This window comes from Hwanghaeella sp. LZ110, assembly GCF_048892525.1.
GTDB lineage: Bacteria > Pseudomonadota > Alphaproteobacteria > UBA8366 > Aestuariispiraceae > Pacificispira.
This window is the reverse complement of record NZ_JBLZHT010000009.1, coordinates 1-56,651: the sequence shown is the minus strand read 5'-3', so window position 1 is coordinate 56,651 and position 56,651 is coordinate 1. Positions and strand designations below refer to the sequence as shown.

Sequence of the window (56,651 nt, the reverse complement as noted above, 5' to 3'; positions counted from 1 at the left end):
GGAAGGCGAAATCCAGCGTGATTTGAAGGGATTCCGACATATAGCCCTGGCGCGCATATGCCTGCCCGACCCAATATCCAATGTTGGCGGATTCGACCACCCCATGGCGGACATTCGCTAGGGTGATCCCCCCAACCAGGCTTGAGGTTTTACCGTCAAATATAAAGAAACCGTAGCCGATACCCGAGCGCCATTCCTGTTCAACCCGATGAACACGGCGACGGAATGCCGCCGCAGTCAAGGCATCGCGCGACCAGGCAGGTTCCCATGGTTCCAGAAACGCCTTGGACTCTCCCCGAACCTTCAGCCACTCCTTTTGATCGGCCCATTTGGGGGGGCGCAAATAGACCCGTGGCCCAGAAAAAACACATCGTGGGGGAGAGCTTCGGAAAAAGTCAAACATCAGTCCCGCCGTCAGTTCAGGCGCAAACGATCTGAGATACGCTCATAACTTTCAAGCTGAGAAAGCGACCCGATCGCCGCCAGGCTAAGCGGCGAGGCAAAGACCCGCCGCGCCATAGCGGTCAAGGCATCATGGTCCACAGCGTCCAGCGCCTTGAGTTGATCTGCTTCGGACACTGGATGACCATGCGCCAGCATCTGATTTCCCAATTGATCGCTGCGGCTGTTCGTGCTTTCCCGCGACATCAGCAAGGACGCCTTGGATTGCGCGATTGCACGACTGATTTCAGCTTCCGTTAGAGTGTCAGCCAGCGCGCATATTTCGTCCGTCACAACGGGGATAAGTTCGGCAACATCCTTTTCGCTGGTGCCGGCATACAGCCCAAACATACCGCTATCAGCGAACGTCGAACTGAAGGAATAGATTGAATAAACCAAGCCACGTTCTTCCCGGATGGACTGAAACAAGCGAGATGACATGCCGCCGCCAAACAAGGCTGACAACACACCAGCCGTGTAATAATCCTGGCCTTCGAAGGAAGGCCCCTCAAACCCCATCAGCAGATGAACCTGTTCGCTGTCGCGGGCTTCGCGATACTCTCCACCCCGATAGACTGCGCGGGGATTATCAGTCTCTTGTGCCGGGCCCAGATTCTGGAATTTCTCTGCCGCCAATTGGGCGAACTGTTCATGATCCAGTCCACCAGCGGCACACAGGACCATATTCTCCCCCGCATATCGCTTTGCCATAAAGTCGCGGATTGCATCACGGGGCATATCGCGCACCGTATCAACAGTGCCCAAAACAGGCCGCCCCATCGCCTGGCCGGGATAGGCGACTTCCTGGAACCGATCATAAATCACGTCATCGGGCGTATCATGACACTCCCCGATTTCCTGCAGGATGACGCCCCGTTCCCGCTCTAATTCCTGTGGATCAAAGGTTGAATTTTGTAGAATGTCGGCAATGATATCCAGGGCCAAAGGCAAATCATCGGCCATGACCTTGGCATAGTAAGCGGTATTCTCGCGCGACGTATAGGCATTCAGCAACCCACCAACCGCTTCAATTTCCTCGGCAATATGGCGGGCACTGCGCCGTTTTGTGCCCTTGAAAGCCATATGCTCCAGGAAATGCGCGACGCCATTTATCTCCGCAGGTTCAACCCGCGCCCCGGCCCCGACCCACACGCCGACACTGGCGGTGCGCAGACCTGGCATCGGATCGGTTGCAATCCGCAAACCATTATCCAGTGTTGTGATCTGGGGATCACTGGTCATTGCGCACCCGCCCGATTAGACCCGCGGCGCACATAATCCTGAACCGCACTGACGGAATTGGGCAGACGATCATAGCGCTCTTCCCGGTCAAACAAATCCAGCAGACGCGGGGGTAAACTGGGATGCAGCCCCGTTGCCTGCTTGACCACATCAGGGAATTTCGCGGGATGCGCCGTCGCTGCGACAACAAGTGGCACGCTGGGATCATGACGACGGGTCCAACCTGCGACAATGCCGATTGCGCTGTGCGGATCAACCAGTTCGCCAGTCGATTCCAAGACCGCCTTGATGGCTGCTATCGTCTGTTCATTAGACAATCTGTGACTGGAAAACAGTTGCAAAGCGTTTTGCCAACGGGGTGTTTCGATATTCAGATATCCCGACGCCCGGAAGGTTTGCATCAAATGGGCCGTCGCCGCGCCATCCCGGTCCATCAATTCAAACAACAACCGTTCGAAATTGCTGGAGACCTGAATGTCCATAGAAGGCGAATGGGTTGGCACCACATCGCGCATCGACATGTCGTTGCTTTCAAAAAAGCGAGTCAGAATATCGTTCTCATTGGACCCCACAATCAGTTGGGAAATGGGCAAACCCATCTCCCGGGCCGCATAAGCTGCAAAGACATTCCCGAAATTACCGGTTGGAACAGAAAAAGCGACTTCCCGATCCGGTGCCCCCAGCGACAGGGAGGCATGCACATAATAGACGATCTGACACATGATCCGCGCCCAATTGATCGAATTGACGGCAGACAGATGCATGTCATCCCGAAATTCTAGATCATTGAACAGGGCCTTTACGACATCCTGACAATCATCAAATGTCCCATCAATGGCGATGTTGTGCACATTGGATGCTGCTACCGTGGTCATTTGACGGCGCTGCACGTCCGAGCACCGCTGATACGGATGCATGATGAAGATATCAATCGCATCCCGGTCGCGACAGGCCTCGATAGCCGCGGACCCGGTATCACCCGATGTCGCGCCAACGATACAGATCCGTTCTCCCCGTCGGGTCAGGACATGTTCGAACAAGCGTCCGACAACCTGCAAGGCATAATCCTTGAAGCTGAGTGTCGGGCCATGAAACAGTTCCATCAGCCACGTGTCAGCGCTGAGCTGCTTTAGCGGGGCAACGGCATCATGATCGAACCCGCTATAGGCATCGGTGGCGATGTCGGCGAAATCATCTTCTGAAATGACATCCCCCAGGAAGGGCATGCAGACCCGCACCGCCAATTCGTCATAGGGCAGGCCGCGCATTTCCCGCCATTCCGCAGCGGAGAATTTCGGCCAGTCGGATGGGACATACAAACCGCCATCCCGTGCCAAGCCGGTCAGCAAAACATCGTCAAAACCTAAATCAGGCGCAGAACCACGGGTCGAAACATAGCGCATCGCTGTATCCTATTTGGCGGGAACCGATGATGTTGCGACCTTTGACTCTGTGGTCGTGACCGGAATCATTCGCATATCCCGCTGCGGGAATGGAATGCTGAGCCCAGCGGCTTCGATCTGTTCCTTGGTCCACCGGGTCATATCCCACTTCAGCCCCCAGAAATCGGCGCTGTTTGCCCAGAACCGCATGGTGATATTGACCGAATTGTCACCCAGGGTCGTGACCATGCATTGTGGCGCCGGATCCTTCAGGACGCGATCATCCTTTTCCATTAGACCATTCAAAACAGTCATCGCAACGCCAATATCATCCTCGTAGGATATGCCGACCACCAGATCCATCCGGCGCTGTCCGTTGCGGGAATAATTTGTCACCTTTGCATTCCAAATGCTGCTGTTCGGGCAGGAAACATAAACGCCATCAACCGTCGTGAATTGGGTCGTGAACAGGCCGATTTCATCCACCGTCGCTGAGACGGGACCAGCATCAATAAAATCACCGACCCGGAACGGGCGCAGAATCAGCAACATGATCCCGGCAGCAATATTCTGCAGGGTACCTTGCAGGGCCAGACCGATTGCCAAACCAGCGGCACCTAAAATCGCAATAATGCTGGCCGTCTGAACACCAAACTGGTTCAGGATCGCGATGATCGTGATAATGACAATCAAATAGCGCAACAGGCTTGCGAACAGTGGTTTCAAGGTACCATCGATCCGCTGGTACTTGTTCAGACTGCGTCGTGTCCAGCTTGACAAACGCCCCGCCAACCACAGCCCGATAATCAGGATTATCAAGGCCTGCAGAATGTTGCTGCCATAATCCAGGGCGGTGGGCACCAGCCAGTTCCAAACTTCTTCCATTTGTTCGGTCGAAAAATCCATCATCTCTATCCTTCCAGGTACCGTCGATGCAAATGACGCTTAAACGCCGTTGCGTCCAACGTGCGGCCGGTTGCTTGGGTGATCAATCCATCGGCTTCCAGGTACGATCCTTTGGTATGAATGGCATCACCAAGCCACTGCATCAAGGGTGAAAAATCCCCGCGCGCAAGGGCTTGTGGGATTTCTGAATTGGCTTTGTGGGCCGCCTCCGCCAGTTGTGCGGCCAGCATCGCCCCCAATGTGTAGGTTGGGAAATACCCGAAGGCCCCGTCATACCAGTGAATATCCTGCAAGCAGCCACGACGATCATCTGGCACATCCACGCCCAGCAGTTCTTTCATTCCCTGATTCCAGGCCCCGGGCAGATCCGCCAATGGCAAATCCCCCGACAAAAGCGGTCTCTCCAATCGTGTGCGCAAAATAACATGGGCGGGGTAGGTCACTTCATCCGCTTCGACACGAATGAAATCCGGTTGAACCCATTGTTGCAGGCGTCGAAAATTCTCCGGCGCATAGGCGGGATCCGGGCCCAGAACATCCGATGCCTGAACAGCCAACCAACCCAGGAATTCTGAAGACCGACTGGCCTGCATTTCGACACTTAGCGACTGGCTTTCATGCACCACCATGCCCAGGGCTTGTCCAACAGGTTGTCTTGTCCAGGCGGCAGGCAATCCAGCCTCGTAAGCGGCATGACCACATTCATGCAGCACTGCCATGACCGAGGCCATCGGGTCATTTTCGCGATAAGAAACGGTGATGCGCTGATCCCCGCGATACCCGGTTGAGAAAGGATGTGCACTGACATCAATGCGGCCTGCCTCAAAACGAAAGCCGGTTGCGCCTGCCAGGCGCTCCACCAGTTTCTGCTGCTGCGCCACTGGCACTGGTTTTGGCAGTACGGGCAATCCCTTTTGCGCCTGACGCGCGGTCACAGCTTCCAGGAAATCTGGCAGAAAAGCAGCATAATCATTAAACACCGGGTCAATATCAGCCGCCCTTACTCCCGGCGCATAGGATTCCAGCAAGGCATCATACGGATCCAGGTCCAAGGCCTGCCCATAGGCTTGGGCGCTTTCCTGGGTCAAATCTATCACGATCGACAGCTTGTCTGATACGACAGCAAAATCCGACTTGGCCCTGGCGTCGCGCCAGACATGCTCACAAGTACTGGTCGCATTGCTGATGGCCGCGACAAGATCGTCGGGCAGCGCTGTTGCAAATCTATGGTCCCGCCGCATTTCGCGCAAATTTGCGCGCTGCCAGGACTCCAGATCTTCCTGTTCTGCTGCGGAGAACAGATCCTCCATCACTGGGTCGGTTAGGGCGCGATGACCCAATACCCGTAATTCGGACAATTGCTCTCCCCGTGGCGACGCCCCTTCCGTGGGCATCATCGTGGCTGCATCCCAATGCAGGACGCTGGCCACTTCACCATATAGGGCAATCTGGCGAAACCGCGCTTCTAGTCTCTTATAGGCGGAATTCTGTTCCATCACGGCATCAGGCATCCGATTGAGGATCCTGTTTCGGCGGGCGGTGATACAAAACAAATATGACCGCCAAGGCAATCGCCAGGAAGAACCATGTCAGCGCATATTGCAGATGATTATTTGGAATATCCAAACGCCACTGACGCCCCACCGGAAAGAGACCAGGTACCATGTCATTACCATCCACGACATAGAAGTTTGGTAAGGATGCGCCAATCTGAGTCCCCATCTGGGTACTGTTGATCGAATACCACATGTTTCGTTCCGGCTCATTCTCCGGAAGGAATACATGCTGCAGCCCCGTGATTGGACGCTGGAACCGCACAATGCCATTCACCGTGGTCTGACCATCGATCAGACCTTCCTCGCGTGTGGACTGTTCCTTTTTATCGAAGGGAACCCACCCGCGATTGACCAGGATCACAGGAGCGCCAGGCACATCATCCCGCTGAAACGGTGTGATGACATGCAAGCCGGGATTTCCATTCAGTGATCGATTTAACAGGAACATCTCTGATTCATTCAGGAAATGGCCTGTCATTTTGACCTGCCTGAATTCCATGTCGTCCATCGACAGGTCGCCCTGCGGCAATGTCTCTGCAGCCATTGTCGAGCGTTCCTGCAACTTTGAGATCAGGTCCGCCTTCCATTCCATCCGCTGCAGTTGCCAGACACCCAGCGACACAAGAACGATCAGTGAAGGGATCGTAAACAGGGTCGGAACCAACTTTAGACGCGAGAGCATGAAATGTATTTCCTTTTAGACGCAGAACGTCGAAATTTATGAGTTTTCCGGGCCGTCTGTTCCGCTATCACTGGCCTGATTCACATATTGCAGCGCGATCAGAAGACCCTTCGCACGGGGCATCAAAACCAGAGTCAGGAGTATCACAACCGGAACCGTCACCAGGATTGGCACCCAAACAGCGGTATCAAAAGCCAGCAGCACCCATGCGCCAAGCCCGACCCCGATTGCCCCAATAATCAGGATCAGAAACGGCACCGCACCATCACCAGCATTTTCAAAGTCATATGTCAGGCCACAAAAACCGCATCCCTGTGCAACCTGCAAGAACCCTGAAAACAACCGCCCTTCACCACAGCGCGGACAACGCCCCTTATACCCGGTCTTCCAGGGAGACGGGAGATCATAATGCGAATGAGCCATCGTTGGGGGCCTTTCAGGTATGTTGAAAACTGCAGCAAGGCACGTCTGTATAAAAGGTCAGTTTTCAAACAAAGGGCCAGGGCGCCGCCATGACATCCCTGACCCCCTGATAAAAAGCAGACGTGTGAGGTCAGCCGCCCCACCAGTAGACACAGACGAACAGGAACAACCACACCACATCAACGAAATGCCAGTACCAGGCGGCCGCTTCAAAGCCGAAATGCTGTGTTGGCGTGAAGTCACCACGGTTCACGCGCACCAGGCAGACTGCCAGGAAGATTGTTCCAACCAGAACATGGAACCCGTGAAAGCCGGTCGCCATATAGAAGGTTGAAGAATAGATACCTTCGGTAAATCCGAAGGACGCATGACCATATTCATAGGCCTGTATAGCGCTGAAGCATGCCCCCAGGATGACCGTAAAGATCAACCCCTGGATCGTTCCTTTGCGGTTCCCTTCGCGCAGGGCGTGGTGCGCCCAGGTCACCGTACAGCCCGACAACAAAAGGATCATGGTGTTCAACAACGGCAGATGAAACGCATCCAGGGTTTCGATGTGAACCGGTGGCCACTGCCCCCCGGTTGCTTCGACACGCGCGAACTGGATTGGATCGGCGGTAAAGATACTGACATCGAAATACGCCCAGAAGAAGGCTGCGAAGAACATGACTTCCGATGCGATGAACAGCGCCATACCATACCGAAGGCCCAATTGAACCACTGGCTTGTGGTCGCCGCCATTGGCTTCCCGCACGACGTCGCGCCACCAGAAATACATCGTCAACAGGACCATAATCAGCCCGATGAGAGTGCCCGCCAGGCCAATGGAAATGCCCCCCATCATATCCGGATGGAGATACCACACCGTCCCAAAGGCCAGTATAAAGGCGCTTAACGCCCCAAAAGCCGGCCAGGGACTCGGATTTACAAGATGATAATCGTGATCGACCGCGTGATGATCGGCTGCCATGGTCTTCAACCCCCATAGTGATCCGCATTGACCCGTCCCACCACCGGAACGCCCAACACCAGACTCTTGTTTACGCCTCTTACCCTATGCCACGTGATGTGACACAGAACCACATTCTTCCACCGCGTCAATTGACCGGCTGGACACTATCAAGCGCTGCTGTGTTTTCATTTTCAGCTGCAGCCTTCTTGTCTTCCGACTCTTCCGCATCCTTCTTACGATAGAAAGTATACGAAAGCGTGATCGTATTCGTATCATCCAGGTTACTATCTTCCAGGATGCCGGGGTCAATATAAAAACTGACCGGCATGTCTGCAACTTGGCCCGGATCAAGCGCCTGTTCCGTGAAACAGAAACATTCGGTCTTCACAAAATACTGTCCGGCCTTCAGCGGCGTGACATTGAAAGTCGCCGTGCCAACGGTCCGTTCATTGGATACGGATTCAGCCCTGTAAAAGGCCATGCCGGTTTCCCCGACCCGCACCGTGATCTCTCGCTGTTCCGGATTGAACTGCCACGGCAAGCCCTTGTTCATCGACGCATCAAATCGAATCGTAACCTGACGATCCGACACAGCATCCTGGGTTGGTGCCGTGCCGACCTGGGTCGTTCCACCATAACCCGTTACGCGGCAGAAGAGATTGTACAGTGGCACGGAGGCGAAGCTCATCCCCACCATAAAGCCGACGACCAATACGCAGCCGATCATCAGCCGTTTGTTTTTCCGTGCAATGTCGTTTTCTCTGCTCATTGGACAATCACCCGCCTGCTGATGCGTCAATACCCGCCTTGATGCGGACGACGGACACCACAAATACAATCACCACCAGGGCCGCCACAGACAGGGCGACAGCGATGTTCCGACTGCGTTGGCGGCGACGGATTTCATCGTCCGTCATCGTCAATGTGTCTTTAGACTCAGTGGCCAAAACAACCGCTCCTCAAAAACGTTACCCGATCAAGCCAACGCCACGATCCAGGATCATCGCGCCAAACAGGGCAAACAGATAGAATATCGAATAACCAAACATGCGCTTGGCCGATTTGTCACTGTCGTCCCGCCATACTGCGATTGCCGACAGGATAAACAATCCTCCCAACACCGCTGCGGCCATACCATACAACGGACCTGCAACGCCCAGCCAATAGGGGGCAACGGCACAGGGAAACAACAGCAGGGTATAGATAAACATCTGCTTTTTGGTTTCACGCACCCCCGCGACAACAGGCAGCATCGGTACGCCGGCATCGGCATAATCGCCCCTGCGATAAAGCGCCAGGGCCCAGAAATGCGGCGGCGTCCACAAAAAGATCAACCCAAACAGAACAACGGATTCCAGCGACACGCCGCCCGTCACTGCGGCCCAGCCAATCATCGGCGGGAAAGCACCGGCAGCACCGCCAATCACAATATTCTGTGGGGTAGAGCGCTTGAGCCACATCGTATAAATGAAGACATAGAACAAGATCGCAACCGCCAGCAAACCAGCCGCGACATAGTTCACCGCCAATGCCATGATCACGACGGACCCCAGCGACAGCACAGTTCCAAAGGCTAGTGCGTCATCCGGGGCAACCTTACCACGGGGGATCGGACGACCCCGCGTGCGCACCATGATCGCGTCGATATCACGATCAAACCACATATTGATGGCACCCGCTGCACCAGCGCCGACAGCAATACACAGCACAGCAACCGCCGCCAGAATCGGGTGAATGGAACCAGGCGCAACAAAAAGACCCGCAAAACCGGAAAACACGACCAGAGACATAACGCGCGGCTTCAACAGACGCACAAAATCACGGACCTCCGCCCCTTTGGAGGCAGACAACCCAGTCTGATCGGACAATCCCCGATTTATCAGGGCATTCCCTTCCAGGGTGGCGGATTGAAAAGTGGTATCACTCACGCTGTTTCAGTCCCAATCATGGTTCGTTTCGGTAGCGGCATCGACCATACGATGGCTTCCTGGCGACGCCCGCCAAACAATGGCTGGGCAAACCAACCCCGCCATTGGATTCTGACCAATGGCGGGGAAATCCTGGCTTAGTGGCCGCTGCCACCCCCAATGCGGGGCAGCGTGCTGAATGTATGGAATGGGGGCGGTGAACTGACCGTCCATTCCAATGTCGTCGCACCTTCACCCCACGGATTGGCCGCCGCCTTGCGGCCTGCAACCAGCGTGTAGATCACCACGATGACAAAAAACAGTGTCGATGCGAATGAGATATAGGCCCCGATCGATGAGATCAGATTCCATTCGGCAAACCCATCCGCATAATCGATGTACCGACGCGGCATCCCGGCCAGCCCAAGGAAATGCTGTGGGAAGAAGGTCAGGTTCACGCCAACGAAGGTGGTCCAGAAGTGCACGTAACCAGCCCAGGTCGGGATTTCCCGTCCGGACATTTTGCCCATCCAGTAATACATCCCCATGAACAATGCGAAGACAGCGCCCAATGACAGAACATAGTGGAAATGCGCCACGACATAGTAGGTATCATGCAACTGCAAATCCATGCCGGCATTCGCCAGAACAACACCGGTCACGCCGCCAACGGTGAACAGGAAGATGAAGCCAATCGCCCACAGCATCGGCACGGTGAAACGGATGGAACCGCCCCACATTGTTGCGATCCAGCTGAAAATCTTGATCCCGGTCGGGACAGCAATCACCATTGTTGCCGCAGTAAAGTAGGCCCGCGTATCGACATCCAGACCCACCGTGTACATGTGGTGCGCCCAGACGACAAAGCCCACGACCCCGATTGCGACCATGGCATAGGCCATGCCCAGATACCCGAAAATGGGCTTCTTGGAGAACGTGGAAACAACGTGGCTGAGGATGCCAAAGCCAGGCAGGATCATGATATACACTTCCGGGTGACCGAAGAACCAGAACAGGTGCTGGAACAGGATCGGATCCCCGCCGCCATCCGGACGGAAGAAGGACGTGCCGAAATTACGGTCCGTCAACAGCATCGTAATGGCGCCCCCCAGAACCGGCAGCGACAAGACCAGAAGGAACGCAGTTACCAGCATTGACCAGGCGAACAACGGCATTTTATGCAAGGTCATGCCAGGGGCACGCATGTTGAAAATCGTCGTGATAAAGTTGATCGCCCCCAGGATCGAGCTGGCCCCCGCCAGGTGAAGGGCGAAAATCGCAAAATCCACAGCGGCGAGATCATGCCCGGTAAACAATCCCTGCCCGGTGCTGGAAAGCGGCGGATACATTGTCCAGCCGGTTCCGGCGCCGCCACCAATCAATGTCGACAACAGCAACAGCGCAAATGCAGGAATCAACAGCCAGAAAGAGATGTTGTTCATACGGGGGAAAGCCATATCCGGCGCGCCGATCATCAATGGCACGAACCAGTTCCCAAAGCCCCCGATCAGTCCGGGCATAACAACAAAGAACACCATGATCAGACCATGCGCGGTGATCACCGTATTCCATTCATGCCCGCCCGACATAATCTGAACGCCCGGTTCCTGCAATTCCATCCGCATATAGATGGAAGCCGCACCCCCGATCAGTCCTGCAATAATCGAGAAGATAAGATACATCGTCCCGATGTCTTTATGGTTGGTTGAAAACAACCAGCGAGCAATACCCGTCGGGGCTCCGTGATCATCATGCGCTGCTGCGGCATATCCCATCGAAATTCTCCGTCTTCCCTTTTCGGCCCCAGGCAATACTGGTGACCTAAATTACATGGTCCAGGCGTCGAACGCGCCCGGCGCTCCGTTATTCGACCGCTTGGGCCGGCGAGGTGGCAACAGCGCGAGACACCGATGGCGCTTGTGCTTGTTCGACCGGATCATATTTTTCCCGCGCCTGTTCAACCCAGGCCGCAAATTCCGCCTTTGGCAGAACCTGAACCTGAATGGGCATGAATGCATGCGCATCCCCGCACAATTCAGAGCAGAAACCGTAGTAAATGCCAGGCTTGTCAATCTGGGTCCAGGCTTCGTTCAAACGACCGGGAACCGTGTCCATGCGGACGCCAAAATCGCTCATGGACCAATTGTGGATAACGTCTGCTGATGTCATCTGAAGGCGAATTTTCGTATCAGCAGGCAGCACGAACATTTCATCTGTCGCCATCAGGCGGTGGACATCCTGTTCCTTCGCCTCTTCTTCCGTCGTCGCAGCGATGCGCGCTTCGATGAAGAAATTGCCATGATCCGGATATTGGTATTCCCAATACCACTGATGCCCGACGATCTTCACCGTCATTTCCGAATCCTCAACTTCATCAGTTGCATATAGCAGCTTTAGAGAGGGGAAGGCCATGACCACCAGAATCAGAACAGGGATACCCGTCCACAGAACTTCCAGCATGGAATTATGGGTTGTCTTGGACGGCACAGGATTCGCGCTTTCACGGAACCGCCAGCAGACATACAGCAACAGGACCAATACGAAAATTGTAATGACCGTGATAATCGGCAACAGCCAGTAATTATGAAAATCGGCCATCTGGTGCGCCAAGGGCGTAACCGGATCCGGTAACCCCATTTGCCAAGGTTCTGCTTTGGCAGCCAAGGCTTGACCGGCACTGGCAATGGACCCAACGCCCGCTGCAGCCAAACCGGAAAGAATCGTAAAGAGCTTCCGCACCCTTAATCTCCCGTTTCCCCCGCGATATTCAATTGAACCAACCGTTCAACCGATCGCGCGTTACACCATGATCGTAAGAAACCCTTAACAGTGTCGGACCTGCGAGCCTTGCACGTCGTGTCACCAGATTTCCTACCCATCTCCATACTATCGTGCTCTGCGTCTTATTCAAGGTACACAGACTGTGGGACCCCACGTCTGACCCAAAAAGACGGACTTGCGGGTTAAACACCAGCCCGGCCATGAAATCAACGAATTTCGCCTAATTTCGGGGCATCCAGCCCATGTTCATATCCCAAGCTTGCGCCAACTTTGGGTAAAATTAAAGACGCGGAACCAATCAGCGACAGATTGTAGCACCTGACGATCCTGAGAAAATTCCGGCCGTCAATCGTCTAAACGGCTGTGTTTTCGGGCCTGGCGCAAACCGAACCAAACACCGATCGCAATCACCGGCACCGCAATACCCTGCACCAGCGGTGGGTAAACCGGCAGCCCGAACTCCATCAGCGCCTTTGCCGCATATCCAACCAATCCCACAGCATAATATGTTATCGCGGCCACAGACAGGCCTTCAACGGTCTGTTGCAGGCGCAATTGCATTTTGGCGCGCCGATCCATAGAAGTCAGTAACCCCTGATTCTGACGCTCAAGTTTAAAATCAACACGGGTGCGCAATAAGTTGGCGGCACGGGTGGCGCGCCGGGACATGCTGGCCATCCGATCTTCGACCGATTCGCAGGTTCGCATCGCAGGGGCCAGACGCCGATCCAGGAATTCCTGAATGGTCTGATATCCTTCAACACGCTCCTCGCGCAATTCTGTCAAGCGCGACCGAATCAATGCGAAATACGCTCTGGATGCCGAAAAGCGATAGCTGTGCCGGGAATTCAACCGTTCAATCTCTGCGGAAAGCTGCATCAATTGGATCAACAGCTCTGATTCACGGTGCGTGGCCCCCGTTTGTTTGGTTAAGTCCGGCTTGCTTCCATCGGGCCCGGATTCGACCAGGGATGCCGTTTCCGCCGTCAGTTTTGCCAAGCCACCGTCAATTCGGGTCAATTCCGGTCCGACTTCTCGGGCGGCAGGCAAGCCCAACAGCGCGAAATTCCTGTAGGCCGCAATTTCCAGCAATCGCTGCACAACACGCCCCGCCTTCGCCGGAGGCAGGTCATAGGGTTTCAGGAGGATTCTATTATGACCATCGCCATGAATGCGCAAATCCGTCCAAACCTGTGCCGAATTCCCCGAAAGTATGCTGTTGACCAGGCTTTCCGGCACGAACAGGTCAGATAGCAGATCAGGATCCGGATCGGGCCCTTCAACAGGAAGTATCGCGACATGAATGGCCAATAACACCTCCCCCGGCATGGATTCCAGCCATTCGCGCGGCAGAAAGTCAGAAGCGGGCTTTTCAAACGGCACATCAAAAGACCCATGGCGCAGCACCGTATAGGAGGCAAATTCAGTATGCCGTTCGAACCGCAACCGGAAAGGCCCAAAATCCGCTGAGAAATGGTTCATATCGCGATGCGGCGGATTGACGCCGTATCGATCGCACAATGCTTTCAGGTGATCGAAAACGCCTGATCCAGCACCTTCGCCCAGAACGGTCGCATACATGCTGGTCTGTACCGGCGGCGTCAGCATCTCAAAAGGACGGGCGTGCAATTCGTTTGTCAGGGCATATCGCAATGGGTGTTCCTTCGGAAACGCGAATTTCCGCACACCATCATTTACCAGCCCTTGCTGTTCGGACACATCCGACAAGCTCCCTTCCGCGGGAGCGGGATGCTTGTCGATTGGTGCTTGGGTCTTGCCCATGGCGGTCCTGCTCCTATCTCAAATAAAGCAACACAATTTTACCTAAGCGCCCCAGGTTCCCGAAATGTCAGGAAGTCTTGCATACCCCGTTGCGGCAGGTAACGCTATGATCGTCGCAACCATCCTTTGAATTTTATGCTCACGTGTAACATATATGCGCCAACACCGTGTTTAGATCAGTGTCTGACCTGATTTACAGCCGTCCACGCCCGATCCATTTAGGCCAGTCAGTCTGTGGCCGAACAGTTAAAAGGGAATGATCATGTCTGATATCGCCATCACCGACGACCTGTTTTACGGTCGCACCGAACTGGACCAGGGACGGGTGGAACGGCTTGTCGCCGACAGCCTTAAAGGCGCTGAAGATGGCGAATTATATCTGGAATATGGTCAAAGTGAGAGCCTTGTGCTGGACGATGGGCGCATTCGCAGCGCCAGTTTCGATACGTCTCAAGGCTTTGGCCTGCGGTCTGTCGTGGGTGAAGTCTCAGGCTATGCCCATTCCGGCGAATTAAGCGAGGCGGCGATCAAGCGCGCAGCGACGGCGGTGCAGGCTGTGCATGGCGGCCATGGCGGCGTTCTGGCTGATGCCCCGCCCCGCACGAATATGGCGCTGTATTCCGACGTAAACCCGCTGGAAACATTGACCTTTGATGCAAAAGTCGGGCTTTTGAATGAAATCGATGCCTATGCCCGGGCAAAAGATCCCCGAGTCAGACAGGTCACGGCCTCTCTGTCAGCAGAATGGTCCGCCATCCAGATCGTGCGCCCGGATGGGGAGCGCGCATCCGACATCCGCCCCTTGGTGCGCGTCAATGTAAGCGTCGTCGTCGAACAGGATGGGCGCATGGAAACCGGCAGCCATGGATGTGGCGCGCGCATGGATTTCGCGACATTTGTCTCCCCAGACAAATGGCAGGCACAAGTGGATGAGGCCTTGCGTCAGGCACTTGTCAATCTGGAGGCGATCCCGGCCCCGGCTGGCGAAATGACGGTTGTTCTGGGACCGGGTTGGCCGGGCATTCTGCTGCACGAGGCAATTGGGCATGGCCTGGAAGGGGATTTCAATCGCAAGAAAACGTCAGCCTTTGCAGGATTGTTGGGTCAGCGCGTTGCGGCCCCGGGCGTGACAGTCGTCGACAATGGCACCCTGAAAGACCGCCGCGGGTCCCTGACCGTCGATGATGAGGGCACACCGACCAGCGAAACTGTGCTGATCGAAGACGGTATTCTGAAGGGTTATATGCAGGACCGGATGAATGCGCGCCTGATGGGGGTTAAATCGACCGGAAACGGTCGCCGCCAATCTTACGCCCACTGCCCAATGGTGCGGATGACCAATACCTATATGCTGGCCGGCGACAAAGACCCTGGGGAAATCCTCGCCTCCGTAAAGAACGGCATCTATGCCACCAATTTTGGCGGTGGTCAGGTTGATATCACCAATGGCAAATTCGTTTTCTCCTGCACCGAGGCCTATAAAATTGAAGATGGGAAGATCGGTGCGCCGGTGAAAGGTGCGACACTTATCGGGAACGGCGCAGATGCGCTGACCAAGGTCTCCATGATTGGCAATGATCTGAAACTGGATGATGGTGTCGGCACCTGTGGCAAGGAAGGTCAAGGCGTTCCTGTCGGTGTCGGTCAGCCCACCCTGCGTTTAGACGGCTTGACCGTGGGCGGAACCGGATGATTCTGGACCAGGACTAAGATTTAGCGGTAGAATGCGCCCGGAAACAGTAAACTGGGAATGGGTTAATCTGAGTGCCGGATGAAGGTTATTTTATATGGGTGCATGGAAACGCGTAATGCTGGCGGCCCTTATTATGGGCGGCATGGCTGCCTGCGATGACGCGGATGATACATCTGCGCAAGACACAACCAACCAGTCTGGCCCAAGTGGCATCAGTACGGCCTGCCTGAAGGAATTGCCAGAACCCAGCGTGGACTCCCAAACGCCCGCCCGGTTGAACCTGACACTCAGCGATTTCGTCTATTCATTTGAAGAAGGGCGACATCGCTTTACCCATGACCGCCGCTTTAAGGAATCAGCGGGAATAGGCCTGTTCATCTATCGCGGTAAGGTCTGCGTCGAAGACGGCACATCCTGCGCCGATGCCTGTGTGCGCTATCGCATTGAACCAGGCGGCAGCCTGACCCAGCGCGATCATCATTTCGCAACACCTTTGGACCCGGATCGCATTACCCTGCAATACTGGGCCCGCGACGATGCGGGACATGTCATGACACTGAAGCAGGAAATCCAGACAAAGGGCAGGGCGGCAACTGTCATGCCGAATTAGGCACCTTTCTTAAATCGCTTATATATGACGGGAATAACCGACAGAACGGCCAACCCTGCCAAGGCGATAATGATTTCCGGTGTCAGGACACTGCCCAATGTAAAGGCCTGCCCGGAATCGAAGATACTGCCCAGCCCGGTCCCAACCTGGGCATAAACAAAGGTTCCTGGAATAATGCCCAAAAAGGTTGCCGCGATGTAAACCCGCACAGGCACAGCCGCAAAAGCGGGCGCGATATTGACCAGAAAGAACGGGAATATCGGTACCAGCCGCAAGACCAGCAGATAATTAAACGCATCCTGACGAAATCCGCTCAGCAGCCTGTCAACCCGACCGCCGGCTTTGTCCCGTAAGGTGTCTCCCATCGCGGTCCTGGCCACCAGAAAGATGATCGTGGCACCGATCGTCGCCGCCACAACCGTGTACAAGGTCGCAAGAATACTGCCAAACAGGAAGCCGCCCGCAACCGTGAATACCGTGGCACCCGGCAGCGAGGCGGAAACCATGGCCGCATACAGCACCATATAAACCAACACGGCCACTATGGCGTTAGCCGCAACAAAATCCTGCAACTGATCCCGATTTTCCCGCAGCGCGTCAAAACTGACATACCGCCCAAGATCCAAGGCAAAAAAGACAGCGAAAAGCCCCGCCAGAATCAACAGTGGCATGACGCGTTGCCACAGGGGTTTCTTCTTTGTGGGGTTTTCAGGGTTCACAGTGCTGCTCATTATCTTGTCTCGGATGATTGGCGATGTTCCAGGCCATCATCTAGTACGTCCAGCGACAATCCACTAATGACGTTACATGACAACTGCGTGAGGCATCGAGCCTGCCCCCTGATGCGAGGGCAGTAATATCGCCGCTGCCGCTTCTGCCGCTTCCCGGCCCTTCTTGTCAAAATGCGCGCTGAAGAAATCCAGATGATCCGCGTGATCATGAAAATGATGCGGCGTCAGCACCACGGACAGGACCGGCACGCCTTCATCCAACTGCACGCGCATCATGCCGTCGATCACCGAACGGGCCACGAAATCATGTCGATAGATACCCCCATCGACCACCAGAGCACAGGCGACGATCGCATCAAACCCGCCCTGCCGTGCCAGTCGCTGACACAAAAGGGGGATTTCATAGGCGCCCGGCACAGTGAATTGTTCCACCTGCGCTCCTGATAAGCCAACCTTCGGCAAATGTGAAACGAAGCTGGATGCCGCGCGATCCACAATATCGGCATGCCAGCGCGCACGAATTACCGCGATTTTGGGGGCCGTATTCTGATTGTCATGAGGCGACGTCATATAAATTTCCTTTCCGAACGATCCTAACCCAGCGGGGCGCACGGAAAGACGCAACACAGACCTGCCCCGACCATAGATCGCTGGGATCTGCGCACGCTTCCGTTCTCTACCATCCGGACTGTAACCGTCGGCGTCGGTTTCTCACCGACTCTGCTGACCTTTCAAACTGCCCAAACGGAATAAATTCCCAAACGGGCAATTTCAAAGCGCTCGCGGGCTTGGCCCATCCGTCCTGCCAGACGTCAGACCTTACCGCCGGTGGGGAATTTCACCCCGCCCCGAGAACATTTCAATCAGATTAGACCGAAGCCTGGGGGCTTCGCAAATGCTTAAGAAATTTTCTGTGAAAGGCCCCATAGCCCGGCGTCTGCTCAGTGATTCGATCCTGAAACAACACATGAACCTGACCCAGTCGATGAAAGGGAACGGCCATAAAGGCATGGTGTTCCGTGTGATAGGGCATGTTCCAGGCCAATGCCCGGACCAGCGGATTGGTCAGGGTCGTGCGGGTATTTCGAAACATATCATCAACCATCGGGCACAGCCCATGTTCCGCCAGCAGATACAGGCGCAGGCAAGGCTGGGCCAACACGACGGGAACCACCCAATAGATCACCAGGAACCAGCTTCCCAGCCACAGCGACAGCACCGCTGCACCGGCATAAAGGGCCAGATAGACTTGCGCCTCCCGCTGCACCGTTTGAATGGTGCGCCCGGTCAGGAAATCCTCCATGCCCCGTCCCAAAGCATGCATCACCAGGCCCGTCACCGCAGCCCGCCAATAGGGGATACCGGTCACATGCCACAGATACTGGCCCAGGGTTTCGATCCTCTTGCCCGCCAGTTCGGGATCTTTTCCCGGAATTTGCGTGTATCGGTGATGTTGTAGATGAAACGCCCGGAAATACTGCGGTGGCAGGATCAGCACCCACCCGGCAATGGCGGCGATGGCATCATTTAACCAGCGTGTGGCAAAGGCTGTGCGATGCACGCATTCATGGGCAGGCGCAAATAGAAATACCAAGGCGACACCCAACAGAAACTGCAATGGCACAGCCGAAACCCATCCCCAGACATCCTGAACCTGCCATGTCCCGAAACCAAGAAGACCGACCAGGCCAAAATGACCGATGACCTGCACCAAACCACGGGCATCTGATCTTTGACTCAATGCCTTCAGCGCCAATCGGTCCGCATGGCTTAGATCGGTTTTTGTCGTCATGTATCCTCTCGCACCCATTGTAACAGAATTAGACCCAGGATCAGGAAGGGAATGATCGTCGCCATACCAATGCGTTGGCTGTCCGTGATATCAATCACAACAGCCAGAAGCGCCGGGCCCAGAAAGGCGGTCGCCTTACCGCTAAGCGCATAGAGACCAAAAAATTCCGTGCGCAACGCGGCGGGCGCAATTCGCGCCATCATCGACCGGCTGGCGGCCTGGGAGGGCCCCAGAAACAGGCCAAGTCCCATCCCCAATGCCCAGAAGACGGATTTATCCGTCACCATCAGCATTGCTATCCCGATCACTGCGATCGCCCCGACCGACAGGGTGATCACAGGCTTCGGCCCCCATTTATCATCCAGAAAGGCAAATCCCGCCGCGCCCAGCCCCGCCGTGACATTCAGCGCAAGCCCGAACATCAGAACCTCATCGCTTTCCATCCCGAAACTGACCGCCGCAAAAATACCCCCGAAGGCAAACAGCGTGTTCAATCCATCGGTATAAAACATCCGGGCGATCAGGAAGCGCAGAACCTGTCGATATCGCCCCAGATGCCGGATTGTCCCGATTAAAGTCGAGATACCTTCGCGAATGGCTGTTCCTGCCGAAATGCCGGTATCCTGTCGATCCGGCGTCCAAAGGAATAAGGGAATCGCAAAAAGCGCCATCCAGACCCCGGCCAGAACAGGGATCGCCCGGATATGCTCGCTGCTGTTTTTGTCCAGCCCAAACCAGGCAGGGTCAGGCTGAACAAAGACCACCAGACTGATCGCCAGGGCGGCAAGCCCCCCGCCGTAACCAAGCCCCCAGCCCCAACCGGAAATTCGGCCCGTCATACCGTCCGGGGCAACATCGGGCAGCATGGCATTATAAAACACCATCCCCAACTCAAAACAGATTGTGCCCAAAACCATCAATCCCAATGCCAGCGGGACAGCGGAGGCATCGGGCAAGGTCCACCACAGCGCCGCTGTTGCCGTCGCCCCGATACCGGTCAGAACAAACAGCCAGGGTTTCCGCCGCCCGGCCTTATCTGATACCGCCCCCAGAATCGGGGCGGAAAAAGCCACGATCAATGCCGCGATAGAGGTGGCATACCCCCATTGCGATGTCCCCTGTTCAGGCGTTTCCGCAACCGCCTGGGTAAAATAGGTGGCAAAGACAAAGGTTGAAATCAGGGTGGGAAAAGCAGAATTGGCCCAGTCATACAAGCACCAGCCCCAAATTGCGCGTTTATCCGTCTTTTGGTTCATTTCTTTCCCGATCCAGCCTATAAGATTGCCCACAGGGTTTAGCACAGCAGGAAGGAGCATCCCATCATGATTGTCACCACCACCGAGTCCATCGAAGGCCGCCGCATCACCGATTACAAAGGCATTGTCAGCGGAGAGGCGATCATCGGCGCAAACATCTTCCGGGATATGTTTGCTGGAATCCGTGACATTGTAGGTGGCCGGTCCGGATCCTATGAAAAAATCCTGCAGGATGCCAAAGAGGCGGCCATCGAAGACATGACCGAACAGGCCAAAGGCCTGGGGGCCCATGCCATTGTCGGCGTCGACCTGGACTATGAAGTGCTGGGCAAGGAAAACGGCATGCTGATGGTGGTCGCCAACGGTACCGCCGTTACCTTAGGATAAACGCACCATCCTATATCAGTCGCGGCAGCGACGGCCTATATCTAGTCGCGGCGGCGCCACCCTAGCTTAGTCGCGGCGGCGACGGCGCGCCCGACGGCCGCCATCTGATCCATCATCACCGCCCGCCCCGTGGCTGTGGCCATGGGCAGGCTTATCCGTGACCCCGGCCAACGGGCCCAGCTTGGCGACCACCTGATCCATGGTCGGCGGTTCGCCAGGGACATAGCCATCCAGGGCGTCGCGGATCGCCTTCAGCACGACCCCCGTTGTGCCACAGCAACCGCCCACAATCCGTGCCCCGGAATCCCGGGCCAGCCGTGCATAATCCGCCATCAGTTCAGGCGTTCCGGTATAGGTGAAGGCCCCATTCTTAAACTGTGGCACCCCGCAATTGGCCTTTGCCACCATGATCGCGTCCGGACCGATGGCTTCGCGCATACCCAGAATGGACAACACATTTTCTGTCGCGCCCAGGCCGCAATTTGCCCCAATCGCTGTTGGTGCGGTCGGCAGGTCGATCAAATGGCGATAGGCATCCGCTGGCGTGACACCCATCATGGTGCGCCCAACCGTGTCGAAGGTCATGGTGGAGACAACGGGTCGTCCCGTTTCTGCCGCACCGGCAACCGCTGCTGCGCTTTCTTCGCGGGACGAAATCGTCTCAATCCACAGGATATCCGCGCCGCCATCAATCAGACCGCGCGCCTGTTCGGCAAAGGCAGCCTTGCCCTGTTCAAATGTTACCGGGCCGACCGGTTCAAACAATTCACCAGACGGGCCGATAGAACCCGCAACCACCACAGGACGCCCGGCCTTATCCGCAACAGCGCGCGCGACCTGGGCCGCAGCCTTCGCCAGTTCATAGGCGCGATCCTGGGCATCATGCAGTTTCAGCCGGAAACTGTTTCCGCCAAAGCTGTTGGTCAGGATGATATCTGCGCCCGCATCCACGAATTCCTGATGCACACTGGCAACCCGGTCCGGATGGTCGATATTCCAAAGCTCTGGGGCATCGCCGGACTGTAAACCGCGCTCAAACAGATTGGTGCCCATCGCGCCATCGGCGATCAGGTGGCTGCGCTCTTGCAACAGTTTCAGGAACAGATTCTCGCTCATAGGTCAGATACTTTCTGTCAGTTGTGTCACGCGGTCGCGATTGCCAGCGCCCGATCCAAATCCCGGATCAAATCTTCTACCGTTTCAAGCCCGATGGACAGTCGGATCACATCGGGTCCCGCCCCTGCGGCAGTCTGCTGTTCTTTCGTCAATTGATTATGGGTTGTGGAGGCCGGATGCAAGATCAAGGATTTCGCATCGCCAATATTTGCCAGATGGCTGAACAATTCAACCGCATTGACCAGCTTGCGCCCGACCTCGTACCCACCCTTCAGTTTGAAGGTGAAAACCGATCCCGGTCCTTTGGGCATATATTTGCGCGCCAGATCGTAATACGGACTGGACGGAAGCCCGGCATAGCCGACAGAGGCTATCGCCGCATGGCCGTCCAGATAATCCGCCACGATCCGGGCATTGGCGATATGGCGGTCCATCCGCACCGGCAAGGTTTCAATCCCCAAAATCGTCAGGAAGGCATTCATCGGCTGTTGCGTCGGACCAATATCGCGCAGCCCCACCGCATGCCCATATAATGTATAGGCCAGATTGCCAAAACTCTCCGTAAAGGTCAGGCCATGATATTCAGGGGCTGGCGTTGCCAGGCTGGGGAATTTCTCCGGATTGTGGAAATCGAAACTGTCGCAATCAATCACTGCGCCGCCCAGCGCCGTGCCCTGACCCGACAGGAACTTGGTTGTCGAATGGGTCACGATATCCGCACCAAATTCCCCCGGACGGCACAGATAGGGGGTGGCCATCGTGTTATCGACGATCAGGGGAATGCCCGCGCCATGGGCGATGGCAGCAATCGGCTCCAAATCCACCACGACACCGCCTGGATTGGCCAGGCACTCGACAAAGATCGCCTTTGTCTTAGCCGTCAGCGCCTTTTGAAAAGCATCAGGGTCGCTGGGATCAACAAAGCTGACCTGCCATCCGAATTTCTTGAAGGTATGGCCCATCTGGGTGATCGACCCGCCATACAGCTTTGACGACGCGATAATGTGATCCCCCGGCCCCATCAGGGGCAGCAGCGCGATCATCTGGGCGGCATGGCCGGACGCGGTTGCCGTCGCGCCAATCCCCTTTTCCAGGGCCGCAAGGCGTTCCTCCAGCACCGCAACGGTCGGATTGGTCAGGCGGGAATAGATAAAACCAGGCTCCTGCAAATTAAACAGAGAGGCCGCATGATCCGCATCGTCAAAGACATAGGACGTATTCTGATAAATCGGCACCGCCCGCGCACCCGTCGCGCTGTCGGGGGCCGCACCAGCATGCAGCGCCAGGGTCTCAAATCCATATTCATCTTTTGCCATCAGGGCCTCGCCTTTTTCCGTCCCGCCCTGTTATAGAAGAGGGCACGTCCCCCGTCGAGGGGGCTGGGAAAAGACAAAAGGAGCCGCACTGAATGAATACCGTAAAAACCTACAAGGCGACCTGCCATTGCGGTGCGGTTGAAATGAAGGTGACCTTGCCAAACGGGATCACCGCGCCCAGCCGATGTGATTGTTCCTATTGTCGACGGCGCGGCACAATCGTTGTCGAAACTGGTCTGGAAAATATGGAAATTATGAAAGGCGCAGAGTCTTTGACGCTGTATCAATTCCATACGGAAACAGCACAGCACTATTTTTGCAAAATCTGTGGCATTAATACCCACCATAAACAGCGCATGAACCCTAATCGGTTCAGCATCAATGTTGGCTGTTTGGAAGGCATCAATCCGTTCGACCTAGGCTCCGTTCCAACAAATGACGGCGTCAACCATCCTTCGGATCGTAATGGGTCATAGGATGACAATGCCCCCTGCCCCTAAAATTGTTGCCGCGGGCAGTTTGAAACATGCTTTCACTTCGGACGATTCCGTCTTTGCGGATTATGTCCCTGACCCTGACTTTGAGTTCGGCGCGTCCGGCACCGTCGCTAGAAGGATAGAGAATGGCCTGCCGTGGGACATGTTCTGTTCAGCCAATGCGGCGCATCCAGATCGCCTGCATGCGGTGGGCCTGGCCAGTCCCAGCAAAATATTTGCGACCAATTCCCTGGCGCTTCTGATGCGCCGCGATATTCTGGACACAGGCCCGGACGACGCGGTTTCCTTGCTCAGGATGCCTGGATTGCGCATCGGCATGTCGACCCCGGCAGCAGACCCCAGTGGCGATTACGCGCTGCAACTGTTTGATCGACTGGCCCAACGCGCCCCGCAGGGTGATGCAGAGTTACGAAAGCGCACACATATTGTTACCGGCGGTGGGGAGGACACACCGATCGTCCATCCTGATGGCGTTTATGTTGGCGTTTTGCAGCAGGATAGGGTGGATCTGATGCTGGCCTATCGCACGATCTGTCTGGAAGCCTGCAGCAAGGAACCGAACCTGACCTATCTGACCTTCCCGCCAGACATTGAGGTGGGCGCACGCTTTGCCGCCGTCTTTAATGCGGCATCACCGGAGCTTGGCGCAGCCCTGTTACACTATCTGGTTGGACCTGTAGCACAGGCTCGGTTGGCACGCTTTGGGTTTGGCCCGCCCGACTGACCCCTGATCTTATTCCGCCAATCGCCAGACCCCGGCATTGCGCAGATCGGTATCTTCCATCAGGCCCGTCGTTTCCCCCGCATAGCGCGCAATCCGTTCCAGCCCCATATTGGGCAGATAGAATCGCCCCGGATCACCGATCAGGATTTCGCGCCCCTTGGCTTTTAATTCCTTGAGCCAGGGCAGCACCAGATCGGCGATCTGCTGGTCATAGAATACATCACCCACCAGGATCACTTCATAATCCTTGCTGATGCGCCCGATCACATCTTCGGTGACAATATCCAGGAACACGTCGTTCAGGTCGGCATTCATCTGCATCGCATCTGCCGCGACGGGGTCGATGTCATTGGCGATCACATCAAACGCCCCGGCCATGGCCGCTGCAATCGCCACCATGCCGGACCCAGCGCCGAAATCCAACACCTTGCGCCCGCGCACGACTTGCGGATTGTCCAGAATATAGCGCCCCAGGGCCTGACCGCCCGCCCAGGCAAAGGCCCAATAGGGCGTACCGATGCCCAGCGCGTCCAACTCATCCTCCCCCATGCGGTAGAGTGGCACATCGTCTTGCGCCAGATGCAGCTTCATCTCCGGCAGCAGGCGCGGCGACATGATCTTGGTATTCTCGCGGATTAACTGTTGCACGATCAGACCGCCACCGTGCCCAAAGCCAGACCAAGGGTGACCAGCATCCCGGCATGACGATTGCCCTTGAAATGCTTCAAAAGGTTTACCGGATCGTCGAAATCCAAGGTTTTGATCTGCCAGGCGAAATGCAGCGCAGCAGCAGCCCAGCCTGCCCAGAACAAGGGTCCAACCGCCCCGTGCAGCCAGGCCGCCATGGCAATCAGCGTCAGGGTCAGGATCAGAAACCCCGCGATGATCGGGCGGGTCTTGCTGCCGAACTTCAGCGCCGTGGATTTCACCCCGATTAACACATCGTCTTCCTTATCCTGATGGGCATAGATCGTGTCATAGGACATGGTCCAGCAGAAGCCCGCCAGGAACAACAGTATGATCTGTGGTTCGAAATGTCCGATCAGCAGGGCACCTGCAACCAGCGCGCCCCAGTTGAACGCGACCCCCAGGAAACATTGCGGGAAATAGGTATAGCGCTTCATGAAAGGATAGACCGCGACCACGCCCAGGCTGGCAATCGCAGTCATGGCGGCAGGCAGGGTGAACTGCGTCAGCACCGCTAACCCGACCAGCGCCTGAAGAACGATAAAAGCCAATGCCTGTTTCACGCTGACCTGACCCGATGGAATGGGCCGTGTCGCGGTGCGGGCAACCTTGCCATCGATATCCCGGTCGGTGATGTCATTCCAGGTACAACCCGCGCCCCGCATGGCAAGGGCGCCAATGCCAAACAACACCCCATACCACAGCAACATCAAAACACTGTGCCCGGACCCATGCCCAAACAGCGCCACGCCCCACCAGCACGGCAGCAGCAATAACCAGGTCCCAATCGGGCGGTCCCATCGGGCCAGGCGCGCATATGGCCTGGCAAAGGGTGGCAACCAGCGGTCCACCCAATTGCCTTTGGGAATATCCGTCCGGTCCTGCGGAGAAATTTCTGTCGGCGATGGCGTCATAGCGCTTACTGATCCTTGCTCTTTCAGGCTGAGGCAGAATAGTCTGCGCCATGGCTACATCAACCCGCCTTTTTGTGACACAAGACCTGACGCCGGATCAACCGGTCGTCGCGACCTCAGATCAGGCCCATTATCTGGGCCGGGTGCTGCGGTTGCAGGCGGGCGCATCGGTTATACTGTTCAATGGCCGTGATGGGGAGTGGTCGGCAACCCTGTCTGAAATAGGCAAATCAACCGGGCTTTTCACCCTTACGGAACAGTTACGCCCGCAAAGCGACTCGCCGGACCTGTGGCTGGCCTTTGCACCCGTCAAGAAAACACAAACGGATTTCATCGTTCAAAAGGCAACAGAGCTTGGTGTGTCGCGTCTGATCCCGTTGCTGACAGAACGAACCCAATCGGAGCGGATCAAAACCGACCGGCTGCGCGCCACGGCAATCGAGGCTGCGGAGCAATCTGAACGATTGGATGTTCCAGAAATTTCCGAACCAGTGCGGCTGGATCGGTTAATTCTGGAATGGCCGAAGGAGCGCACGCTGTTTCTTTGTGCAGAGGCAGGCACCGCCATCCCGCTGGCAGAAGCCGCGCAAGCCCGGAAATCTGGCGCTGTCGGATTTGTGACCGGACCGGAAGGCGGTTTTTCCGCTGCGGAACTTGACTTTATGCACCAGTCGCCTTTAGTCCTCCCCGTCGGCCTTGGTCCGCGCATCCTGCGGGCAGAGACGGCAGCGCTGGCAGCCCTGGCTGTCTGGCAGGCTGTTGCAGGGGATGGGACAACCCGTCCACCCCGGCGCGGTTAAATACAGCAAGGGCCCCGGTGAGAGGCCGTTTTTGATGAGGAAATGCGCCGATGTCGTCTCCCACCGCGTCCGATGAAACGCTGGTCGAATCCAAGTCCCAGCTGATTGATTATATTGCGTCCGGCGAAAAGCCCCAGGCGGATTGGCGCATTGGCACCGAACACGAAAAATTCCTGTTCTGCACAGACAGCCATCGTCCCTTGGCCTATGAAGGCCGCCCTGGCGTTAAAGGACTTCTGGAGGCCTTGTCCGGCCCTGAATGGGAGCCGGTTCTGGAAAATGGCAATATCATCGCGCTGAAAGGCGCGGATGGTGCCTCAGTATCGCTGGAGCCAGGCGGACAATTTGAATTGTCCGGCGCGCCGCTGGAAAACGTCCACCAGACCTGTGCCGAAGTCCATCGCCATCTGGATCAGGTCGTCGCAGCCTGTAAGGAAGTCGGCGCCGGAACGGTTGGCCTGGGCTTTAATCCCCTTTGGAAGCGCGATGATATTCACTGGATGCCCAAGGGTCGTTATAAGATCATGAAGGCCTATATGCCTAAGAAGGGCAATCTGGGCCTGGATATGATGAGCCGCACCTGCACCGTCCAGGTGAATCTGGATTTCGGCTCTGAGACCGATATGATTGAGAAAATGCGGATCTCCTTGGCCTTGCAGCCAATGGCCACCGCGTTATTTGCCAATTCTCCCTTCACCGAAGGCAAGCCAAACGGATTTCTGAGCTATCGCAGCCACATCTGGACCGATACGGACCCAGACCGGTGCGGCATGCTGCCCTTCGTCTTTGAAGACGGGTTCGGCTATGAACGCTGGGTCGATTATGTCCTGGATGTGCCGATGTATTTTGTCTATCGCGATGGCGTCTATCACGATGTGTCGGGGAAAAGCTTCCGCGATTATATGCAGGGCAATCTGGAAGGCTTTGAGGGGCAATTGCCCACCATGACCGACTGGACAGATCACATGACAACGGTCTTCCCGGAAGTACGGTTGAAGAAGTTCATCGAAATGCGCGGCGCCGATGGCGGCCCCTGGGGCAATCTCTGCGCCCTGCCCGCGCTATGGGTCGGCCTGATCTATGATGCTCAGGCACAACAGGAAGCGGCCGACGTAATCAAGGATTGGACCGTCGCAGAAATCTCCGCCATGCGCGACGCCGTGCCGAAACAGGCAATGGGCGCAAGATTCCGCGACGGGACGGTGCGGGATGTTGCCCGCAAGGTGCTGGAAATTTGCCAGGGCGGCTTGAAGCGTCGTGCCCGACTGAGCGCAAGTTCCGGCCTGGACGAAACGCAATATATCGAACCGTTACACCAGATCGTCACATCGGGCCGTACATTGGCGGAAGACCAGTTAGAAGCCTATCACACACGCTGGAATCAATCCGTCGAACCGATTTACGAAGAATTGAAATACTGAGCCGCTGCGTCAGGCAATAATATCGGGTAATAGAAAGCCGTTCAGCCGGGCCATTTGATCCTTGATCGCCAGCTTGCGCTTTTTCATTCGAATCAACTGCAACTGATCAAAAGGGGCGGATTCGGAGACCCGGGCGATCATTTGATCCAGATCGCGATGCTCTTCTTCCAGGGCCGCGATCCGTGCGCGGATTTCAGATTCTTCAACTTCGTCCATAACAGCCTTCAAGAAACAGGCAACCCGCCGGGTTAGGCGGGCCGCGTGGTATCACCTGTGAAATTATCATTCTATGCGGGCGGACTATAGCAGCCTCTGATGCAGGAATGAAGCATGTCCTTGCATACATTGGACGGCACCGTCACTCTATGGCTATGTCACAGGATTCCTTGCCCGAGAACGACACGTTTCGCCAGTTTTGCCTTACCCTGTATGAAGCAGAGGGGGTGGAAGAGGCCTGTCTGGATTTGCAGGATCGCTTTGACCTGGATGTCACGCTGATCCTGATGTGCTGTTGGGTTGGTCAACATGGCGTGCGATTGTCACCTGAGTCTCTGGCCCAGGCGGAACAGTCAATAAAGCCTTGGCGAGAAACAGCAATCGACCCTATCCGCGCCCTGCGGCGCCGCCTTAAGGAAGCGGTTGGTCCGATTGATCCAGAGCGCGCGGCATCCGTGCGCGACCTGATCAAACAGGCCGAACTGGCAGCAGAATTTGTCCAGATGGATCATTTGCTTCTATTGCTGGAACATCTGCCCGGGCGTGATGCCCGAATGGCGGAACGTGCCGGTATCGTTCGCGGGAATTTGTTGCGGTATACGGCGATCAAAGGCGTCGAAACAGACAGGCTTCCCCGCACGGCGCTGGAGGCGCTGGTGGCCCAGACCGTAAGGCCACTTTACCAGGATGAAGAAATTGACGACGGGATAGACACAGAGACAATCGACACCGGACCAAAGGATTCAAAATCCTAGTCTTTTACGTTGGTGGCCAATTCTGCATTGCGTTCCCGCAATTCCCCCAGAAGCGATTCCACCTTCCCACCGCCACGGCGAATTACAGAGACGAATTCTTCTTTCTGGGTGGTGACCATCGAAACCCGCTCAACGATAATATCGATGATCTTGTTCTGACCATCCACCTTGTGGACGATCCAACGGACCTCAACCGGCGGCTCACCATTTGTGCGTCGAATTGCCACCGTCACTTGCTGCATATCCCCGCGCAGAGACTTGGTGTCGATCAGTTTAATGGCTTCACCGGAATAGCCTTTGAACATGATGGCGTATTTCCGGACGATATTCTCTTCCAACAGGGAAATGAATTCCTTCATCTCTTCATCTGTGGCGCGACGCACATAGGGGCCCAGAACGCGACTTGCGACTGTTGGGATATCCATGCCCTCTTGCAACAAATCGCGAAATAGGTCCGCGCGTTCGGCGTTGGAAATGTTTTCGTCAGTCAGCGCTGTCAGGGCCTTATCAGCGAGTTTCATAATAAACGCGCCGGCATCCTTATCGGCATGAGCTGAGGGGGGAAGTCCAAGTCCCATCAAAACAAAGAGAACAACACCTGCAGATACACTAATGAAACTACGACGCTGCATTGTCACTCCACGTTTAATTTAATGCGCTTGGAGAGGGGATTTCAGCCTGCGGCACACCTTCTTCCGCAGGAGAGATCTCTTCATACCCAATTGTCGGGATCGAGTCGTTATTATCCATCCCGTTCCTGATCATACTCTGACGCTGCTGGCGATACAGGCTGCGGACTGTTGCATAGAAATCCAGCGAATTTTCCTCTAACGCTTGCATCTCACGGTAATTCCGGGAGCGGCTATCAATCAGTTCAACACCAGCACGGATCACCGTGTTGTACTCGATCCACGTCCGGTCCGAATGATATCCCCACCACCGGAAAGGATCGAGCCCGGAATCCACAATAAATCCAGCCAGAGCCCGCGGCGAAGAGGGGCCCAAGAAGGGCAGCATTATGTAGGGGCCTTCATCCACACCCCAAACCGCCAGTGTCTGGCCAAAATCTTCCTCATGATACGGAATGCCAGCAGCGCCAGCGACGTCAAAAAGCCCGCCGCCCAAAAGTGTATTGGTCAGGAAGCGCCCCATCGTCTGGCCCGCACGCTCCGTCTCACCCTGCATCAAATCATTGGCAAGGATCACAGGCGTTTTCAGGTTCCGGATAAAGTTTCGCACGCTATCGCGGACAAGATCAGGCAGCAGAAAGTCATAAGCCTTGGCAATCGGGCGAACAATGACCTTGTCCAGCGCCATATTGAACTCAAAAATCGCTTCGTTTAGGGGTTGAGCCGGATCATTGGCTTCTTCATAAATTTCGCGCTCTACCGGGTCGGTCGGCGCGGTTGCGCAACCAGCAAGACCCATTGCGAGAATGAGACCCAGCCCCGCACGCCGCAAAACAGAAAGGAAATCAGAGCCAGTCGACATTCTATTAAAAATCCCTCAACCCAAATGCCGACTTTATACCCCAAAAGCCAGCTTAGACGTATGCCACTTCTCTAATATAAGATATTGGCACTACGCAACAAATCATATCCATGCCGTTCTACAAAGATATGAAAACCCATCCTGAATATGTCGTTCTAATCTGGCAGACCAACCTATGATCACGTCCACCTTGCCCTTGCCGACACACCCGAAAACTCAACACTCAGTACAGACCTGAAATCCCTCAAATAACTGTACATTCAGGGTCTAGCACACAGGCCCGGAAGGCACCACAGAGCAAACCACACCACCTATATTTCCCTGAGCCACTGTTGCATTTATGCCAACCCAAACAGGGCATGGCAGGTCCTTTTGGCTTGCCCTTCCATCCGCTTCTCCAGCACACTGGGTTCGCGCCAGAAAATCAAACAACCGGCAGGATTTACGACGAATGGCTCATTCTACACACCCTGTTTTCGATGACTCCCTGATCAGCAGCGCAACACCTTCTGTGATCGCGGAATGGACGGATTATAACGATCATTTCAACGTCGCATATTATGTTCAGGCCTTCGATCTGGCAGCACAAGCATTTCGCCATGATCAGGGTATTAACCTGCCCTTCGAAATCAAAACCAATCGGGTGTCTTATCTGCGCGAGGTTCCAGGCGGGCGAAAGCTGACGCTGACCACTCAACTCATCGGTTTCACTGACAAAGGATTGCATACGGTCCAGGCACTCTATGCTGAACCGGAGCGATATCTGGCGGCCGTTGAGGAGCGCTTGGAAATGCCCATTTCAGGCACGGCTGAAGACATTGCCCAAATCACATCTGTTTTAAAACCTATCCTAGACGCGCATGTGAAGATTGCGCTTCCTGAAGCCTGGAACACATTCTAAATTGATATAAATGATGATAGGCTCCACTCAGAAGAGTTGATTATCATTTGCCAAAATGGTTGAGGGTCGGGGACAATTTGATAGCATAATACTATAAATGCATATGTCTTCCGCGAGATAACCAGAACGGGCACGGCACATCCTGCAGGGCCAGTTTACAAAAGTCACTGAGATGGAACCAATATGCATGGATGAATGGTTGGTATTCTAGTATGTCAGAGTAATAATCAGGACCTGCGTGTTCAGGCGGCGGATGGGGTCTGCCCTGACCAGCGAAAGGTTGTTCATAAAGTCTGTTCTGGGGAGGATGAGTTTCGGTGCAGTATTCTGAAGGGATTGAGTTGGCGCAGGAATATGCAGAGCGTGCGCTGGAAATCATGAAGTCCAATAATATTCCCGCCACGCCACGCAATTTCGCGATCTGGTACACTTATGTTAATGAAAAATACCCCGATCTGAAAAAGACACTGGATGTCCTGATCAGCAATAAGCAGATTTTCACGTCGCAAAAAAATGATGAAGTCTACGACAAATTCTTCACAAACTCAGATGAAGGTGTCGCGCTTCAGGAAACGTCACAAAAAATAGAAAACCAGGTCGGGCGTGTTCTGGAGATGATGGGGGATGCCTCTGGCGGCGTAGCGGATTTCGGCAAGACCCTGACCGAAAGTCTGGGTGCTTTGACAGATTCGAAGGGCCTGGCAGGGATTCGCGAAGCGGTACAATCGCTGGCGCTGGAAACCCAGAAAATGCAGAAATCAAACTCTACGCTGCAATCGAAACTGAAAGAGTCATCTCAGGAAATTGCCAGCCTCAGGAAGAACCTGGAGGATGTTCAGCGCGAGGCGATGACGGACGCCCTGACAGGAATTGCAAATCGCAAGATGTTCGACACGACCCTGCGCCAGCGTGCGATGGAGGCGATGGAAGATGGCGAGCCGTTGTGTCTCGCCCTGGCGGATATCGACTTTTTCAAAAAATTCAACGACACATATGGACACCAGACCGGGGATCAGGTTTTGAAACTGGTTGCCAATATTCTGCAAGGCAATGTGAAGGGCAAGGACCTTGCCGCGCGATATGGCGGGGAAGAATTCGCGCTGATCCTGCCCACAACGAAACTGTATGATGCGAAAACCGTCTGCGATCACATCCGAAACGCGGTTTCCACCAAACGCATCCGAAACCGCACCACAGGTGAAGAAATGGGCAATATCACCTTATCCATTGGTGTCGCCCTGTATCACCCCGGAGAATCGCTGACCGATTTTATCAGCCGGTCTGATGAGGGGCTGTATTTCGCAAAGGGTAATGGTCGCAATCAAACCGTTCTGGAAACCCAGTTGGAAGTCATTGACGCCGATTAAGATCCACCGAAGACGCTGCAATCGATTTTCCCGAACATCATTCAGCACCATGCCTTGCCGTACCCAGCCGATTCTGGTCTTGTCTGAGGACTAGTATATCAACGCAACAGGGTCGCATCCGGGGATGTGCGCCCAGGCGGGAGGGTCGGCCGTGGCGACGGTCGCGCCAAACAGCAAGATTGAACGGTTTCGACGGCTGATCAGGAACGATCAGATCCGATTGGGGGTGCTGGCGATTTTTATCGGTGCCTTGGGCGGCGGCACCGGGATCGCTTTCCGGGAGGCGATCGGCCTGGTGCAAACGCTATTCTTTGGATTTTCCAGCGACCGTTTCCATTCAAATGCAGCCGGGGTATCTCCCTGGATCATCCTTCTCGCCCCGGCGGTCGGCGGAATTCTGGTCGGTTTGATCGTCTATTACCTGATGCCGGATCGCCGTCCCCAAGGCGTCGCTGATGTCATGGAAGCCTCCGCTTTTCGCCGCAGTAAGATGAGCAAACGCAGCGGCTTTGGCGGTTTTGTCGTTTCCGCCATTACCATTGGATCGGGCGGGTCGGCGGGTCGCGAAGGGCCGGTTGTTCATTTCGCCGCCTTTCTGTCGACCCTGATTTCACAGATCCTGAAACTGGACCCGGAAACCCGTCGCCTGCTGTTAGGGTGCGGTGTGGCGTCTGGTGTCGCGGCCAGCTTTAACGCGCCGATTGCAGGCGTGTTCTTCTCTCTGGAGGTGGTCATTGGGTCCTATGCATTGCGCAGTTTCGCCCCTGTCGTCATCGCATCAGTTGGGGGCACCCTGGTCAGCCGCTCTTATTTTGGAGATTTCCCGGCCTTCACCATCCCGGTACACGAAATCGCCTCGTTCTGGGAATTTCCCGCCTTTGCGATTCTGGGCTGTATCAGCGCAGGGGTCGCGGTGGCGCTGTGCGTTTCCATTGACGTTGTCCGGAATACGCATAATCGATTGAACATCCATCCCATTCTGCGCCCCGCCCTGGCGGGCCTGGCCGTTGGGGTTATCGGCCTGTTCCTGCCGCAGGTCATGGGTGTGGGGTATGAGGCAACGGACGAAGCCTTAAATGAGATGCTGCCCCTGACCATGCTGATCACCCTGCTTGTGTTCAAAACGGCGGCAACGGCGATGACGCTTGGCTCCGGCTTTGGCGGGGGGATCTTTTCGCCATCGCTGTTTCTGGGCGCGATGTTAGGCGGGGCATTCGGCTTCGTCGCGACAGGTATTTTCCCGTATCTCTCTTCCGGGCATGGGGCCTATACATTGGTCGGTATGGGCGCAGTAGCCGGTGCCACATTGGGTGCCCCGATATCAACGATCTTCATCGTCTATGAACTTACCCGGGATTCCGCGCTGACAATTGCCGTGATGATCGCCACGGTCATCGCGACACAGATTTTTACAGCGACGTATAAGCGCTCTTTCTTTCACTGGCAGTTGGAAGCACGCGGAATCAATCTGATGGGCAGCCGGGAATCCCGAATTATCCGACAAACCAATGTCCGGGAAGTGATGGAACAGGATTATGTTACGGTCCAACCTTCCTCTCTGCTGCCGGAAATCCGCCAGAAACTGACCGCCACCCGCTACAGCGAGGTCTTTGTCGTTGATGAGGAAGGCTGTCTGGTCGGGACAATCATCTTAGGGGATTTGGGGGCGGATGCCTTTGAACATCTCCATGACTCGGACTTGCGCGCCATTGATGTCTGCCGCCGTGCGCCCCCCCTGGCCACCGTCGATACGGACCTGGAAGATGCAATGAATTTACTGGAAGAGTGTAACGAGGAACATATCGCCGTGGTCAATAATCTGGATGACAAGCGTTTGATGGGGGTTTTGCACGAACATGACGTGATGGCGCGCTATCACCAATGCATCCTGGATACCCGGCGGGAGGAAGCGATATGAGCGGCCCGACGCCCCCCACCATCCCGGCCCCCAATCTGCCGCAGCCCTTGCGTCCAACAACATCTGATCTGCCAACCAAAGGCATTGCCTTTTCGATCATGGGATCATTTCTGCTGACCCTGAATGATACGATTGCGAAATTCCTGACCGCAGACTGGCCGGTCGGAGAGATCATGGCGCTGCGTGGTACTGTCATTCTGTTCGTGATCATTGGCCTGTTACAACTGAAGGGCCGTATGAGTGCGTTGCGCATTCAGAACAAGACGGCAATGGGCGTTCGGGCGCTGGCGATCACGGCGGCGACCTTCACCTTTCTGACCGCGCTCAGCCTGATGCCGATGGCGGACGCACTTGCAATCGTCTTCATCTCGCCTGTCTTCTCAACCCTGCTGGCAATTGTTATTCTTCAGGAAACCGTCGGGTGGCGACGTTGGATTGCCATGGCCGTTGGATTTGCCGGTGTCTTTATTGCGCTTAATCCCGGTGGACTGTTATCGGACGCGCCTGCAGCCTATGGCTGGCAGGTGGCGATGCTGCCCCTGGTCACGGCTTTACTGACCGCGATACGCGATGTCTCGTCGCGCCGACTGGTCTCAGGCGATGATTCGCTGGCCATTATGTTCTATACAGTGCTGGCGGTTGTGATATCAGGCTATACCACTGTGACAGCCGGTTCGTGGCAGATGCCGGGCCTGTTTGATATCGCCCTGATCCTGGGCGCTGCTGCCTTTATGTTCGGGGCCTATTTCTTTCAGATTGAAAGTTTCCGCTTCGCGCCTGTCAATCTGGTCGCCCCGTTCCGTTATATCAGCCTGATCTTCGCGGCTGGAATGGGGTATGCGATCTGGAACGATATCCCGACTTGGAATATGGCCTTGGGCAGTATCATTATTGTCGCCAGTGGCTTGGTGATCTGGTGGCGGGAACGGCAGGGCGCAGCCAATCCAACTGAAGCGGAGAAAATGGAACCCCGCCCATGAAACCCAGAATCAGCATGATCACGCTGGGCGTGGATGATCTGGAAAAATCAATCGCCTTTTATGAAAAAGGCTTGGGACTGCCGCGCATGGAATCCCCACCCTCCGTCGCCTTTTTCACCCTGAATGGAACCTGGCTAGGCTTATTTGGCCGCGACTCTCTGGCGGAAGACGCCAATGTGCCGTGCGAGAAAGCCAATTTTAACAGCTTCGCCCTGGCCCATAATCTGGGTTCCGAGGCAGAAGTCGATGCCCTGTTCGCTGAGGCACTTGGTGCCGGGGCGACGGCTGTAAAACCCCCTCAGAAAGTTTTCTGGGGCGGCTATTCCGGGTATTTCAAGGACTTGGACGGCCATTTGTGGGAGATCGCCTATAATCCCTTCATGTGGGTTGGCCCCGAAGACACAGAATGATCCCATATTTTCTGTCCCTCCACCAACGGGTGGGGTTTTCCGCGCGCGCCCGAAGGCTATACTAGACCCTATGTCAGACCCACTGGATTACGATGATATCGACTTCCCCGCTGTGCCCAGCGGCCCGGCCCCCGCCTATCCGGGGCGCAGCAATTCCGCGCCACCGCCCTGGCTGGACACTCTGAATGATGCCCAGCGTCTGGCGGTGGAGGCGATTGACGGACCCGTCCTGGTGCTGGCGGGGGCTGGCACCGGCAAGACCCGCGTGCTGACCACCCGGCTTGCGCAAATTCTGCATCAGGGCAAGGCGAAACCCTATCAGATCCTGTGCGTCACCTTCACCAACAAGGCCGCCAAGGAAATGCGCGAGCGCGTCGCCCATCTGGTTGGCCCGGCGACAGAGGGCATGTGGCTGGGAACCTTCCACGCATTGGGCACCCGCATCCTGCGCAAGCATGCTGAACTGGTCGGCCTGAAATCCAGCTTTACCATTCTGGATACCGACGACCAGATCCGCCTGTTAAAGCAGGTATTGGAAGCCGAAGGCGTGGACGAAAAACGCTGGCCCGCCCGCATGCTGATCCATGTCATCCAGCGCTGGAAGGACAAGGGCCAAGTCCCGGAGCGTGTCAGTGCGTCCGAATCCGGCGACATTGCCAATGGCCGTGCTGTTGAAATCTATCGCCAATATCAACAGCGGCTTAGTACCCTGAATGCCTGTGACTTTGGCGATCTGCTGCTGCATAATCTGACGATCTTCACCAAACATCCCGAGGTGCTGGAGCGGTATCGCCATCTGTTCCAATACATCCTGGTCGATGAGTATCAGGACACCAACGTCTCGCAATATCTGTGGCTGCGCCTGCTGGCCCAGGGCCGCAAGGAAGGCGAAAGCCAGAATATCTGCTGTGTTGGCGATGATGATCAGTCGATCTATGGCTGGCGCGGGGCGGAGGTTGGCAACATCCTGCGTTTTGAGAAGGATTTTCCCGGCGCGAAGGTCGTGCGGCTGGAACGGAATTATCGCTCCACCCCCCATATCCTCGGCGCGGCCTCTGGCCTGATTGAGAAGAACGAGGGACGACTGGGCAAGACCCTGTGGACCGACCGCAATGACGGCGACAAGGTGCGCGTGCGTGGCCTGTGGGATGGCGACGAGGAAGCCCGCCTGATCGCCGATGAGGTCGAAGCGCTGCAATTGAAGAACGAGCCGCTGGACGAAATCGCCATCCTGGTCCGCGCCGGATTTCAGACCCGTGAATTCGAAGAACGCTTCATCACCCTGGGTATCCCCTATCGCGTTGTCGGCGGCCCCCGGTTCTATGAGCGCGAAGAGATCCGCGACGCCATCGCCTATCTGCGCGTGATCCACCAGCCCGCCGATGATCTGGCCTTTGAGCGGATCATCAACAAGCCCGCACGCGGCATTGGCAAAACGACACTTCAGGCCCTGCACAAGGCCGCCCGGGCGCAAGGCCTGCCGCTGTCCATCACCGCCCAGCGCATGGTGGAAACCGACGAGTTGAAAGCGGCTGCCCGCAGCAAGCTGTTTGCCGCGATGGACATGTTCGACCGCTGGCGCCGCCTGTCCGAAGGCATTGACCATGTGGAACTGACCGAAACCGTGCTGGAGGAAAGCGGCTATACCGATTTCTGGAAGCAGTCGAAAAAGCCGGAAGCCGCTGGCAAGCTGGAAAACCTCAAGGAAATGCTGTCGGGCATGGAGGAATTCGACGACCTGCCCGCCTTCCTGGAACATATCAGCCTGGTGATGGAGGTCGAATCCAACACGGTCGGGCCCATGGTCTCGGTCATGACGCTGCACGCCGCGAAAGGTCTGGAATTTGAGACCGTCTTCCTGCCGGGATGGGAAGAAGGCCTGTTCCCCCATCAGCGCGCCATGGATGAAAGCGGCCTGGCCGGGCTGGAAGAAGAACGCCGCCTGGCCTATGTCGGGATCACCCGGGCCAAGCGCCGCTGTGAAATCAGCTTCGCCGCCAATCGCCGCATTCACGGCTCCTGGAATGCCGCCCTGCCGTCGCGTTTCATCGATGAATTGCCCCCGGAACACGCCCTGATCGAGGCCGACCGCGGAGTCTATGGCGGCATTGGTGGCGGCCGCGCCGAAGACCGCGCCGCCTTCACCCAGGTCGGCTATGGCCGCAGCAGCAGCTTCGGGGGCGGACCTGCAGGTGGCGGATTTGGCGGCGCAAAAGCCTCAGACTTCGACGCCGGCCCCACTTACTCGGCCCCCACCTATTCTTCTCCGGGCGGCGGCCCCGGCTGGCAACGCCTGAAACAGCGCGGCCTCAGCCAAACCCGCGCGCCGGTGATCGATGCCAGCTACAGCAGCAGCACCGACCACGATTTCGGCACCGGCGAGCGCGTCTTCCACCAAAAATTCGGCCCCGGCACCATCACCGCCATAGACGGCGACCGCCTCTCAATTGAGTTCGATAAGGCTGGCAAGAAGACAGTCGTGGCGAGTTTTGTGGAGCGGGGTTAGCTCTTATCTCTAAACTTCCCATAAGAATCAGGAGTTTTATAAGGACGCTTTCGATCCGAATCTTCAATATTCTTTTTAATTTCGTCTGCTCTTTTCTTTTTAACAAATCGTGTCATCAGTTCTGCCTGTAACTCGACCAAATCATAATCTCCTCGAACCAAGACTATCGCCCTCATGAAGGTAAAAGCGATAAACACAACCACGCATCCAGTTACTATAGAATTAACGTACTCAGCTTGGGTCTGATCAATAAAAGGGATTTTTGCTATAGCCTTTAGTATTAAAGATATAAATGTTGTTAAAAATATTCCTATCAGACAAAAATATAAAAGCTGAATCATTCTTCGCATTACATCTTTAACTGCATAAGATAATTCTTCAATCTCATTTATCTCAAAATACTCCATGTTTGTTATTGGCATTCCTCTTGCCAATCTTACAAATACAGCACCTGCAATCACTGAGAGGGCAACAATGGTACCTGTGCGAAATTCATCCCAATGCCTTGCTTCCACAATCTGGGAAGCCAGCAAAGCTAATATGATTGGCACACCTAATTGAACATATTTGTTCATGAAGAATCCCGATTCTAATCACTCTTTGATTTTGCCATCTTCAACGAACCTAGTGTATACTTTTAGTAACTGATATCGAGTGTCACCTAGGTCAAGTAGCATACTATTTTCTCTTATACGATTAAATGGCATGTTTGCATGAAGTCTTGCCTCGTTCCCACGAATTTTGCCATCCCGCCCACGAATCTGTACTTCTCCATCTGGAAGATTCCGAACAGCCGATGCAATATTCCGCATAAACTCTTTTTCAAATTTCCGCTTTATCGCTCTATAGCCAATATTAACATTTACCTCCAAGGCCGCATCAGGTGGCATGCTTTCAATTATCTTCTTGGCTTCCATAGGTCCTAGAACATCTTCGATTACTTTAAGTGCATTCCCAAATTTTGCCTTGATATCGGTAAGAAGCGTTTTGTGTTCAACATCCTTTCCAATAATTTTCTCATCTACTTCAGAGATCGTCTCCGGTACAAGGCCACCAATTTCTATGCTTTGAACATCCTGAAGATCGCCGCCGACAGTTGAAACATCGAAGGCGGCTTGGAGCTCTACAAATTCCCCATCTGATAGCACTGAAGCCTGGTCTTTTAGAAGCCATTGAAAATATTCTTCCATGGCTTTCGTTTGTATCGAAATATGTTGGATAATAAAGAAATGATCCTCAACAATTAACCAATACGCAATACCATGCAAATACTCTGTCCCATCAGGAGCCTTATCTTCTGATATTCCTACTGATTCTATGGGTGCCCGCTCATCACGCCCCCCCAGAATTTCATTTTCGACCTCTAGCAAAGCCTGCAATTGACCTGGTGTGAACAAGCATAAGTTTCCAAATACAATGCCGTCATTCTCATCAAAATCATTAATGAATCGGCGATTGTCGGGATTATTGGGGACAGGACAAACCCGAAGCTGCCAATTCGACTTGAAACGAACACCATTCTTATGTTTCGTTTCCATCGCTTTTGCAATTGCTGCGGCTAGCGACATGTCAGGAAAAACACCTGGATCCCGACGAAGTCTCCGATAATGAACTGTCGCATATTTTTTATCCATCTTACCCTCCCATAAAAAGCAGATAAATCATAAATTACTTATTTAATATAATTCAACTTAATATTTTATAGATATTTTCTTTTTAACATATGCTAAAAGTTAAACCACACAGCTTAAACCGTCAGTAACACTGCGAAAAGCGATGCTTGCCCATAGGCAATTCTCGGATTTCGCTAGGATATCCTCCTCAGGATCTGGGTGATTAGTTTAGTATTGGCGGCTGAAGCCCAAAAGCTCTGCCGTTCGATCTATGGACCCGCGCTGATAACTCTCCAAAAACGTTCGCGAACAATCATCGTTTATGCCCACTCATAAGATTCTCTATGGCCCCCCATCAAATATTTAAGGATGAAATTTGAGCGTTCCTCCTCATGTTAGGGGCAACCTTACAACAACGGGAGCCCTAAATGGCTGATCCTAAGAAAGTTGCTATCATCGTTACCTCGCATGCCAGTATGGGCGATACGGGGGAGAAGACCGGCGTTTGGCTGGAGGAATTTACGACACCTTATTACCATCTGCGGGATGCGGGTCTGACGGTGGATGTGTTCTCCGTCGCGGGCGGTGACATTCCAATTGATCCGCGCAGCGTGGAAGGCGATGCCCAAAAAGAGGAAAGCGTCGCGCGCTATCTGAAGGATGAGAGACTGCAAACGACGGTGAAGACAACCCCCTCTGTCGATCAGATTGACCTGGACGGCTATGATGCGGTGTTCTTTCCAGGCGGTCACGGCACGATGTGGGATTACCCACCCAACGGCGCCATTGCGGAAGTTGTATCGCAGGGTCTGGACGCCGGGAAAATCATCGCCACAGTCTGTCATGGTCCCGCCTGTCTGGTGAATGCAAAGACCAAGGCGGGGGCCCCTGTCGTCAAAGGTCGCCGCGTGACCAGCTTTAGCAACAGCGAAGAAAAGGCCGCCGGTTTGACCGATGTCGTCCCGTTCCTGTTGGAAACGAAATTGCGGGAACTGGGGGCGATGTACGAAAGTGTCGACGACTTCCAGCCCTTCGCCATTCGCGATGGGGACCTGATCACCGGTCAGAATCCGGCCTCAGCCAAGAAGGTCGCCGACTCGCTGATTGAGGCTTTGACGCATTCAGCAAAACGCCGCGAAGTCGCGTAACTGCGCATATCGGAGTCTGATCGCGTGTCACCCGCGATTGGACTCCCTTACCGTCGATACATCAGCAGCATCGTGCATCCGCCCTTGGATCCGGCCTCATGCATTGCGCCGATGGCGCGTTGGCAGTAGTGGCCGGGGCCATAGCTGTGTTCGGCGTCATAGAAATCGCCGTCCAGGACATAGATTTCTTCCAACTGGTCATGGGCGTGATCCGGGGTATAGGCACCGGGATCGATTTTCATCAGCGCCGTGGACACGCCGGTCTGGCTGTCCTTAAAGATCGGTTTCATCCAGAAGCCGGGCGAGCCGGTTTCCTGCCAATCGTTTAAAGTCGTATCGATGCGGTGAGAGCCAGAGTGCTGGCGGTCAATGGCGGTCATCATGTTGCTCCTCTATTGGCGCTAGAGCATCATGCGTTCGCATGAGCTCACACAGGACACTCTAACCATTTGTTTCTTTAGCAAATGCGTCGTCGCAAACGATTCCGTTTGCTCGGGATTTGCGCTAGTGTAGGAAAAACGGTGGTCTGTGGGAAGAGGTCTGCAGGACACAGGATTTTGTCTTTCTCGGCTCAACATGGATACAGCACGATGACCCATTTCACATTGGTACACGGTGCCTGGCACGGCGCGTGGTGCTGGGATGCCCTGTCCAAGATCCTGATGGCACGGGGCCACACTGTGTCCTGTAGTACCCAGACCGGATTGGGGGAGCGCGCGGGGGAGTTGTCGCCGGATATCACCCTGCAAACCTTTGTCGATGATGTGGTGGCGCATATTCAGACCCGGGACATTCGCGACACGGTTCTGGTCGGGCACAGCTTTGGCGGAATTGCCATTACCGGGGCTGCGGCCGTCTTACCGGACCGGATATCGGAACTGGTCTATCTGGATGCGATGGTGCCCCTGTCTGGCGTCGCGCCCCGGGAGACGGTTGCCCCGGATGTCTGGGCCGCCCGCAAGGCCGGTGCGATCATGGTGGGCGAAACCCTGTGCCTGCCCCCACCCAAGGCGATTGCCATGGGCCTGACGGACCCGACTGAGGCAGCCTATATTGAGGCCCGCATGACCCCGCATCCGATCCGTACCTATGAAACGGCGATCACATTCAACGGCCTGCCGAATAATGGTTTGCCGGTCCGCTATATCCGCGTCACCGATCCGATCTACCCGCCGCTGGAATCCCATCGCCAGCGCGCTGTGGAGATGGGCTGGCCCATGCAAGACATCGCCAGCGGCCACGATTGCATGATCAACGCGCCACAGGCCCTGGCGGATTTACTGCAGAAATAAATCCATTTTCAGAGCCCCTGGCACAAACGCTCCAATCGCACGTGCTGCTCTGGACCCCGGATCACGTCCGGGGTGACAGCAACAAATGTCATACCCTCAGCGCCCTTTGCGCCTTCTCCGCGCCCTTTGCGGTAAATCAAACCCCGTCGCACCCGCGCAGGCGGGTGTCCAGGGCCACACGCACCAATCGCGCTTCCCGCACTGGACCCCGGATCAGGTCCGGGGTGACAAGACGGAGTGGTCGTCATACCGCCTGCACTAATCCTGTGCTGGGGATTTTAGAAGAAGGAAACCGCAAAGGACGCTGAGCACCGCAGAGAGCGCAAAGACTACTACACCGCCGTCTTACCCGCGCAGGCTGGTATCGAGAATCGAACACACCAATTGCACCCGCCGCCCTGGAGCCCGGATCACGTCCGGGATGACCGCAACAAATGTCATGCCCTCAGCGCTCTTTGCGCCTTCTCCGCGCCCTTTGCGGTAAATCTTCAACAAACCCCGTCTCTCCCGCGGAGGCGGGTGTCCAGGGCCACACGCACCAATCGCGCTTGCCGCCCTGGACCCCGGATCAGGTCCGGGGTGACAAAACGGAGTGGTCGTCATACCGCCTGCGCTAATCCCGTGCTGGGGATTTTAGAAGAAGGAAACCGCAAAGGACGCTGAGGACCGCAGAGAGCGCAAAGACTACTACACCGCCGTCTTACCCGCGCAGTCTGGTATCGAGAATCGAACACACCAATTGCACCCGCTGCTCTGGAGCCCGAATCACGTCCGGGGTGATATCAACAAATGTCATGCCCTCAGCGCCCTTTGCGCCTTCTCCGCGCCCTTTGCGGTAAATCTTCAACAAACCCCGTCTCTCCCGCGTAGGCGGGTGTCCAGGGCCAACCGCACCAATCGCGCTTGCCGCCCTGGACCCCGGATCAAGGTCCGGGGTGACGATGGTGCAGACAAAAGCACCCTCACCCTGAGGAGCGTAGCGTCTCGAAGGGGGAGCTTTTGCTGCACGCCCCCCTACAGCAACGCCTCAGGATGAGATTGGGACGTTTTGTGGACGTGTCAGTTTCACAGGGCTAGGCAAGTCCTGCGGCGTCTTCCAGGAAGGTGACAATTTCCGGCACGCCCTTATTGTCTTTCAGATTGGTGAACAGGAAGGGACGGTCGCCGCGCATCTTTTTCGCGTCCCGATCCATTACCGACAGGTCCGCACCGACCAGCGGGGCCAGATCGATCTTGTTAATCACCAACAAGTCCGACCGAATAATCCCCGGCCCACCCTTACGCGGAATTTTATCACCGGCCGAAACATCTATTACATAAATTGTGATATCAGCAAGATCCGGCGAAAATGTCGCGGCAAGATTATCCCCCCCGGATTCGATCAGCAGCACTTCCAGTTTAGGAAATTTCGCAACCAGATCGTCCACGGCGGCTAGATTGAGGGACGCATCTTCGCGAATGGCGGTATGGGGACAACCACCGGTCTCAACACCAACAATCCGATCCGGCGACAGCGCGCCGCTGCGGGTCAGGAACTCAGCATCTTCCCGTGTGTAGATGTCGTTGGTGATGGCGGCAATGTCATAGCTGTCGCGCATCGCCTTGCACAGCCGATCCATCAGCGCCGTCTTGCCAGAGCCGACCGGACCGCCAATGCCAATGCGGACCGGGCCTGTATGGGAAACGGGTTTCGTCATGATCTAAACAACCTCGTATACTGGGTTTCGTGAAACATTGCGGCCAGATCGACCGCCACACTGGCGCTGGAAATCCTGTCGAATGGTGTTTCCATCGCCTTTTGCGCAAATTTGGTAATACATGGCTTAAGGGCCATCAAAGCCGCCACCCCATCCCGCTGACCCAAGGGAATAAGGCGCTGGCCCGCAGACACCAGATTGGCAACCGCACCATGCATCCAGGATTCAACAGCGGTTTCCAGCGGAATGCCCGCATCTGCACAGGCTGCACCAAAAGCAACGGCATGAGGAATTCCGACATCAGGCATCGTATTTTGCAATGCCGACAAGCGGGGATAGTGTGTCCCTTCCAACTGCAGCGCCTTGATAAAGGCACGGCCCTGGTTGACGGACTCGGCTGCCAGTTCCGACGCCCCCCTCAAACTAACCGCTTCCTCCAACACCAAGGCCAAACCCATGGTATTGGCGCGATGAGCGGCACAGAGGAAGGCCGCGTCGGCCTGCAGATCACCAAATTCCAAAAGAGCCCGTATGAAGGATTCCAGGCTGGTGCGGTCGGTCACTTGGCCTGTCTCCACCAGCCATTCCAACCCATGGGAATAACTGAACGCCCCCACCGGAAAGGCGGGCGAGGTCCACAGCATAACCGTCTGCAACCAGTCCGGCGCGCGTGTCACGATCCAATCCTTACAGATTGGTGATCATGATTGTGGGGATGGCCGTGTCCGTGGTCGTGCCCGTGATCATGATGATGTCCATGCCCGGTGCTGGCGGCATCATAGGCCCCGGCCTCTGGTGTGAAGGGGGCTTCGTGGCGCTTTACCGTTGCCCCAAGCCCTTCCACCATTGCCTCAATCACCGCATCGGCGCGAAAACGGATCGTACCATCGTCCAGGATTTGTACCGGGAGATGCCGGTTGCCCAAATGCCAGGCCAGACGGGCGGTTGCCGCTGGACTGACCCCCAGCGCATCGGCCACCGGTTCCGACGCCTCCACGATTCGAATCATGCCGCCATCCTGCAAGGCCAGCCCATCGCCCTGTCGCAATGTTACGGCCTTAGGCAGGTCCAGTAAGAAGGCTTCCCCCTGATCATCCTGCAGCTTGATGCGCCGCCGGTTGCGTTGATCCAGGTCCAGCGTGGCACTGACAGCATTGCCATCATCCACCCAGCTGCCTGCCATATGTCGTTGCGTTGCGCGCCGCATCACATCCTCAGAACAGGAAATAGCGTTGTGCCAGGGGCAATTCCGCCGCTGGCTCACAGGTCAACAGCTCACCATCGGCCCGAACCTCGTAGGTTTCCGGATCGACCGTGATTTCCGGCAAGGCATCGTTCAGTGCCATATCCGCCTTGGTCACGGTCCGACACCCTTTAACCGCCAAAACCTGCTTGGACAGGTTCAGGGAATGCTTAAGACCTGCATCAACCCCGGCTTGAGACATGAAGGTGACGCCAGTTGCCCCCAAGGCACCGCCCAAACTGCCAAACATCGGGCGATAATGCACCGGCTGTGGTGTCGGGATAGAAGCATTCGGGTCACCCATAGCCGCAGCGGCAATCATACCAGAGCGCAAAACCAGATCCGGCTTCACGCCAAAGAACATCGGCTTCCAGAGCACCAGATCAGCCAGCTTTCCAACTTCGATAGACCCGACATGCTGAGACAATCCATGGGCTCTGGCAGGGTTTATGGTGTATTTGGCGATATAACGACGGGCGCGCAGGTTATCATTGTCACCCGTTTCCCCGTCCAGACTGCCGCGCTGCATCTTCATCTTATGGGCTGTTTGCCAGGTTCGTGTAATAACTTCCCCAACACGGCCCATTGCCTGACTGTCCGACGCGATGATGGAAAACGCGCCAATGTCATGCAGGATATCTTCAGCCGCGATGGTTTCCTTGCGAATCCGGCTTTCCGCGAAGGCGACATCTTCTGGAATGCGGGGGTCCAGGTGATGACAGACCATCAGCATATCCAAATGCTCATCAACTGTATTGCGAGTATAGGGCCGCGTTGGATTGGTTGAGGAGGGGATCACATTGGCCAGACCACAGACCTTGATGATATCGGGCGCATGACCACCGCCCGCCCCTTCCGTGTGGAACGCATGGATGGTGCGTCCCTTGAACGCGGCAATCGTGTTTTCGACAAAACCGCTTTCGTTCAGCGTGTCTGTGTGGATCGCAACCTGGACATCGGTTTCTTCTGCAACACTGAGGCAGCAATCAATGGCGGACGGGGTGGTGCCCCAATCCTCGTGCAGTTTCAATCCGATGGCTCCTGCTGCTACCATTTCGATCAGGGCATCCGGGCGGGACGCATTACCCTTGCCAAACAGTCCGACATTGACCGCCATGCCATCTGCCGCCTCCAGCATTCGGGCCATATGCCAGGGGCCGGGTGTTGCGGTTGTGGCATTGGTGCCCTCCGCCGGTCCGGTGCCGCCGCCCAGCATGGTGGTCACGCCGGACATTAGCGCGTCTTCCGCCTGCTGCGGACAGATCCAGTGAATATGGGCATCAATCCCACCGGCGGTAACAATGCGCCCCTCGCCCGCGATGATTTCTGTTCCAGGGCCGCAGATTATATCGACGGCTGGTTGCACATCGGGATTGCCCGCCTTACCGATGGCGGCGATCTTGCCGCCCTTCAATCCGATATCAGCCTTATAGACGCCGGTGTAATCCAGGATCAGGGCATTGGTGATGACGGTATCCATCGCGCCTTCTGCGCGGGTGGCTTGCGATTGGCCCATGCCGTCACGGATCACCTTTCCACCACCGAATTTGACTTCCTCGCCATAGATCGTGCGGTCACTTTCGACCTCGATGATCAAATTCGTATCGGCCAGGCGCACCTTATCGCCTGTGGTGGGGCCATACATGTCGGCATAGGCCTGTCTGTCGATTGAATATGCCATGACTTATTTCCCCCCATCCAGCGGGCCCTGAACCGCACCATTAAATCCGGTCACGATCCTCTTGCCCGCATAGGCGACCAGAGTGACGTCTCGACTTTGCCCTGGCTCGAAGCGCACGGCAGTTCCGGCTGGAATATCCAATCGAAAGCCTCGCGCTGCCGCCCGGTCGAATTTCAATGCCGGGTTGGTTTCAGCAAAATGATAATGACTGCCAACCTGAACCGGGCGGTCCCCGCCATTTGCGACAGTCAGCGTCAAGGTTTCACGCCCATCATTCAGGGTGATTTCACCGGCGGCACAAAGGATTTCTCCTGGAATCATGATATCTCTCCTTTGCCTCAGCGGATTGGGGTGTGAACGGTGACCAGCTTGGTCCCATCGGGGAAGGTTGCCTCAACCTGGACCTCATGGATCATCTCTGCGATGCCATCCATGACTTGATCCCGGGTGATGACCGTGGCCCCATCGCGCATCAAATCGGCCACAGCGCGGCCATCGCGGGCGCCCTCAACGACATAGTCACTGATCAGGGCAATCGCCTCTGGATAGTTCAGCTTCACGCCCCGCGCCAATCGCTTGCGTGCCACTTCGGCCGCCATCGCGACCAGCAGCTTGTCTTTCTCTCTGGGTGATAAGTTCATTTGCCCCGTCTCCTCCCATCAACAATGAATCAAGGCTGGCAGCCGTGCGGGGCGGCCAAAAGCCTGGTGCCGCAAGACAGACCATACCTGCATATAGCGCGCCCGCATCGCGGCTGGATCCTTGCCTAGGAACCGCAGCAGCAGAAGCGGCCCCATCACGGTCGCCCCCGCAATCCCCCCTGGCAGGTCCATCAATAAGGGTCGAACCCTATCGCGCAATGTTTCTGGCTGTGGCGCGGCACAGATCAGGGTGGCCATCGCCGTTGCCCCGTTCAAGCCGAAGGGGCTGATCGCAACAGCCGGGTTCAGGACAAAGGCATCACGCCAAATCGTCCTGCCTGCCAATGTCAGCCTCCAGTTTTCCTGAAACTGGCACTGGCGCACGGTTTCACCCATGGCGCCGCGTCCGAAAATCACCATCTCTCCGGCCATGACATGGGCGGTTTCTGTTGCAAGATCGATCCTGGTGGACCGGACCAGACGCGCCCCTTCGAATAGAATCGTCTCCTGCGGCAGATATTCCAGGCAGCCATTCGCACCAGCCTTCAAAGTCAGCGTGACTCTGGCCGGCTCCGCATCCTGGGCTCGATATACCTTCTCTGCAGCCTGGGCCAGGCTCAATACCTGCGCATTTTCTTCGGCACTGATAGAGACGTCGATCTGATCGCCCCCGACAAGGCCGCCAGAGACCGTGGTGATCGCCGCTGTAATCACATCATTCCGTGCGGGCCTTGGAAACAGCACCCGCATGGGATGGCTGTGATACAGATCGCTCAGCCCCGTCTGATCGCGCTTTGCATCATGACGAAAGCCCAAAATGACCGCGCCCCGCGCCCGTTGCGCGGCGGGTTTTGTGGTGAGTGTTAAGGCGATATCTCCATCCATCACAACACGCTACCCCTAGAATATGTCTCAGCGCAATATGTTGCAGCGCAAAACCGTCATCCTGGGGCGTTGGGATCTGCTATAGAAGTTGAAGAGGCGGCAAACGCATGGCACTGTCCCTTCCATCATGAGGACCGTTCTACATCACACACATGCACCCAACGTTTATGCGTCCGGCCCCTTGGATAGGGCGGATCGTCTTCGTGGCGATCAAGAGGCGTTGACGCTTGCCATCAGCAGCGAGACTGCGCGCCTGTTCCCTGTATGGCGCGGTAACAATCTGGTGCAGATGGGGGACACAATACGGGGCTGGACCGTGCAGGCAACGCGCACGGATCTGATGCAGCACGCCAAGTTGTCCGTTTTTCTGGGTTTGGATTCCACCGGCGCCCCCCATTTCGCCATTGATTTGTCTGATTTTGAGGAACCGCCCGAATTTGAACCCGGTACCGCCTTCGAAGACCTTCGGAAAGTTGGTCCGATGCTGGGGGATGATGATGGGGCCATATTGGCTTATGCTCGTGGCCTGGTGCATTGGCACCGCCGTCATCTCTTCTGTGGTGTCTGCGGCCGCCCGACAGACTCCCGCAAGGGGGGGCATGAAAGACGCTGCACAAATCCAGACTGTGGCGCGCCCCATTTTCCCCGCACGGATCCCGCCGTCATCATGCTGGTGCATGATGGCGCTGACCGGATCGTGCTGGGCCGCCAGAAGGACTGGCCACCGGGCCGATGTTCTGTCCTGGCAGGCTTTGTTGAACCGGGTGAAAGCCTGGAAGACGCAGTCGCCCGTGAAGTCATGGAAGAAGTCGGCTTACCAACCACCGATATCCGCTATAATTCCAGCCAGCCCTGGCCCTTCCCATCTTCCATTATGTTGGGCTTTAGCGCCCGCGCGACAGCAGAAGAAATGACCATTGCGACCGATGAAATCGAAGAGGCCCGTTGGGTTTCCCGCGCCGAAATCGCCGCCAGCCCGGAAGACGAAACCTTCGCCCTGCCCCGCCGCGATTCCATCGCCTACCGCCTGATCCAGGACTGGATGGCCCAGGGCAACTAAGCCCCTTTCATCAGATTTCAAATGCCCGCCCTGTTCTGCCAGCCGCCCTGGACCCCGGATCACGTCCGGGATGACAATGTTGCAGACAAACACACTCTCACCCTGAGGAGCGTAGCGTCTCGAAGGGTGACCTTTCTGTAAGCACCGGACTTGCAGCGCATCCTTCGAGACGGCGCTATCGCGCCTCCTCAGGATGAGAATGGAGTAAAGGGTGAGACCGGGCCATTCGCGCAGGCGGGTATCCAGGGCCGACCGCACCAATTGCGCTCGCCGCTCTGGATCCCGAATCAAGGCCGGGATGACGACAGTGGGGAACGCAGAGGGCGCGGAGAAACGCAGAGGGCGCAAAGGCAAATTCAGGCTCGTCTCTCCCGCGAAGGCGGGAGTCCAGGGCCACAAGCACCAATCGCGCCCGCCGCCCTGGATCCCGGATCAAGTCCGGGATGACGTAAAAGTGTATGGGTCGGCCGCTCTGCGTCCTCTGCGCCTTCTCAGCGTCCTTCGCGATAAATCTTCAAAGGTGGCAAAGCTCACACACTCTTCCTCACTCCTCCGCGCGATAATCGGCCTGGCGATAAGTGCCCAGCAGTTTGATCTTGGTGGTGAAGAATTGAAGTTCCTCCATCGCCTGATCGACTGATTTATCTGCAGGATGTCCCTCAATTTCTGCATAGAATCGTGCGCGGCTGTCGTCGCCGACGCTGATATAGCTTTCCAGCTTGATCATATTCACCCCATTGGTGGCAAAGCCGCCCAGGGATTTGTACAGCGAGGCAGGCACGCTGCGCACCGTGAAGACGAAGCTGGTCAGACAGGGACCGGACCTTGGGTCTGGTTCAATGCGGGTCCGCGACATCACAATGAAGCGAGTCACATTGCCGATCCGATCTTCAATCCGGGGACGCAGGATATCCAGCCCGTAGGTTTCCGCTGCTAGAGTGGAAGCAATGGCTGCAATGGAAGGGTCATTCAGCTTCGCCACATCCTGCGCGGCCCCGGCTGTATCGGCGGCGATGACCGGCTTGATTTTGAGTTCCCGCAACGTGTTGCGGCACTGCGCCAAGGCCTGTTCGTGACTGCGCGCTTCTTTCACGGTCTCAAAGCTGCCGCCTTTCGGAACCAGAAGGCAATGATGCACCGGTTGGAAATATTCCCCGATGATGAACAGGTTCGACTCGGGCAACAGATGATGAATGTCCGCCACACGCCCGCCCAGGGAGTTTTCAATCGGGATCATCGCCAGGCCGGCACGCCCTTCCTCGACAGCGGCAAAGGCATCCTGAAATGTTGGACAGGGCAAGGGTTCCATCGCCGGAAATGCCCCGCGTGCCGCAAGATGGGAATAGGCCCCCAACACCCCCTGAAAAGCGATGACAGGATTATCCTGTGCCGGATTGACAATCGCGGTGGGAGAGGGAGTCGACATCGTTCTATGGCCTTCCTGAAAATACGAAACGGAACCCAGGGCCCCGGTAAATGCACCAGTGCCATGCTCTAAATCCAACACTGTCACCCGCAGGGCTGCGGCCAGCTTTGGCATCATGCTGCGCTTTGGCGCGGTCTTACCTGTCTCCCACAAGGCGATGGTCGACTGGGTGACGCCCAGTCGTTTCGCCAGGTCGCTCTGGCTTAACCCCGCCGCAAGACGGGCCCCTTTCACTGCCGAAGACAAGCTCATGGCGAGGCATTAAGCGTCAAAATACCTTAAGTCAATATTTTTATTAATCATAAATATGAGAAATACTAATTTTTATCATAGGCTCGCATGAAACTCATGGCCTGATTCAATAAGGCCATGCGGGCCGTATCACCGGTATCACTGTCTGGATGGTGAATGGTCGCCAACTGGCGGTACCGGGCTTTGATTTCCGCAGCTCCAGGACGGGAATTTGGCGGGAAGCCCAGGACGAAATGGGCTTCATCCTTGGTGCGCACCGCATTGGGCAGACGGTCCCCAGCCAGAACCTGAACCGCCGCGCGCAACCGATGCAGTTCAGCCTTCAATTGGGCGTGCTCGACCTCGCGGGTCGGGTGATGGCTGGGCTCCAGCACCATACGCAGGGCACCGCTGTCCAGCGCCAGGGCCAATCCCAATGCCTTACGCAACAGGACCGGATCATATCCATCCGGCAGTCGGACCTGCAGGCGGGGCTTTCGCCGCCAGGGCTTGCCCTTATCCGGGCCAGACTTCAGGGTCACCGTTTCGCGATCAGAGGCTTTTGGATCACCCGGATCTACCGCCGCCGCAATCATCGATTCAGGCAGCATCAGAATGACCGACCGCGCCAGGTCCGCCGCGTTGACGCCACGCGCTTCTGCAAGGGCAAGGATCTGATTTCGAAACCGTGTGCTGCAGGGAATGGTATAAGAGCGTTTGTGGCCTGAATTTTCATCGGGCGGGACTATATCGGTTTTGGAAACAGTCTCTTGGCTCATCACCCCTTGTCCCTAGCCTGAAACGCGCCAAATTGGCAATGATTTGCAGCGTCTCTCGACAAAGAGGCGGTTTCCTGCATGATGAACCATATCCTGAGGCCTTTTACATCAAGGTCCGAAATTTGAGAGAAGGAGGGCCAAATGGCCGTCGTTGAGATTTACACCCGCCCCATGTGCGGATTCTGCTATCGCGCCAAGAAGCTGCTGGACAGCAAAGGCGTCAGCTATTCCGAATATGACATTTGGGGCGAAGGCAATCACAAGGAAGTCATGGCCAAGCGCGCGCCGGGTGCCCAGACCGTACCCCAGGTTTTTATCGATGACGTTCTAATCGGCGGCTGTGATGATTTGATGGAAGCCGATGCCAACGGTAAACTGGACAAACTGTTAGGCACTGCGGCCTAATCATGCGCTGATGGATCTAAGCAAGGGAGACTGAGATGAAAGAGACATTGACCGTGGGTCTGGTCCAAATGACCTCGACCACATCGATTGACCAGAACATCAAGATTTCCAGTGATTTGATCCGACAGGCGGCGGCGCAAGGGTCAGAACTTGTCGCCCTGCCTGAAGTTGTGAACCTGATGCAGCGGGATCGATCACAATCGTCGAAGGTTGCAGCCCTGGACTCTGAAGATGCCTCTCTGGCGGCCTATAAGGCATTGGCGCAGGAACTTGGCATCTGGATTCATGCTGGGTCGCTGGTCATTCGCCTGGCCGATGATGATCGCTTCGCCAATCGCGGTTTTCTGATCGATCCCACCGGACTGATACAGGCGCAATACGACAAAATCCATATGTTCGATGTCGATCTGGCGAATGGTGAAAGCTATCGGGAAAGCAACGGCTTTCGCCCCGGCACCCATGCGACCCTGGCCCAGACGCCCTGGGGCGGCTATGGCATGGCGGTGTGTTATGATCTGCGCTTTCCCCATCTGTTTCGTGATCTGGCGAAGGCCGGCGCGCGCATTCTGGCGGTGCCCGCTGCCTTCACCCGCACAACAGGACAGGCCCATTGGCATACCCTGTTGCGCGCCCGGGCGATCGAGAATGGCTGTTTCGTCGTGGCACCGGCGCAATGTGGCGACCATGAGGATGGCCGCAAGACCTATGGTCATGCCCTGATCATTGATCCCTGGGGAGAGGTTCTTGCCGATGGCGGGGAAGCACCCGGTGTCGTCACGGCAACACTGAACCTGAACCGCGTTTCCGAGGTTCGGGGAATGGTGCCGTCGCTGAATAATGATCTGCCTTACGATAAACCCCAGGAAGTCGCGCTAAACGCCGCCGCGGAGTAACTATTCGCGGGGCTCTCCACAGAAGCCACGGACGGCATCGCCAATGCGGCGGATGTCAGTGCTGTCACGTGTTGCTGGATCCGCAGGGGCCCCATCTGCAATGCGAAACCCCGTAATGCTATAGGGCATGAAGGATACAACAGACCCACCCCGGCCCTGAGCGGATGGGATATTCTGTATGCAGTCCCCGGCCATTTTGATCGGTGTTCGCCAGAAACCCAACGCATAGCGACCGGCACCGTTTGGATAAGAAACCCCTGTTGGCAGGCCTTTATCTCCCTGTGTATCCAAGGCATCGGTAACCATATCGCGCGACAGGCCTGTCAGGGTTTTGCCCCCCGTACTGTGTCGCAGAACCAGGATCAAGCGCACCAATTCACCCGTCGTAGGGTATAAACCGTTCCCCAAATCGGGAACCCGATGTTCGGCCGTATCCCCAACAGTCATCTGCATTTGCAGCCGCGCAATCCCGATTGCCTTGAACAATCGATCCTGCAATATCCAGCGCAAGGAGGCCCCCGCCCCATCCTTTAACTTGACCAGTCGATCCAGCGCCAAAGACAGGACAAAACTGTCCGATGTCCGAAACCGGAATACTGTGCCCGGTGCCCAGGGGTAATATGGGAATTGCTTCGCCACCGCCAGTTTCTCATCAACCGTTCGTGCCGCGCGGATTGCCTGGGCAGAGGGATCAGAATCCGCCGCAACGAAATTCACTGTCCGTTCCGGAGCAATTTCGCCAAGCCCACTGGCCATATTGATCATATCCAGTATTCGAGTACGCCGCCATTGCGGGTGATTGGCTAATTCAGGCACCAAATCCCCGATCGTCATCACCAGAATATCATGGCCTATACGATGGGCCAGATGGGATACCGCCACAAACGCCAGAAAACTGGGCGTCATGCTGGATATGCCGTGACGCATTTGACGGCAGAAGGGATACAATCCATGCCGCGTATTACAGCCAGACAGATAAACTGTTTCATCCACGATCAATCCGCTGACCGAAACCGCACCTTTCGATCCCAACGGGCCGTTGAAACCGGAAACAGCATCAACCCCAAAGCGTGCCGCCAGATCTGCCCAATCCTTATATTGGGGCGCACTGGACATCCGATCCTCATAGGCGGCGATTCTACTTTGCGCGCCCTCCACTTTGCCTGGGATAAATTCCGTCGACAGGGTCCCCCATATATCCGCTTCGCGCTCCGCAGCGGTTTCCTGAGAAAATTGCAGGATCATGTTGGAAACAGGCTTTCCATTGCCATACAGAAAACTGGCCAACCCATTGCGCACAGCGCCAAATTTGCTGTCGACAATACTGACTGGCAACAATGCCCTGGACTGACCGCGATCCCCCGGCTCAGTCCATATTCTCCCAACACCAAATAACAGCGTAAACCGCCGCCGCTGATCGATGACAACAGTTTCGGGCGCGGGAACGGGAACGATGCGATCTCCATGGGTGATGAGACCCAGCGTCTTTTCCGGCAGCGTCAGCTGCGACTCTCCCAATGCGCCGATGACATTAATCAGAAGGGCGCTTTGCCGCAGGGTCAACTGACCCTGAAGCGCTTCTCCTTTCCCTATTGATCGACCCCCAGGGAGAAAATTTCTCAAGGTCATAGGGGATTTGAGCGCTTCAGGTAAAAAGAACACGTCCGGTCCCAAGGCGCGACGCGTGTCATCCCAAGCAAATTCTGACAATTTAGCATCAGAATCGAGGTCCCTGGCCGGGGAACCGTAATGTTTCTGGATACCGGTCTCTTCCGCCATGCTGCAGCGCATGAAAAATGGTAAAAAAACCGTGCTAATCAGCAGGGACGACAAAGTCAGTGAGCAAAATTTAAGCATTACAAAAATCCTCTACCACTGTGATTTTCCGCCGCAGCCTGCACATTCGCAACAAAGGATTTTTGATTAAATCGCCAGAAATCGGGAGAAATCAGAGAGAATTTCCGACTAGATTATTTTTAGGGCGGAAAATTGCCTAATATTTGTGCGTTGCAACACGATAAGAACGCTTGATTTCGAATGTGTTATCTGTCAATTATTGCACTGCAACATGATCCGCCTAATCATGTTGTGACGTGAACACTGCAGTTTGTGCTTTAGCACTGTAAACCTGCGCTGTTACGTCCGTATTGGGCGTTTCCTCCCTAAACTTGGGCCGCGTTTCGACGCGGTCCTTTTTTTTGCAGGCATAACGCATCGCATGAGCAGCAATTTCTGAGGGAGGGGGAGCTATACCGCCCAGACCATCACCCGGTTGTGGCGTAAACCACCCAATGGCCCGCTTCTGTCAGACATGCTGTTTCACGACCGGAAACCGTATTACCGTCGACATTCACCTGTGCATCATATTCGCGACATATACGACCCTGCGCATTCAGGAAGGTACGCATGGGGGTGATGCTGCCATGGGTGCCGGTGGATTTGTTCTGCCACGTCGCCGTTTCCCCGGCGGGAGCCTGTGTCAGGCTTTGATATGCCGTCTGCTGCATGGAGGTCCTGTCATACCGGGTCAGGTTATCCGACAGCAGTTTCCCGCCATAGGCACCCGCAGCCCCTAATCCCAGTGCCCATAACAGCCGGGTATCATCATTGCCAAAATACTCATACCCGATCAAACCGCCCACAACCGCGCCGGCAACAGCACCGATTGCCAGTTTATCGTCCCGGGATAATTCTTCCTGTCCGGTCGTACACGCGACCTGAGAAAATAGAAGACTGCCAGACAGCACCAAGGCGCACAGCCGTTTCGCTATCGGTCGCTTACTGGGATGTGGCGTTAGAGTGGATGCAAAAGCCGGGACAATTGCCCCGCAGGTCGGATGATTCTTCATTCCGTTTCTCCTGGCAAAAAGGTGGAAAATCCTTCTGGGCCGCCCCTGTTCACCATCTGACCTACCAGAATTTGCAACGAAATGCCACTGTAATTAAGATTTTAAGACTTCCCGTAGACTGGCTGCTCTACCACGGGGGCAAGGACTCACGAAAGAAGTGCAACACTGCTAGAACGGTGTTGCGATGGGAAATTCATATGATCAGCTCTGTCTTTCGGAGCGTATAGAGATCTACCGCCTTCATGAAGGCGGTAGATCTCTTCGAG

59 protein-coding genes and 1 riboswitch (1 of these 60 running past the window's edge) are annotated in these 56,651 nt (G+C 55.7%); of the genes, 20 read left to right on the top strand and 39 right to left on the bottom strand.

Features of this window, described 5'->3' with window-relative positions; genetic code table 11:
- From ACOSDM_RS16625 to cyoE, 11 genes are all read right to left on the bottom strand, one after another.
- On the bottom strand, positions 1-343 hold the 5' portion of the coding sequence (locus tag ACOSDM_RS16625; RefSeq protein WP_420725680.1) for a GNAT family N-acetyltransferase. The gene continues 203 nt to the left of window position 1, outside the view; only the first 343 of its 546 coding nucleotides appear in the window; the start codon lies at positions 341-343; its stop codon lies off the left edge, out of view.
- Between the two features lie 71 nt (positions 344-414).
- A complete protein-coding gene (locus ACOSDM_RS16620) occupies positions 415-1,683 on the bottom strand; it encodes a M16 family metallopeptidase (protein WP_420725679.1) in 1,269 nt (422 codons plus the stop codon).
- Positions 1,680-3,086, bottom strand: coding sequence for a threonine synthase (gene thrC, locus ACOSDM_RS16615; protein WP_420725678.1), 1,407 nt, complete (start codon positions 3,084-3,086; stop codon positions 1,680-1,682). The genes ACOSDM_RS16620 and thrC overlap by 4 nt, the downstream gene beginning before the upstream one ends.
- 9 nt (positions 3,087-3,095) lie before the next feature.
- A complete protein-coding gene (locus ACOSDM_RS16610; protein WP_420725677.1) occupies positions 3,096-3,974 on the bottom strand; it encodes a mechanosensitive ion channel family protein in 879 nt (292 codons plus the stop codon).
- Positions 3,975-3,976: 2 nt separating this feature from the next.
- Positions 3,977-5,482: a carboxypeptidase M32 gene (locus tag ACOSDM_RS16605; protein WP_420725676.1), complete on the bottom strand. Its 1,506-nt coding sequence runs from the start codon at positions 5,480-5,482 to the stop codon at positions 3,977-3,979.
- Positions 5,475-6,209, bottom strand: coding sequence for an SURF1 family protein (locus tag ACOSDM_RS16600; RefSeq protein WP_420725675.1), 735 nt, complete (start codon positions 6,207-6,209; stop codon positions 5,475-5,477). The genes ACOSDM_RS16605 and ACOSDM_RS16600 overlap by 8 nt, the downstream gene beginning before the upstream one ends.
- A 36-nt stretch (positions 6,210-6,245) precedes the next feature.
- Entirely contained in the window at positions 6,246-6,632 is a 387-nt protein-coding gene (locus tag ACOSDM_RS16595) for a DUF983 domain-containing protein (protein WP_420725674.1), read from the bottom strand.
- 130 nt (positions 6,633-6,762) lie between these two features.
- Complete coding sequence (locus ACOSDM_RS16590; protein WP_420725673.1) at positions 6,763-7,602, bottom strand: cytochrome c oxidase subunit 3; 840 nt, start codon at positions 7,600-7,602, stop codon at positions 6,763-6,765.
- A gap of 127 nt (positions 7,603-7,729) precedes the next feature.
- Positions 7,730-8,353 (bottom strand): cytochrome c oxidase assembly protein, encoded by a 624-nt coding sequence (locus tag ACOSDM_RS16585; RefSeq protein ID WP_420725672.1) that lies wholly within the window; start codon positions 8,351-8,353, stop codon positions 7,730-7,732.
- Between the two features lie 7 nt (positions 8,354-8,360).
- Positions 8,361-8,501, bottom strand: a complete 141-nt coding sequence (locus ACOSDM_RS16580) for a hypothetical protein (protein WP_420725671.1) — start codon at positions 8,499-8,501, stop codon at positions 8,361-8,363.
- Between the two features lie 51 nt (positions 8,502-8,552).
- A complete protein-coding gene (gene cyoE / locus ACOSDM_RS16575; protein WP_420725670.1) occupies positions 8,553-9,512 on the bottom strand; it encodes a heme o synthase in 960 nt (319 codons plus the stop codon).
- A gap of 18 nt (positions 9,513-9,530) precedes the next feature.
- Here cyoE and ACOSDM_RS16570 point away from each other — a divergent pair, with 18 nt between their 5' ends.
- Positions 9,531-9,653, top strand: a complete 123-nt coding sequence (locus ACOSDM_RS16570) for a hypothetical protein (RefSeq protein ID WP_420725669.1) — start codon at positions 9,531-9,533, stop codon at positions 9,651-9,653.
- Here the strand turns inward: ACOSDM_RS16570 and ctaD are convergent.
- The 3 genes from ctaD to ACOSDM_RS16555 all read right to left on the bottom strand — a co-directional run bounded on the left by ctaD (position 9,650) and on the right by ACOSDM_RS16555 (position 14,054).
- Complete coding sequence (ctaD, locus tag ACOSDM_RS16565) at positions 9,650-11,266, bottom strand: cytochrome c oxidase subunit I (RefSeq protein ID WP_420725668.1); 1,617 nt, start codon at positions 11,264-11,266, stop codon at positions 9,650-9,652. The two genes, ACOSDM_RS16570 and ctaD, sit on opposite strands and share 4 nt — an antisense overlap.
- Positions 11,267-11,354: 88 nt before the next feature.
- Positions 11,355-12,230: a cytochrome c oxidase subunit II gene (gene coxB / locus ACOSDM_RS16560; RefSeq protein WP_420725667.1), complete on the bottom strand. Its 876-nt coding sequence runs from the start codon at positions 12,228-12,230 to the stop codon at positions 11,355-11,357.
- A gap of 387 nt (positions 12,231-12,617) precedes the next feature.
- Complete coding sequence (locus ACOSDM_RS16555; RefSeq protein WP_420725666.1) at positions 12,618-14,054, bottom strand: DUF3422 family protein; 1,437 nt, start codon at positions 14,052-14,054, stop codon at positions 12,618-12,620.
- 262 nt (positions 14,055-14,316) lie between these two features.
- Here ACOSDM_RS16555 and tldD point away from each other — a divergent pair, with 262 nt between their 5' ends.
- Both tldD and ACOSDM_RS16545 read left to right on the top strand, forming a co-directional pair.
- Positions 14,317-15,747, top strand: coding sequence for a metalloprotease TldD (tldD, locus tag ACOSDM_RS16550; RefSeq protein WP_420725665.1), 1,431 nt, complete (start codon positions 14,317-14,319; stop codon positions 15,745-15,747).
- 115 nt (positions 15,748-15,862) lie between these two features.
- Positions 15,863-16,357 carry a hypothetical protein gene (locus ACOSDM_RS16545; protein WP_420725664.1) on the top strand — a complete coding sequence of 165 codons (495 nt, stop codon included), beginning with the start codon at positions 15,863-15,865 and terminating at the stop codon, positions 16,355-16,357.
- Here the strand turns inward: ACOSDM_RS16545 and ACOSDM_RS16540 are convergent.
- The 4 genes from ACOSDM_RS16540 to ACOSDM_RS16525 all read right to left on the bottom strand — a co-directional run bounded on the left by ACOSDM_RS16540 (position 16,354) and on the right by ACOSDM_RS16525 (position 20,136).
- Positions 16,354-17,088, bottom strand: a complete 735-nt coding sequence (locus ACOSDM_RS16540; RefSeq protein WP_420725663.1) for a TVP38/TMEM64 family protein — start codon at positions 17,086-17,088, stop codon at positions 16,354-16,356. The two genes, ACOSDM_RS16545 and ACOSDM_RS16540, sit on opposite strands and share 4 nt — an antisense overlap.
- 72 nt (positions 17,089-17,160) lie before the next feature.
- Positions 17,161-17,658: a 6,7-dimethyl-8-ribityllumazine synthase gene (locus tag ACOSDM_RS16535; protein WP_420725662.1), complete on the bottom strand. Its 498-nt coding sequence runs from the start codon at positions 17,656-17,658 to the stop codon at positions 17,161-17,163.
- Positions 17,659-17,755: 97 nt separating this feature from the next.
- Positions 17,756-17,948, bottom strand: a riboswitch (FMN riboswitch).
- 8 nt (positions 17,949-17,956) lie between these two features.
- Complete coding sequence (locus ACOSDM_RS16530) at positions 17,957-18,880, bottom strand: fatty acid desaturase (protein ID WP_420725661.1); 924 nt, start codon at positions 18,878-18,880, stop codon at positions 17,957-17,959.
- The gene (locus ACOSDM_RS16525) at positions 18,877-20,136 is read right to left on the bottom strand and encodes an MFS transporter (protein ID WP_420725660.1); all 1,260 of its coding nucleotides are present in this window, start codon (positions 20,134-20,136) and stop codon (positions 18,877-18,879) included. The genes ACOSDM_RS16530 and ACOSDM_RS16525 overlap by 4 nt, the downstream gene beginning before the upstream one ends.
- Positions 20,137-20,202: 66 nt before the next feature.
- Here ACOSDM_RS16525 and ACOSDM_RS16520 point away from each other — a divergent pair, with 66 nt between their 5' ends.
- The gene (locus tag ACOSDM_RS16520; protein WP_420725659.1) at positions 20,203-20,523 is read left to right on the top strand and encodes a heavy metal-binding domain-containing protein; all 321 of its coding nucleotides are present in this window, start codon (positions 20,203-20,205) and stop codon (positions 20,521-20,523) included.
- Positions 20,524-20,589: 66 nt separating this feature from the next.
- On the opposite strand, the gene bmt is transcribed toward ACOSDM_RS16520, so the two are convergent.
- Positions 20,590-21,639: a betaine--homocysteine S-methyltransferase gene (gene bmt / locus ACOSDM_RS16515; protein ID WP_420725658.1), complete on the bottom strand. Its 1,050-nt coding sequence runs from the start codon at positions 21,637-21,639 to the stop codon at positions 20,590-20,592.
- Between the two features lie 26 nt (positions 21,640-21,665).
- Positions 21,666-22,955, bottom strand: coding sequence for an O-acetylhomoserine aminocarboxypropyltransferase/cysteine synthase family protein (locus tag ACOSDM_RS16510; RefSeq protein ID WP_420725657.1), 1,290 nt, complete (start codon positions 22,953-22,955; stop codon positions 21,666-21,668).
- A 92-nt stretch (positions 22,956-23,047) separates the two neighbouring features.
- Between ACOSDM_RS16510 and ACOSDM_RS16505 the strand changes: the two genes are divergently transcribed.
- Both ACOSDM_RS16505 and ACOSDM_RS16500 read left to right on the top strand, forming a co-directional pair.
- Entirely contained in the window at positions 23,048-23,431 is a 384-nt protein-coding gene (locus tag ACOSDM_RS16505) for a GFA family protein (RefSeq protein ID WP_420725656.1), read from the top strand.
- A 1-nt stretch (position 23,432) separates the two neighbouring features.
- Positions 23,433-24,176, top strand: coding sequence for a substrate-binding domain-containing protein (locus ACOSDM_RS16500; RefSeq protein ID WP_420725655.1), 744 nt, complete (start codon positions 23,433-23,435; stop codon positions 24,174-24,176).
- A 9-nt stretch (positions 24,177-24,185) separates the two neighbouring features.
- Here ACOSDM_RS16500 and ACOSDM_RS16495 read toward each other — a convergent pair whose 3' ends face one another.
- Both ACOSDM_RS16495 and ubiA read right to left on the bottom strand, forming a co-directional pair.
- Complete coding sequence (locus ACOSDM_RS16495; RefSeq protein ID WP_420725654.1) at positions 24,186-24,824, bottom strand: class I SAM-dependent methyltransferase; 639 nt, start codon at positions 24,822-24,824, stop codon at positions 24,186-24,188.
- A gap of 2 nt (positions 24,825-24,826) precedes the next feature.
- Positions 24,827-25,777 carry a 4-hydroxybenzoate octaprenyltransferase gene (ubiA, locus tag ACOSDM_RS16490; protein ID WP_420725653.1) on the bottom strand — a complete coding sequence of 317 codons (951 nt, stop codon included), beginning with the start codon at positions 25,775-25,777 and terminating at the stop codon, positions 24,827-24,829.
- A 50-nt stretch (positions 25,778-25,827) separates the two neighbouring features.
- On the opposite strand from ubiA, the gene ACOSDM_RS16485 reads away from it, so the two are divergent.
- Together ACOSDM_RS16485 and ACOSDM_RS16480 are read left to right on the top strand one after the other, a co-directional pair.
- The gene (locus ACOSDM_RS16485) at positions 25,828-26,577 is read left to right on the top strand and encodes a 16S rRNA (uracil(1498)-N(3))-methyltransferase (RefSeq protein ID WP_420725652.1); all 750 of its coding nucleotides are present in this window, start codon (positions 25,828-25,830) and stop codon (positions 26,575-26,577) included.
- Between the two features lie 50 nt (positions 26,578-26,627).
- A complete protein-coding gene (locus ACOSDM_RS16480; protein WP_420725651.1) occupies positions 26,628-27,998 on the top strand; it encodes a glutamate--cysteine ligase in 1,371 nt (456 codons plus the stop codon).
- 9 nt (positions 27,999-28,007) lie between these two features.
- Here ACOSDM_RS16480 and ACOSDM_RS16475 read toward each other — a convergent pair whose 3' ends face one another.
- On the bottom strand, positions 28,008-28,214 hold the full coding sequence (locus tag ACOSDM_RS16475) for a YdcH family protein (RefSeq protein ID WP_420725650.1): 207 nt from the start codon (positions 28,212-28,214) through the stop codon (positions 28,008-28,010).
- Positions 28,215-28,363: 149 nt separating this feature from the next.
- Between ACOSDM_RS16475 and ACOSDM_RS16470 the strand changes: the two genes are divergently transcribed.
- Positions 28,364-28,969, top strand: coding sequence for a TIGR02444 family protein (locus tag ACOSDM_RS16470; RefSeq protein ID WP_420725649.1), 606 nt, complete (start codon positions 28,364-28,366; stop codon positions 28,967-28,969).
- Here the strand turns inward: ACOSDM_RS16470 and ACOSDM_RS16465 are convergent.
- Positions 28,966-29,490 (bottom strand): MlaC/ttg2D family ABC transporter substrate-binding protein, encoded by a 525-nt coding sequence (locus ACOSDM_RS16465; protein WP_420725648.1) that lies wholly within the window; start codon positions 29,488-29,490, stop codon positions 28,966-28,968. The genes ACOSDM_RS16470 and ACOSDM_RS16465 overlap by 4 nt on opposite strands.
- Before the next feature lie 124 nt (positions 29,491-29,614).
- The gene (locus tag ACOSDM_RS16460; protein ID WP_420725647.1) at positions 29,615-30,460 is read right to left on the bottom strand and encodes a VacJ family lipoprotein; all 846 of its coding nucleotides are present in this window, start codon (positions 30,458-30,460) and stop codon (positions 29,615-29,617) included.
- A 451-nt stretch (positions 30,461-30,911) separates the two neighbouring features.
- Here ACOSDM_RS16460 and ACOSDM_RS16455 point away from each other — a divergent pair, with 451 nt between their 5' ends.
- The 6 genes from ACOSDM_RS16455 to ACOSDM_RS16430 all read left to right on the top strand — a co-directional run bounded on the left by ACOSDM_RS16455 (position 30,912) and on the right by ACOSDM_RS16430 (position 38,542).
- On the top strand, positions 30,912-31,361 hold the full coding sequence (locus ACOSDM_RS16455) for a thioesterase family protein (RefSeq protein ID WP_420725646.1): 450 nt from the start codon (positions 30,912-30,914) through the stop codon (positions 31,359-31,361).
- Between the two features lie 317 nt (positions 31,362-31,678).
- Complete coding sequence (locus ACOSDM_RS16450; protein ID WP_420725645.1) at positions 31,679-32,728, top strand: GGDEF domain-containing protein; 1,050 nt, start codon at positions 31,679-31,681, stop codon at positions 32,726-32,728.
- 151 nt (positions 32,729-32,879) lie between these two features.
- Positions 32,880-34,646 carry a chloride channel protein gene (locus ACOSDM_RS16445; protein ID WP_420725644.1) on the top strand — a complete coding sequence of 589 codons (1,767 nt, stop codon included), beginning with the start codon at positions 32,880-32,882 and terminating at the stop codon, positions 34,644-34,646.
- Positions 34,643-35,626, top strand: coding sequence for a DMT family transporter (locus tag ACOSDM_RS16440; protein ID WP_420725643.1), 984 nt, complete (start codon positions 34,643-34,645; stop codon positions 35,624-35,626). Before ACOSDM_RS16445 ends, ACOSDM_RS16440 begins: the two co-directional genes overlap by 4 nt.
- Entirely contained in the window at positions 35,623-36,036 is a 414-nt protein-coding gene (locus ACOSDM_RS16435) for a VOC family protein (protein ID WP_420725642.1), read from the top strand. The genes ACOSDM_RS16440 and ACOSDM_RS16435 overlap by 4 nt, the downstream gene beginning before the upstream one ends.
- Before the next feature lie 70 nt (positions 36,037-36,106).
- The gene (locus ACOSDM_RS16430; protein ID WP_420725641.1) at positions 36,107-38,542 is read left to right on the top strand and encodes an ATP-dependent helicase; all 2,436 of its coding nucleotides are present in this window, start codon (positions 36,107-36,109) and stop codon (positions 38,540-38,542) included.
- Here the strand turns inward: ACOSDM_RS16430 and ACOSDM_RS16425 are convergent.
- Together ACOSDM_RS16425 and ACOSDM_RS16420 are read right to left on the bottom strand one after the other, a co-directional pair.
- Positions 38,539-39,117 carry a hypothetical protein gene (locus ACOSDM_RS16425; protein WP_420725640.1) on the bottom strand — a complete coding sequence of 193 codons (579 nt, stop codon included), beginning with the start codon at positions 39,115-39,117 and terminating at the stop codon, positions 38,539-38,541. The genes ACOSDM_RS16430 and ACOSDM_RS16425 overlap by 4 nt on opposite strands.
- A gap of 18 nt (positions 39,118-39,135) precedes the next feature.
- A complete protein-coding gene (locus ACOSDM_RS16420; RefSeq protein ID WP_420725639.1) occupies positions 39,136-40,176 on the bottom strand; it encodes a hypothetical protein in 1,041 nt (346 codons plus the stop codon).
- A gap of 407 nt (positions 40,177-40,583) precedes the next feature.
- Between ACOSDM_RS16420 and ACOSDM_RS16415 the strand changes: the two genes are divergently transcribed.
- Entirely contained in the window at positions 40,584-41,303 is a 720-nt protein-coding gene (locus ACOSDM_RS16415) for a type 1 glutamine amidotransferase domain-containing protein (protein ID WP_420725638.1), read from the top strand.
- 47 nt (positions 41,304-41,350) lie between these two features.
- Here ACOSDM_RS16415 and ACOSDM_RS16410 read toward each other — a convergent pair whose 3' ends face one another.
- Entirely contained in the window at positions 41,351-41,686 is a 336-nt protein-coding gene (locus ACOSDM_RS16410; RefSeq protein ID WP_420725637.1) for a cupin domain-containing protein, read from the bottom strand.
- 207 nt (positions 41,687-41,893) lie between these two features.
- On the opposite strand from ACOSDM_RS16410, the gene ACOSDM_RS16405 reads away from it, so the two are divergent.
- Positions 41,894-42,595, top strand: coding sequence for an alpha/beta fold hydrolase (locus ACOSDM_RS16405; RefSeq protein WP_420725636.1), 702 nt, complete (start codon positions 41,894-41,896; stop codon positions 42,593-42,595).
- 1,073 nt (positions 42,596-43,668) lie between these two features.
- Here the strand turns inward: ACOSDM_RS16405 and ureG are convergent.
- From ureG to ACOSDM_RS16370, 7 genes are read right to left on the bottom strand one after another with little or no spacing between them, the layout of a single operon-like run.
- Positions 43,669-44,292: an urease accessory protein UreG gene (gene ureG / locus ACOSDM_RS16400; RefSeq protein ID WP_420725635.1), complete on the bottom strand. Its 624-nt coding sequence runs from the start codon at positions 44,290-44,292 to the stop codon at positions 43,669-43,671.
- The gene (locus tag ACOSDM_RS16395) at positions 44,289-44,969 is read right to left on the bottom strand and encodes an urease accessory protein UreF (protein WP_420725634.1); all 681 of its coding nucleotides are present in this window, start codon (positions 44,967-44,969) and stop codon (positions 44,289-44,291) included. The genes ureG and ACOSDM_RS16395 overlap by 4 nt, the downstream gene beginning before the upstream one ends.
- Complete coding sequence (locus tag ACOSDM_RS16390; RefSeq protein ID WP_420725633.1) at positions 44,966-45,499, bottom strand: urease accessory protein UreE; 534 nt, start codon at positions 45,497-45,499, stop codon at positions 44,966-44,968. Before ACOSDM_RS16390 ends, ACOSDM_RS16395 begins: the two co-directional genes overlap by 4 nt.
- 7 nt (positions 45,500-45,506) lie before the next feature.
- Positions 45,507-47,216, bottom strand: a complete 1,710-nt coding sequence (ureC, locus tag ACOSDM_RS16385) for an urease subunit alpha (RefSeq protein WP_420725632.1) — start codon at positions 47,214-47,216, stop codon at positions 45,507-45,509.
- Positions 47,217-47,219: 3 nt separating this feature from the next.
- On the bottom strand, positions 47,220-47,537 hold the full coding sequence (locus tag ACOSDM_RS16380; RefSeq protein WP_420725631.1) for an urease subunit beta: 318 nt from the start codon (positions 47,535-47,537) through the stop codon (positions 47,220-47,222).
- Positions 47,538-47,554: 17 nt separating this feature from the next.
- Positions 47,555-47,857, bottom strand: coding sequence for an urease subunit gamma (locus tag ACOSDM_RS16375; RefSeq protein ID WP_420725630.1), 303 nt, complete (start codon positions 47,855-47,857; stop codon positions 47,555-47,557).
- Between the two features lie 18 nt (positions 47,858-47,875).
- A complete protein-coding gene (locus ACOSDM_RS16370) occupies positions 47,876-48,742 on the bottom strand; it encodes an urease accessory protein UreD (protein WP_420725806.1) in 867 nt (288 codons plus the stop codon).
- A gap of 127 nt (positions 48,743-48,869) precedes the next feature.
- Between ACOSDM_RS16370 and nudC the strand changes: the two genes are divergently transcribed.
- Positions 48,870-49,802 carry an NAD(+) diphosphatase gene (nudC, locus tag ACOSDM_RS16365; protein ID WP_420725629.1) on the top strand — a complete coding sequence of 311 codons (933 nt, stop codon included), beginning with the start codon at positions 48,870-48,872 and terminating at the stop codon, positions 49,800-49,802.
- A 544-nt stretch (positions 49,803-50,346) separates the two neighbouring features.
- On the opposite strand, the gene ACOSDM_RS16360 is transcribed toward nudC, so the two are convergent.
- Together ACOSDM_RS16360 and ACOSDM_RS16355 are read right to left on the bottom strand one after the other, a co-directional pair.
- Positions 50,347-51,480 carry a prephenate dehydratase gene (locus ACOSDM_RS16360; protein WP_420725628.1) on the bottom strand — a complete coding sequence of 378 codons (1,134 nt, stop codon included), beginning with the start codon at positions 51,478-51,480 and terminating at the stop codon, positions 50,347-50,349.
- A gap of 65 nt (positions 51,481-51,545) precedes the next feature.
- Positions 51,546-52,238 carry a J domain-containing protein gene (locus tag ACOSDM_RS16355; protein ID WP_420725627.1) on the bottom strand — a complete coding sequence of 231 codons (693 nt, stop codon included), beginning with the start codon at positions 52,236-52,238 and terminating at the stop codon, positions 51,546-51,548.
- Positions 52,239-52,379: 141 nt separating this feature from the next.
- Here ACOSDM_RS16355 and grxC point away from each other — a divergent pair, with 141 nt between their 5' ends.
- A complete protein-coding gene (grxC, locus tag ACOSDM_RS16350; protein ID WP_420725626.1) occupies positions 52,380-52,643 on the top strand; it encodes a glutaredoxin 3 in 264 nt (87 codons plus the stop codon).
- Between the two features lie 35 nt (positions 52,644-52,678).
- Positions 52,679-53,536, top strand: coding sequence for a carbon-nitrogen hydrolase family protein (locus tag ACOSDM_RS16345; protein ID WP_420725625.1), 858 nt, complete (start codon positions 52,679-52,681; stop codon positions 53,534-53,536).
- On the opposite strand, the gene ACOSDM_RS16340 is transcribed toward ACOSDM_RS16345, so the two are convergent.
- Complete coding sequence (locus ACOSDM_RS16340; protein WP_420725624.1) at positions 53,537-55,099, bottom strand: hypothetical protein; 1,563 nt, start codon at positions 55,097-55,099, stop codon at positions 53,537-53,539.
- 701 nt (positions 55,100-55,800) lie between these two features.
- On the bottom strand, positions 55,801-56,385 hold the full coding sequence (locus ACOSDM_RS16335) for an RT0821/Lpp0805 family surface protein (protein WP_420725623.1): 585 nt from the start codon (positions 56,383-56,385) through the stop codon (positions 55,801-55,803).
- Positions 56,386-56,651: the final 266 nt, after the last annotated feature.

Bases quoted from the DNA above. Each gene is read 5' to 3' on its own strand.
- ACOSDM_RS16620 (WP_420725679.1), bottom strand. From the start codon at position 1,683: ATGACCAGTGATCCCCAGATCACAACACTGGATAATGGTTTGCGGATT.
- thrC (WP_420725678.1), bottom strand. From the start codon at position 3,086: ATGCGCTATGTTTCGACCCGTGGTTCTGCGCCTGATTTAGGTTTTGAC.
- ACOSDM_RS16610 (WP_420725677.1), bottom strand. From the start codon at position 3,974: ATGATGGATTTTTCGACCGAACAAATGGAAGAAGTTTGGAACTGGCTG.
- ACOSDM_RS16605 (WP_420725676.1), bottom strand. From the start codon at position 5,482: ATGCCTGATGCCGTGATGGAACAGAATTCCGCCTATAAGAGACTAGAA.
- ACOSDM_RS16600 (WP_420725675.1), bottom strand. From the start codon at position 6,209: ATGCTCTCGCGTCTAAAGTTGGTTCCGACCCTGTTTACGATCCCTTCA.
- ACOSDM_RS16595 (WP_420725674.1), bottom strand. From the start codon at position 6,632: ATGGCTCATTCGCATTATGATCTCCCGTCTCCCTGGAAGACCGGGTAT.
- ACOSDM_RS16590 (WP_420725673.1), bottom strand. From the start codon at position 7,602: ATGGCAGCCGATCATCACGCGGTCGATCACGATTATCATCTTGTAAAT.
- ACOSDM_RS16585 (WP_420725672.1), bottom strand. From the start codon at position 8,353: ATGAGCAGAGAAAACGACATTGCACGGAAAAACAAACGGCTGATGATC.
- ACOSDM_RS16580 (WP_420725671.1), bottom strand. From the start codon at position 8,501: ATGACGGACGATGAAATCCGTCGCCGCCAACGCAGTCGGAACATCGCT.
- ACOSDM_RS16570 (WP_420725669.1), top strand. From the start codon at position 9,531: ATGGTTCGTTTCGGTAGCGGCATCGACCATACGATGGCTTCCTGGCGA.
- ctaD (WP_420725668.1), bottom strand. From the start codon at position 11,266: ATGGGATATGCCGCAGCAGCGCATGATGATCACGGAGCCCCGACGGGT.
- ACOSDM_RS16555 (WP_420725666.1), bottom strand. From the start codon at position 14,054: ATGGGCAAGACCCAAGCACCAATCGACAAGCATCCCGCTCCCGCGGAA.
- tldD (WP_420725665.1), top strand. From the start codon at position 14,317: ATGTCTGATATCGCCATCACCGACGACCTGTTTTACGGTCGCACCGAA.
- ACOSDM_RS16545 (WP_420725664.1), top strand. From the start codon at position 15,863: ATGCTGGCGGCCCTTATTATGGGCGGCATGGCTGCCTGCGATGACGCG.
- ACOSDM_RS16540 (WP_420725663.1), bottom strand. From the start codon at position 17,088: ATGAGCAGCACTGTGAACCCTGAAAACCCCACAAAGAAGAAACCCCTG.
- ACOSDM_RS16535 (WP_420725662.1), bottom strand. From the start codon at position 17,658: ATGACGTCGCCTCATGACAATCAGAATACGGCCCCCAAAATCGCGGTA.
- ACOSDM_RS16530 (WP_420725661.1), bottom strand. From the start codon at position 18,880: ATGACGACAAAAACCGATCTAAGCCATGCGGACCGATTGGCGCTGAAG.
- ACOSDM_RS16525 (WP_420725660.1), bottom strand. From the start codon at position 20,136: ATGAACCAAAAGACGGATAAACGCGCAATTTGGGGCTGGTGCTTGTAT.
- ACOSDM_RS16520 (WP_420725659.1), top strand. From the start codon at position 20,203: ATGATTGTCACCACCACCGAGTCCATCGAAGGCCGCCGCATCACCGAT.
- bmt (WP_420725658.1), bottom strand. From the start codon at position 21,639: ATGAGCGAGAATCTGTTCCTGAAACTGTTGCAAGAGCGCAGCCACCTG.
- ACOSDM_RS16510 (WP_420725657.1), bottom strand. From the start codon at position 22,955: ATGGCAAAAGATGAATATGGATTTGAGACCCTGGCGCTGCATGCTGGT.
- ACOSDM_RS16505 (WP_420725656.1), top strand. From the start codon at position 23,048: ATGAATACCGTAAAAACCTACAAGGCGACCTGCCATTGCGGTGCGGTT.
- ACOSDM_RS16500 (WP_420725655.1), top strand. From the start codon at position 23,433: ATGACAATGCCCCCTGCCCCTAAAATTGTTGCCGCGGGCAGTTTGAAA.
- ubiA (WP_420725653.1), bottom strand. From the start codon at position 25,777: ATGACGCCATCGCCGACAGAAATTTCTCCGCAGGACCGGACGGATATT.
- ACOSDM_RS16485 (WP_420725652.1), top strand. From the start codon at position 25,828: ATGGCTACATCAACCCGCCTTTTTGTGACACAAGACCTGACGCCGGAT.
- ACOSDM_RS16480 (WP_420725651.1), top strand. From the start codon at position 26,628: ATGTCGTCTCCCACCGCGTCCGATGAAACGCTGGTCGAATCCAAGTCC.
- ACOSDM_RS16475 (WP_420725650.1), bottom strand. From the start codon at position 28,214: ATGGACGAAGTTGAAGAATCTGAAATCCGCGCACGGATCGCGGCCCTG.
- ACOSDM_RS16470 (WP_420725649.1), top strand. From the start codon at position 28,364: ATGGCTATGTCACAGGATTCCTTGCCCGAGAACGACACGTTTCGCCAG.
- ACOSDM_RS16465 (WP_420725648.1), bottom strand. From the start codon at position 29,490: ATGAAACTCGCTGATAAGGCCCTGACAGCGCTGACTGACGAAAACATT.
- ACOSDM_RS16460 (WP_420725647.1), bottom strand. From the start codon at position 30,460: ATGTCGACTGGCTCTGATTTCCTTTCTGTTTTGCGGCGTGCGGGGCTG.
- ACOSDM_RS16455 (WP_420725646.1), top strand. From the start codon at position 30,912: ATGGCTCATTCTACACACCCTGTTTTCGATGACTCCCTGATCAGCAGC.
- ACOSDM_RS16440 (WP_420725643.1), top strand. From the start codon at position 34,643: ATGAGCGGCCCGACGCCCCCCACCATCCCGGCCCCCAATCTGCCGCAG.
- ACOSDM_RS16435 (WP_420725642.1), top strand. From the start codon at position 35,623: ATGAAACCCAGAATCAGCATGATCACGCTGGGCGTGGATGATCTGGAA.
- ACOSDM_RS16430 (WP_420725641.1), top strand. From the start codon at position 36,107: ATGTCAGACCCACTGGATTACGATGATATCGACTTCCCCGCTGTGCCC.
- ACOSDM_RS16425 (WP_420725640.1), bottom strand. From the start codon at position 39,117: ATGAACAAATATGTTCAATTAGGTGTGCCAATCATATTAGCTTTGCTG.
- ACOSDM_RS16420 (WP_420725639.1), bottom strand. From the start codon at position 40,176: ATGGATAAAAAATATGCGACAGTTCATTATCGGAGACTTCGTCGGGAT.
- ACOSDM_RS16415 (WP_420725638.1), top strand. From the start codon at position 40,584: ATGGCTGATCCTAAGAAAGTTGCTATCATCGTTACCTCGCATGCCAGT.
- ACOSDM_RS16410 (WP_420725637.1), bottom strand. From the start codon at position 41,686: ATGATGACCGCCATTGACCGCCAGCACTCTGGCTCTCACCGCATCGAT.
- ACOSDM_RS16405 (WP_420725636.1), top strand. From the start codon at position 41,894: ATGACCCATTTCACATTGGTACACGGTGCCTGGCACGGCGCGTGGTGC.
- ureG (WP_420725635.1), bottom strand. From the start codon at position 44,292: ATGACGAAACCCGTTTCCCATACAGGCCCGGTCCGCATTGGCATTGGC.
- ACOSDM_RS16390 (WP_420725633.1), bottom strand. From the start codon at position 45,499: ATGCGGCGCGCAACGCAACGACATATGGCAGGCAGCTGGGTGGATGAT.
- ureC (WP_420725632.1), bottom strand. From the start codon at position 47,216: ATGGCATATTCAATCGACAGACAGGCCTATGCCGACATGTATGGCCCC.
- ACOSDM_RS16380 (WP_420725631.1), bottom strand. From the start codon at position 47,537: ATGATTCCAGGAGAAATCCTTTGTGCCGCCGGTGAAATCACCCTGAAT.
- ACOSDM_RS16375 (WP_420725630.1), bottom strand. From the start codon at position 47,857: ATGAACTTATCACCCAGAGAGAAAGACAAGCTGCTGGTCGCGATGGCG.
- ACOSDM_RS16370 (WP_420725806.1), bottom strand. From the start codon at position 48,742: ATGGATGGAGATATCGCCTTAACACTCACCACAAAACCCGCCGCGCAA.
- nudC (WP_420725629.1), top strand. From the start codon at position 48,870: ATGAGGACCGTTCTACATCACACACATGCACCCAACGTTTATGCGTCC.
- ACOSDM_RS16360 (WP_420725628.1), bottom strand. From the start codon at position 51,480: ATGAGCTTGTCTTCGGCAGTGAAAGGGGCCCGTCTTGCGGCGGGGTTA.
- ACOSDM_RS16355 (WP_420725627.1), bottom strand. From the start codon at position 52,238: ATGAGCCAAGAGACTGTTTCCAAAACCGATATAGTCCCGCCCGATGAA.
- grxC (WP_420725626.1), top strand. From the start codon at position 52,380: ATGGCCGTCGTTGAGATTTACACCCGCCCCATGTGCGGATTCTGCTAT.
- ACOSDM_RS16345 (WP_420725625.1), top strand. From the start codon at position 52,679: ATGAAAGAGACATTGACCGTGGGTCTGGTCCAAATGACCTCGACCACA.
- ACOSDM_RS16335 (WP_420725623.1), bottom strand. From the start codon at position 56,385: ATGAAGAATCATCCGACCTGCGGGGCAATTGTCCCGGCTTTTGCATCC.